The 41,444-nt window shown below is 66.6% G+C and carries 43 protein-coding genes and 2 pseudogenes; 28 read left to right on the forward strand and 17 right to left on the reverse strand.

The window, feature by feature from the left end; translation table 11 throughout:
• The 8 genes from ACREPD_RS11135 to ACREPD_RS11170 all read left to right on the forward strand — a co-directional run.
• A partial coding sequence (locus ACREPD_RS11135) for a hypothetical protein (protein WP_431599399.1) occupies positions 1-292 on the forward strand: 292 nt, incomplete at its 5' end.
• Positions 289-1,071: a phage BR0599 family protein gene (locus tag ACREPD_RS11140; protein WP_431599400.1), complete on the forward strand. Its 783-nt coding sequence runs from the start codon at positions 289-291 to the stop codon at positions 1,069-1,071. The genes ACREPD_RS11135 and ACREPD_RS11140, both read left to right, overlap by 4 nt.
• Positions 1,072-1,079: 8 nt before the next feature.
• Positions 1,080-1,310, forward strand: coding sequence for a hypothetical protein (locus ACREPD_RS11145; protein WP_431599401.1), 231 nt, complete (start codon positions 1,080-1,082; stop codon positions 1,308-1,310).
• A complete protein-coding gene (locus ACREPD_RS11150) occupies positions 1,307-1,537 on the forward strand; it encodes a hypothetical protein (protein ID WP_431599402.1) in 231 nt (76 codons plus the stop codon). The genes ACREPD_RS11145 and ACREPD_RS11150 overlap by 4 nt, the downstream gene beginning before the upstream one ends.
• Complete coding sequence (locus ACREPD_RS11155) at positions 1,530-3,794, forward strand: hypothetical protein (RefSeq protein ID WP_431599403.1); 2,265 nt, start codon at positions 1,530-1,532, stop codon at positions 3,792-3,794. The genes ACREPD_RS11150 and ACREPD_RS11155 overlap by 8 nt, the downstream gene beginning before the upstream one ends.
• Positions 3,795-3,799: 5 nt before the next feature.
• On the forward strand, positions 3,800-4,549 hold the full coding sequence (locus ACREPD_RS11160; protein ID WP_431599404.1) for a hypothetical protein: 750 nt from the start codon (positions 3,800-3,802) through the stop codon (positions 4,547-4,549).
• A gap of 2 nt (positions 4,550-4,551) precedes the next feature.
• Positions 4,552-4,890 (forward strand): tail fiber assembly protein, encoded by a 339-nt coding sequence (locus ACREPD_RS11165; protein ID WP_431599405.1) that lies wholly within the window; start codon positions 4,552-4,554, stop codon positions 4,888-4,890.
• Between the two features lie 137 nt (positions 4,891-5,027).
• A complete protein-coding gene (locus ACREPD_RS11170; protein ID WP_431599406.1) occupies positions 5,028-5,792 on the forward strand; it encodes a DNA adenine methylase in 765 nt (254 codons plus the stop codon).
• A gap of 185 nt (positions 5,793-5,977) precedes the next feature.
• Here the strand turns inward: ACREPD_RS11170 and ACREPD_RS11175 are convergent.
• From ACREPD_RS11175 to murJ, 7 genes and pseudogenes are all read right to left on the reverse strand, one after another.
• Positions 5,978-6,658: pseudogene (locus tag ACREPD_RS11175) on the reverse strand (lysoplasmalogenase).
• Positions 6,655-8,538: a M61 family metallopeptidase gene (locus tag ACREPD_RS11180; RefSeq protein ID WP_431599407.1), complete on the reverse strand. Its 1,884-nt coding sequence runs from the start codon at positions 8,536-8,538 to the stop codon at positions 6,655-6,657. The pseudogene ACREPD_RS11175 and the gene ACREPD_RS11180 overlap by 4 nt, the downstream one beginning before the upstream one ends.
• A gap of 360 nt (positions 8,539-8,898) precedes the next feature.
• Complete coding sequence (gene ispH / locus ACREPD_RS11185) at positions 8,899-9,849, reverse strand: 4-hydroxy-3-methylbut-2-enyl diphosphate reductase (protein WP_431599408.1); 951 nt, start codon at positions 9,847-9,849, stop codon at positions 8,899-8,901.
• A gap of 53 nt (positions 9,850-9,902) precedes the next feature.
• On the reverse strand, positions 9,903-10,409 hold the full coding sequence (gene lspA, locus ACREPD_RS11190; RefSeq protein ID WP_431599409.1) for a signal peptidase II: 507 nt from the start codon (positions 10,407-10,409) through the stop codon (positions 9,903-9,905).
• The gene (gene ileS / locus ACREPD_RS11195; RefSeq protein ID WP_431599410.1) at positions 10,409-13,240 is read right to left on the reverse strand and encodes an isoleucine--tRNA ligase; all 2,832 of its coding nucleotides are present in this window, start codon (positions 13,238-13,240) and stop codon (positions 10,409-10,411) included. Before ileS ends, lspA begins: the two co-directional genes overlap by 1 nt.
• A complete protein-coding gene (locus ACREPD_RS11200; RefSeq protein WP_431599411.1) occupies positions 13,237-14,184 on the reverse strand; it encodes a bifunctional riboflavin kinase/FAD synthetase in 948 nt (315 codons plus the stop codon). The genes ileS and ACREPD_RS11200 overlap by 4 nt, the downstream gene beginning before the upstream one ends.
• Before the next feature lie 133 nt (positions 14,185-14,317).
• Entirely contained in the window at positions 14,318-15,922 is a 1,605-nt protein-coding gene (murJ, locus tag ACREPD_RS11205) for a murein biosynthesis integral membrane protein MurJ (protein WP_431599435.1), read from the reverse strand.
• Positions 15,923-16,038: 116 nt separating this feature from the next.
• Here murJ and rpsT point away from each other — a divergent pair, with 116 nt between their 5' ends.
• Positions 16,039-16,308, forward strand: a complete 270-nt coding sequence (rpsT, locus tag ACREPD_RS11210) for a 30S ribosomal protein S20 (protein ID WP_017354922.1) — start codon at positions 16,039-16,041, stop codon at positions 16,306-16,308.
• 163 nt (positions 16,309-16,471) lie between these two features.
• Here rpsT and cgtA read toward each other — a convergent pair whose 3' ends face one another.
• The 3 genes from cgtA to rplU form a co-directional block, all read right to left on the reverse strand.
• The gene (gene cgtA, locus ACREPD_RS11215; RefSeq protein WP_431599412.1) at positions 16,472-17,521 is read right to left on the reverse strand and encodes an Obg family GTPase CgtA; all 1,050 of its coding nucleotides are present in this window, start codon (positions 17,519-17,521) and stop codon (positions 16,472-16,474) included.
• A 143-nt stretch (positions 17,522-17,664) separates the two neighbouring features.
• Positions 17,665-17,925: a 50S ribosomal protein L27 gene (gene rpmA / locus ACREPD_RS11220; RefSeq protein ID WP_019184517.1), complete on the reverse strand. Its 261-nt coding sequence runs from the start codon at positions 17,923-17,925 to the stop codon at positions 17,665-17,667.
• Positions 17,926-17,940: 15 nt separating this feature from the next.
• A complete protein-coding gene (rplU, locus tag ACREPD_RS11225) occupies positions 17,941-18,258 on the reverse strand; it encodes a 50S ribosomal protein L21 (RefSeq protein WP_019184518.1) in 318 nt (105 codons plus the stop codon).
• A gap of 265 nt (positions 18,259-18,523) precedes the next feature.
• On the opposite strand from rplU, the gene uvrA reads away from it, so the two are divergent.
• Together uvrA and ACREPD_RS11235 are read left to right on the forward strand one after the other, a co-directional pair.
• Positions 18,524-21,529 carry an excinuclease ABC subunit UvrA gene (gene uvrA, locus ACREPD_RS11230; RefSeq protein ID WP_431599413.1) on the forward strand — a complete coding sequence of 1,002 codons (3,006 nt, stop codon included), beginning with the start codon at positions 18,524-18,526 and terminating at the stop codon, positions 21,527-21,529.
• Positions 21,529-21,936, forward strand: coding sequence for an acyl-CoA thioesterase (locus tag ACREPD_RS11235; RefSeq protein ID WP_431599414.1), 408 nt, complete (start codon positions 21,529-21,531; stop codon positions 21,934-21,936). The genes uvrA and ACREPD_RS11235 overlap by 1 nt, the downstream gene beginning before the upstream one ends.
• 132 nt (positions 21,937-22,068) lie before the next feature.
• On the opposite strand, the gene ACREPD_RS11240 is transcribed toward ACREPD_RS11235, so the two are convergent.
• A complete protein-coding gene (locus tag ACREPD_RS11240; protein WP_431599415.1) occupies positions 22,069-22,512 on the reverse strand; it encodes a copper chaperone PCu(A)C in 444 nt (147 codons plus the stop codon).
• Positions 22,513-22,546: 34 nt separating this feature from the next.
• Between ACREPD_RS11240 and ACREPD_RS11245 the strand changes: the two genes are divergently transcribed.
• The 4 genes from ACREPD_RS11245 (at position 22,547) to ACREPD_RS11260 (ending at position 26,214) form a co-directional block, all read left to right on the forward strand.
• Positions 22,547-23,326: an enoyl-CoA hydratase/isomerase family protein gene (locus tag ACREPD_RS11245; protein WP_431599416.1), complete on the forward strand. Its 780-nt coding sequence runs from the start codon at positions 22,547-22,549 to the stop codon at positions 23,324-23,326.
• Positions 23,327-23,511: 185 nt separating this feature from the next.
• Complete coding sequence (tesB, locus tag ACREPD_RS11250; RefSeq protein WP_431599417.1) at positions 23,512-24,420, forward strand: acyl-CoA thioesterase II; 909 nt, start codon at positions 23,512-23,514, stop codon at positions 24,418-24,420.
• Positions 24,421-24,426: 6 nt separating this feature from the next.
• On the forward strand, positions 24,427-24,936 hold the full coding sequence (locus ACREPD_RS11255) for a putative signal transducing protein (RefSeq protein WP_431599418.1): 510 nt from the start codon (positions 24,427-24,429) through the stop codon (positions 24,934-24,936).
• A gap of 63 nt (positions 24,937-24,999) precedes the next feature.
• Entirely contained in the window at positions 25,000-26,214 is a 1,215-nt protein-coding gene (locus ACREPD_RS11260) for an RNA polymerase sigma factor (RefSeq protein WP_431599419.1), read from the forward strand.
• Positions 26,215-26,511: 297 nt separating this feature from the next.
• Here the strand turns inward: ACREPD_RS11260 and ACREPD_RS11265 are convergent, their stop codons facing one another.
• Positions 26,512-27,093 (reverse strand): EF-hand domain-containing protein, encoded by a 582-nt coding sequence (locus ACREPD_RS11265; protein ID WP_431599420.1) that lies wholly within the window; start codon positions 27,091-27,093, stop codon positions 26,512-26,514.
• A 156-nt stretch (positions 27,094-27,249) separates the two neighbouring features.
• Between ACREPD_RS11265 and ACREPD_RS11270 the strand changes: the two genes are divergently transcribed.
• On the forward strand, positions 27,250-28,005 hold the full coding sequence (locus tag ACREPD_RS11270) for an arginyltransferase (RefSeq protein ID WP_431599421.1): 756 nt from the start codon (positions 27,250-27,252) through the stop codon (positions 28,003-28,005).
• Complete coding sequence (locus tag ACREPD_RS11275; protein ID WP_431599422.1) at positions 27,956-29,248, forward strand: endonuclease/exonuclease/phosphatase family protein; 1,293 nt, start codon at positions 27,956-27,958, stop codon at positions 29,246-29,248. Before ACREPD_RS11270 ends, ACREPD_RS11275 begins: the two co-directional genes overlap by 50 nt.
• A 262-nt stretch (positions 29,249-29,510) precedes the next feature.
• On the opposite strand, the gene purT is transcribed toward ACREPD_RS11275, so the two are convergent.
• Positions 29,511-30,698 (reverse strand): formate-dependent phosphoribosylglycinamide formyltransferase, encoded by a 1,188-nt coding sequence (gene purT / locus ACREPD_RS11280; RefSeq protein ID WP_431599423.1) that lies wholly within the window; start codon positions 30,696-30,698, stop codon positions 29,511-29,513.
• Positions 30,699-30,942: 244 nt separating this feature from the next.
• On the opposite strand from purT, the gene ACREPD_RS11285 reads away from it, so the two are divergent.
• The 9 genes from ACREPD_RS11285 to ACREPD_RS11325 all read left to right on the forward strand — a co-directional run bounded on the left by ACREPD_RS11285 (position 30,943) and on the right by ACREPD_RS11325 (position 36,608).
• Entirely contained in the window at positions 30,943-31,722 is a 780-nt protein-coding gene (locus ACREPD_RS11285) for an SPFH domain-containing protein (RefSeq protein ID WP_431599436.1), read from the forward strand.
• 2 nt (positions 31,723-31,724) lie between these two features.
• Positions 31,725-31,904, forward strand: a complete 180-nt coding sequence (locus ACREPD_RS11290) for an Arc family DNA binding domain-containing protein (RefSeq protein WP_431599424.1) — start codon at positions 31,725-31,727, stop codon at positions 31,902-31,904.
• Entirely contained in the window at positions 31,901-32,077 is a 177-nt protein-coding gene (locus tag ACREPD_RS11295) for a DUF4177 domain-containing protein (protein WP_431599425.1), read from the forward strand. The genes ACREPD_RS11290 and ACREPD_RS11295 overlap by 4 nt, the downstream gene beginning before the upstream one ends.
• Before the next feature lies 1 nt (position 32,078).
• Entirely contained in the window at positions 32,079-33,368 is a 1,290-nt protein-coding gene (locus ACREPD_RS11300; protein ID WP_431599426.1) for an alpha/beta fold hydrolase, read from the forward strand.
• The gene (locus ACREPD_RS11305) at positions 33,365-33,916 is read left to right on the forward strand and encodes a PH domain-containing protein (protein ID WP_431599427.1); all 552 of its coding nucleotides are present in this window, start codon (positions 33,365-33,367) and stop codon (positions 33,914-33,916) included. The genes ACREPD_RS11300 and ACREPD_RS11305 overlap by 4 nt, the downstream gene beginning before the upstream one ends.
• A 9-nt stretch (positions 33,917-33,925) precedes the next feature.
• Positions 33,926-34,729 carry a M15 family metallopeptidase gene (locus ACREPD_RS11310; RefSeq protein WP_431599428.1) on the forward strand — a complete coding sequence of 268 codons (804 nt, stop codon included), beginning with the start codon at positions 33,926-33,928 and terminating at the stop codon, positions 34,727-34,729.
• Positions 34,730-34,910: 181 nt separating this feature from the next.
• Positions 34,911-35,420, forward strand: a complete 510-nt coding sequence (locus ACREPD_RS11315) for a hypothetical protein (RefSeq protein ID WP_431599429.1) — start codon at positions 34,911-34,913, stop codon at positions 35,418-35,420.
• Positions 35,421-35,529: 109 nt separating this feature from the next.
• A complete protein-coding gene (locus tag ACREPD_RS11320; RefSeq protein WP_431599430.1) occupies positions 35,530-36,006 on the forward strand; it encodes a hypothetical protein in 477 nt (158 codons plus the stop codon).
• A 92-nt stretch (positions 36,007-36,098) separates the two neighbouring features.
• Entirely contained in the window at positions 36,099-36,608 is a 510-nt protein-coding gene (locus tag ACREPD_RS11325) for a hypothetical protein (RefSeq protein ID WP_431599431.1), read from the forward strand.
• Between the two features lie 66 nt (positions 36,609-36,674).
• Here the strand turns inward: ACREPD_RS11325 and ACREPD_RS11330 are convergent, their stop codons facing one another.
• The 4 genes from ACREPD_RS11330 to ACREPD_RS11345 all read right to left on the reverse strand — a co-directional run bounded on the left by ACREPD_RS11330 (position 36,675) and on the right by ACREPD_RS11345 (position 40,359).
• Positions 36,675-37,046 carry a DUF423 domain-containing protein gene (locus ACREPD_RS11330; protein ID WP_431599432.1) on the reverse strand — a complete coding sequence of 124 codons (372 nt, stop codon included), beginning with the start codon at positions 37,044-37,046 and terminating at the stop codon, positions 36,675-36,677.
• A gap of 79 nt (positions 37,047-37,125) precedes the next feature.
• Positions 37,126-38,205, reverse strand: coding sequence for an SRPBCC family protein (locus tag ACREPD_RS11335; protein WP_431599433.1), 1,080 nt, complete (start codon positions 38,203-38,205; stop codon positions 37,126-37,128).
• Positions 38,206-38,518: 313 nt separating this feature from the next.
• Positions 38,519-39,160 carry a response regulator gene (locus tag ACREPD_RS11340; protein ID WP_019184539.1) on the reverse strand — a complete coding sequence of 214 codons (642 nt, stop codon included), beginning with the start codon at positions 39,158-39,160 and terminating at the stop codon, positions 38,519-38,521.
• Positions 39,160-40,359, reverse strand: a complete 1,200-nt coding sequence (locus ACREPD_RS11345) for a sensor histidine kinase (RefSeq protein ID WP_431599434.1) — start codon at positions 40,357-40,359, stop codon at positions 39,160-39,162. Before ACREPD_RS11345 ends, ACREPD_RS11340 begins: the two co-directional genes overlap by 1 nt.
• Positions 40,360-40,496: 137 nt before the next feature.
• On the opposite strand from ACREPD_RS11345, the gene ACREPD_RS11350 reads away from it, so the two are divergent.
• Both ACREPD_RS11350 and minC read left to right on the forward strand, forming a co-directional pair.
• The gene (locus ACREPD_RS11350) at positions 40,497-41,093 is read left to right on the forward strand and encodes a GNAT family N-acetyltransferase (protein ID WP_421568778.1); all 597 of its coding nucleotides are present in this window, start codon (positions 40,497-40,499) and stop codon (positions 41,091-41,093) included.
• 13 nt (positions 41,094-41,106) lie between these two features.
• A pseudogene (gene minC, locus ACREPD_RS11355) lies at positions 41,107-41,444 on the forward strand (septum site-determining protein MinC); the annotation flags it as partial.

The following is a 41,444-nucleotide window of genomic DNA, read 5'->3' on the forward strand; positions in this document are numbered from 1 at the left end:
CGGCCGGGCGCAGCCTGGTCGCCGGCATCTGCGAATCGAGCTGAACGATGGGCGGGTGATCTACCGCCAGCTGAGCGTGGCCACGGAACTGGACAGCATGCGGGAGCACCTGCAGCTCGACACGCCGGTAGGCATGGCGCTGGAGCCGTCGGCGGTGCGTCTGATCAGTTGGATGTTGCTGGCGCGCCTGACCTCCGACACGGTCGAGCTGTCCCACGAACACGACAGCGAGGGCGTAGCGCGATCGCGTGTCTCGTTCGCCGGCATCCCCGCAGAAGAGGAGGCCCTGTGAGCCTATTCGCCCGACATGTTGAGCTGTACGAGTTCGGCCGCGGATCCGAGCGCTGGCGCTACACCAGCGGCGATCGCACTGAGGTCTTCAACAACCAGATTTTCACGCCGGCAGCCTTGAAACGCGGACGCCTGGCGCAGTCGTCCCAGGAGTCGCGGGCCAACCTTGAGATCACGGTGCCATTGACCCTGCCGCTGCTATCGGTCCTGCGCCCATACCCACCAACCGAGCGCATCACAGTGCAGTACCGGAAGGTCCGTCGTAGCGACGGCGCGGTGCGCGGCACTTGGAACGGCATCCTGGGTGACACCACCGAGCGCCAAAACGATGCCATCCTGAGCTGCCAGACCTTCGCCTCGGCTGAGGGCATGAACGGGCTGCGCAGGTGCTGGCAGGTGTCGTGCCCATTCACGCTCTACGACAGCGACTGCGGCGTGGTGCCCTCGGCATTTCGGGTCGATACGACCCTGTTCGGCACAACCGTCACCTCGATCACCGCGACGGTCTTCGGCGACAAGCCAAACGGCTGGTTCGATGGCGGCTACATCATGTGGAAGCGCGGCACTGCCACCGAGTATCGCTTCATCACCAGCCATGTCGGCACCAAGCTGACACTGCTCACCGCGTCACCGTTGAAGGCGGGCGACCTGGTCGCGGTGTTCCCCGGCTGTGGACACTCGCTTGGGGTGTGTCACGAAAAGTTCAACAACGCACCCAATTACGGGGGGCAACACACGCTGCCCAAGAAGAACCCGTTTGGTGCTGATCCGATCTTTTAGGGGGCTGTATGTGGGTTCAACTTGTCATCATGATCGTCGCGCTGGTTGTGAGCTATGTGCTCCGGCCCAAGCCCGTGACGCCCAAGCCGGCCGCCCTGGAAGACTTCAGCGTTCCCACCGCAGAGGACGGCCGCGAGGTGACCGAGGTGTTCGGCACCGTGTGGATCGATGACCCCAACGTGCTGTGGTACGGCAACCTGCGCACCACGCCGATCAAGGCAAAGGGCGGCAAAAAGTGAGCACCAACCCGATTCTTGTCACCGTCGCCCACGCCCGCGCAGCCAAGTTGGGCGAGCAGCAGGGTGTGCTTTGCGCCGCCGGCATCCGCACCTGGATGGTCCGCCACGATCTGGATATTCGCCAGTTCCTGGACGCTGGATTGCCAGTAGAGCAGTTCGAGGCGCTCGATGATGCCTTCGCACAGCGCCTGGCAGCGCTCGCCCGGGAGGATGCTGCTCATGGGTAAAAGCAAGAAGCAGACCGTCGGCTACCGCTACTACTTGGGCGTTTACATGGGCGAGTGCGCCGGCCCGGTCGACCAGTTGCGGGAAATCCGGGTAGGTGATCGCAAGGTCTGGGACGGTGGCAGTGTTGAGGTATGGCAGAAGGTTCCGGGGCTGGGAAATATCCAGATCGGCACCATTCCCGGTACAGGCCCGATCACCAAGTCTCAAACCATTCAAATCTACGCACCGGAGGTGTTTGGCGGCGACAAAGCCGAAGGCGGGATCGTTGGAACGCTGGAAGTGCGGATGGGCGAGCCCGATCAGATGCCCAGCGCTTACCTGCAGGCCCAGGTGGCCGGGCCGTGGCCAGCGGCCCGTGGGCTTTTCACCACGCTGTTCGATGGCCAGGTGTCGGCGATGAGCCCGTATTTGAAAGCGTGGATGAAGAAGGTCTCGCGCTGGCACAAGGGTTGGAAGAACGGGGTATGGCAGCCGTCGCTGGTGCAAATCGGCGATGGCATGAACCCGGCCCACATCCTCTACAAGGTGCGAACCGAAGGCATGGGCCATCCGGTCGATGTCATCGACGAGCCCAGCTTTCGAGCAGCTGCGCAAAGGCTCTACGACGAGGGATTCAGCCTTTGCTTGAAGTGGTCGCGGTCGACCAGTGCCAGGGAGTTCATGCAGATCGTCTGCGACCACATTGGTGCTATCAGGGTTGAAAACCCCGTCACCGGGTTGACGGAGCTGAAGTTGGTTCGTGACGACTACGACCCCGCAACGCTTCTCGAGATCGGCCCTGCCCAGATCATGGAGATGGTGGAGTGGCAGCAGCCGATGCTGGACAACAGCGTTAATGAAGTGACTGTCGTTTACCGCGACGTCAACACGAACAAGGACGCCGCCGTCACCTACCAGAACCTGGCCGCCGTGCAGGCCCAGGGGCGGGTAATCAACCAGCGGATGAACTTCCCAGGTCTGTGGAAGGGCGAATTGGCGGCCCGCGTCGCGGCACGGGAAGTTGGCGCAGTCAGCAGCCTGCCCTGCAGGGTCAAGCTGCGGGTGCGCCGCGATGCCGGCGATCTTGCCCGTGGCCAGGTCATGGCCCTGACCTGGCCACGCCGGGGTGTAGTCCGCATGCCGGTGCGCATCCTGGAGATCGATGAGGGTACCCAGACCGACAGCGCCTACGTGCTGACGGTTGCCCAGGACGTGGCCGGCATGGCCGCCACCAGCTACATCGTCCCGGTGGGTAGCGACTGGGTGGAGCCGGATAATGCACCCAAGCCGGTCACCAACCAGCGCCTGGTCGAAGCCTCCTATCGTGACCTGGCCGGCACTGTGGGTGGCCCGGATCTGACCGCGCTTTCCCCGGACGTGGGCTACCTCACTTCGATGGCAGTGCGGCCGACGTCGGCCGCTTTCGGCTACACGCTATACACCCGCATCGGATCCGCCGAGTTCGCTGAGGCCGGTGCGGGAGACTTCGCCCCCAGTGGCTTGCTGGCCACCGCTATGACCGCTACCACCGCCGCCATCCAGCTGACGGCCGGCGTCGAGCTGGACGTCGTGCTTATCGGTACCGAAGGGCTCATCGACGACGAACTGGTACGCGTGGTCGCCGTTGACCCTGTCGCCGCCACCCTGACGATCGCCCGAGGCTGTGTGGACACGGTGCCTGTGCCGCACAGCGTCGGTGCGCGGGTTTGGTTCACCGACGAGTATGTCGCCTTCGATTCCCGCGAATACCTGGCAGGCGAAAGCCCCCAGGGCAAGTTGCTGACACGAAGCAATCAGGGGCAACTGAACCCTGCGCTCGCCACCGCCGTGTCGCTGACGATCCAGCGCCGGCACACCCGACCGTATCCACCGGCCCGCCTGCGCATCAACGGAGCCGCCTATCCCGTTGAGGCCTGGGGCGATGGCGGGGTCATCAAGGCCGAATGGGTCCACCGCGACCGCACGCTGCAGGCCGACCAGCTGATCGACAACGAGCAGGGCAGCATCGGGCCTGAGGCTGGCACCACCTACACCGCCCGCTGGTACCTGGCTGGGTCACTGGTACGGACCCAGGCCAACCTGACCGCACCCACCGACAGCTACCTGCCGCCTGTAGGCAGCGGCGGTAAGACCGTTCGCCTGGAGGTCGAAGCCCTGCGCGGCGGCTACGCCAGCTGGCAGCGCCTGCAGCACACCTTCCTTTACCGCGCCCAGTTGGTGACCCAAGCGGGCGACCGCATCGTCACCGAAGCCGGCGACCCCATCATCTTGGAGTAACCCCTATGCCTGACGTAAAACTCTCGGAGCTGGCTGCTGCCAGCGCTGCATCTGCCGAAGCCGGCGCCGCCTTGTGGACGATGCCTGGTCACATCCTCGGGCTGGGCATGGAGTACGTGGGGCCCAGTGCGATTCGGGTCTCCAGTGGCAGTGCCTGGATCCCATCTCTTAAGCGCGCAATCGAGGTGCCGAGCCCGATCACGCTGAACGGTCTGACGCTCGCAGCTGGCACCGGATACCACCTTTACCTCTACCGCAATGGCGTGGTCCCGGCGGTGGAAGCGGTCACCACCACACCGGCCGCTGCCTATAGCGGCACGGCTCGCGCCAAGACCGGCGATCCCTCCCGCCGGTACATCGGCAGCTTCCGCACGGATGCCGCCGGCGCTATTCGGCCTTTTGTGCACTGCGGCTCTTCCGGTGACGTCCTGTTCGGGGGTTACACCGACTTCATCGTGAGCAATGGCCTGGCGTCCGTATCGACTGCAGTGGACTGCTCAAGCCTGATCCCAGTGACCGGAGTCTTGGCCAAGTGCCTCATGGGCAACGGCAATACCGCCGTCAACGTGTTCTATGGAACCCCGATTGGCGGCGCCCTGACCAGCGCCAACTACATCGGCCCGATCCCGCCGAACAACAACCTGTCGCCCGACATCCCGCTCAGCACCAGCCAGCAGTTCCTCTACAAGTATGAGAACACGGCAACTGGCACCGGCCTGTTTGTCCGCGTCTACGGCTACAAGTACGAGAGGTGATCGTGTACGCCATTACTGAGACTAGCTATCGAGCCGTCACGCCAGAAATGCCGCTCAATGCCGGCGAGACGCGGGTCGATGAGATCCCTGCGGCCGTCCTGACTCGAATTCGGGCGGAACAGATGAAGGTTGAGCGAGAGCAGCGCCTGCGGTCCACCGACTGGACTCAGATGGACGACGCGCCGCTTCTGCCAGGGGCCAAGCAGGAGTGGGCTGGCTACCGCCAAGCCCTGCGGGAACTTCCGGCTATGAGCGGGTTTCCGGACTGCCCCTGGCCGTCGTCACCGGCCCTGCCTCAGGGCACGGCCGACGTGGGCGAGCCGAGACTGGAAGTTCTTTGAAACAGGGCGCCTGGCCATCAGCTGTAACTGATGGCCAGGCACCGCAACACACGCGATCAGCCGCGTGCAATTGGCCGAGGCCCTGCTCCCCGCGCGGGGGAGCCAAGCCTCGCCGATACCCATCGCAAAGGCTGAGAATGAAGACCAAGACGCTATTCCCCTGGCCAGGCGGTAAGACCCGCCTCCTGCAGCACCTGCTGCCGCTGATCGCCGAGAACCCCCACAAGACCTACGTCGAGGCCTTTGCTGGCGGCGCCGCACTGTTGTTCGCCAGAGAGCCGGCCAGGGCCGAGGTGCTCAACGACAACCACGGCGAGCTGGTCCGCCTTTACCGCGTGGTGGCCAACCACCTGGACGAGTTCGTCCGGCAGTTCCGCTGGGCGCTGACGAGCCGGGAAATGTTCCGCTGGTGCCAGCTGCAGCACCCGGACACCCTCACCGACATCCAACGGGCGGCCAGGTTCTTCTACCTGCAGCGCCTGGCCTGGGGCGGGAAGGCGGCTGGCCAGACGCCTGGCTTCGGCCTGGGCGGCAAGGGCATCAACCTGCTGAGGCTTGAGGAGGACCTAAGTGCGGCGCACCTGCGCCTGCATCGGGTGACGGTCGAGAACCTGACCTGGCAGAAGTGCCTGGCCAAGTACGACGCGGCCGACACCCTGTTCCTCCTGGACCCGCCGTACTGGCAGACCGAAGGGTACGGGCAAGAGTTCGAGTTTGAGCAGTATGACCAGCTGGCGGCGGCGATGGCTGGCATGAAGGGGCAGGCCATCCTGACCATCAACGACCACCCGGACATGCGTCGTGTGTTCGATCGGTTCCCCGGCCGCTCCGTGGGTATCCGGTACACGATCGGGTCAGGTGCCGGAGTCGCCCGGCGTGAGCGGATCTACTTGGCCAGGTAGCCGGCCAGGGTCACGGGGTGGGATTCCGCCCCGTGCAATTTCCTTGCAGGGGGTGCAACACTAGGCCCCCTTCATTTATCGCAGGAGCGGCGGGCGATTTATCGCGCGCCGTTACACGCATCTCCGGCCCAGGTCATGCGTTACAGCAGTGATTGGCAAAGTCGGCAGTCGTTTGGGAACCGACCCTACCGGGTCCTGTGAATGTCCGGGGATGCCGAGCGGGCGATGCAGTATTGCGCTGCGTAGTAGGTGCTCAGCACGCAGAGGGAGGCGGCCGGTAGGCCGCCGCCGAAGCGGTCCCAGGCGAGGACTGAATCGCTGATCACGAAGAAAACTGCACCGATGGCTGCCCAGCGTGCACTTGCAGGTGCCAGGGAAGACGCCGCCTTCGACGACCACGCGCGGGCCAATGCTAGCGTGGCCATCACTGCGAGCACGACGACGTAGACCACCACCGGGATGCGCAGCTCGGCAGGTAGCAGCGGCCACAGGCCGGCGAGATTGATGCCGGCGAACAGGGCCAGCAACGCAGCGGCCAACAGCAGGCCGCGCCCTGCCCCGACGCCTGCGCGGAAGGCCACGATCTAGCAGACGTGCGCGAGCAGGAAGGCGATCAGCCCGGGCACGAACGCGTCGAACGGCAGCATCAGCGCGATGTCGCCGAGGCACGAGAACGCCATGCCAAGCAGGATCGCGCGGCGGTATCCGGGCGGCGCCGAGGATGCGCGCCAGACGATGGCGGCGATCAGCAGCGTGGCCAACGGCTTGGCGATGTAGTGCAGCCAGCGGCCGTCGCCGTCCAGCGACGCGCCGACGATGGCGGCGACCGCCGCCAGCATAATCGGCACGTCGCGGCGCAGGTTCATCGCGCCTTCCACAGCTCGGCCAGACGATCAGGCTTGCCGGCGATGCGCTGCAGCGACGGGTACTGCAGGCCGCCGTGGTAGTTCAACGTGACTGTGTCGATGCGGTCGAAGTTGCGCACCAGCAGGGTGATCGGCGCCTTGTCGGTCTTCGCGGCGGCGACGGCATCCTTCAGGTCCTCACCCTTGAACACGCGGCCATTGAGCGCCAGCACGCTCATCCCCGGGGCTAGGCCGGCGTTGAACGCGGGACTGTCCCAGAGCACGTCGGTGATGGCGCCACCTTCGGTGACCGCCACGCCCAGCGAGTACAGCAGGTTGGTGTTCTTGGCGCGGGTTTCCTGCGCCTTGTAGGCGTCGTTCGGGGTGTCGGTGTAGACCAGCTTCCAGCCCGCCGCTTCCAGTCCGCCGGTGAGCGGGCCGTGGCCGTCCAGGCGCTCGCGCAGGAAGCTCGCCCAGTCGTACGGGGCGATGCCGTTCAAGGTGCTGACCACTTCATCGAACGTATAGGGGTTCACGTTCCAGTCGCCGTCGTGCATGCCGAAGAAGGCCTTGGCGAAATCATCGATGCTGCGCTTGTTGCCGGTCAAGGCGCGCAGCTTGCCCTCCACGTCCAGCCACACCATTTGCCCGCCGGAGTAGTAGTCCTCGCTCATCTGGTAGTTGCGGAATGCCAGGGCGCGGCGCTGGGCGATGGTCGGGTCGTTGGTGGTGTCCTGCAGGTTACGCCAGGCCAGGCCGGGGCGGCCGCGATCATAGGTGGCCGCGACATTCGCGAGCATGTCGCGGGTCTGGTCGTTGCTCCACAGCCCCGAGCGCGCCGCCAGCACGTGGCCCCAGAACTGGGTCTGGCCTTCATACAGCCACAGCAGGCTGTCGCCCATGGGCACGTTGAAGTTGGCGGTGGTCAGGTCGGCGCCACGGCGGTACTTGCCGTTCCAGGAGTGGTTGAATTCGTGCGGCAGCAGGTCGCGGCCGAGCCAGGTCTTGTCCCAGTCGGTGAAGTAGCCTGTGTCGCCGCTGTTTTCGCTGGAGCGCTGGTGTTCCAGGCCGATGCCGCCGAGCTTGCTGGTCAGCGCGAGCAGGAATTCGTAGCGGTCGAAGTGGCGCGCGCCGTAGAGCTTGTACATCTGCTGCACCAGCGCGCGGTGCGCCTGCAGCTGTTCGGGCTTGGCGACCAGCGATTTGGCATCGTCGGCAAACACGTTGAGGTGCACCGGCACCTTCGCGCCGGGGTCGAGGTCGAACTGCTGGTAATAGCGGCCGGCGAACAGCGGCGAATCGACCAGATGGTCGTAGCTGATCGGCTTGAACACCACGGTGTCGCCGTCGCGGCGTTCGGTGTCCAGCGCGGTGGCGTACGACCAGCCCGGCGGCAGCGTCACGCTGGCCTGCGCCTGGATGTTGCGGGTGATCACGCCGGCTGGGTACAGCGAGTTGGCGTTCCACTGCAGGTTGAGCATTTCCGGGGTCATCACCACCCGGCCCTGCCCTGCGCCCTGCGAGGAGAGGAACTTGAATTCGGCGACGACTTCAGAAGCGCCTTGCGGCACGTCCACGGTGAAGGCGTAGACGTTGTACGGGTCGCGCTTCCAGGCGAGGGGCTTACCGTTGGCGGTGACGACCAGGCCGGCGAGTTTGTCGATCGGCCCGCTGGGGGAATGCGCACCGGGCAGCCACTGCGGGTACAGCAGGGTGAGCGGACCGGGCTGGGCCGGCACGGTGGCCTTGACCTTGAAGATGCGGCGGCCGATGTCGCGTGCGTCCACATCGATGCGCAGCATGCCCGGAAAGGCGACGTCCTGCGGCGGTGGCGTCTGCGCGTGGGCACCGGTGGCGGTGGCGGCGAGAAGCACGGAGAGGACGGCGGCACGCAGATTCATCGAGGTGGGATTCCGGCATTCGAATTGATCGATGCTAGACCTGCAGGGCGTACAGCCCCATGGCCAAAGGTCATGCCTTCGGCGCGCAGGGCGTTGTTATCGGCAGTCGATCGGGATGCGACCCTACCGGCTGGGGTGGCATGGTTGATTGATCCCGATCCCAATGGGCCCGTACCAATTCGTAGCCCCGGCCGTTGGCCGGACACCGCGCGCAGCGCGGCACAAGCATCCAACCGCGCACCAATGCGGCGGCCCCAATTCGTCCGGCGTTTAGACGGTCCGAAGACGTCCGTCAGGCGTTCATGACCCCGGATCGAAAAGCAGCCGGCCAACGGCCGGCGCTACCGGTCGTTTAACCGGTCAGGAAATGAGGCGCAACCGCAATTCTTTGGGCAACGCAAACACCATCGATTCCGGCTCGCCTTCCAGCTCGCCGACGCCGGTAGCGCCCAGCTCCTTCAACCGTGCGATCACGCCATCCACCAGCACCTGCGGCGCCGAAGCACCCGCGGTGAGGCCGATATGCTTCTTGCCCACCACCCACGCCGGGTCGATCTCGTCGGCACCGTCGATCAGGTACGACTCCACGCCGTCACGGCGCGCCAGTTCGCTCAGGCGGTTGGAATTGGAGCTGTTCGGCGAACCGACCACCAGCACCAGGTCGCAGCGCTTGGCCAGGTCGCGCACGGCGTCCTGGCGGTTCTGCGTGGCGTAGCAGATGTCGTCGTTCTTCGGGCCCTGCATCGCGGGGAAGCGGGCACGCAGGGCCTCGATGATGCTGCGGGTGTCGTCCACCGAGAGCGTGGTCTGGGTGGTGTAGGCGAAGTTCTCCGGCTGGTCCAGCACCAGCGTGGCCACGTCGTCCACGTCTTCCACCAGGTAGATGCTGCCGGTGCCGCGCTCGCGACTCCACTGGCCCATGGTGCCCTCCACTTCCGGGTGCCCGGCGTGGCCGATCAACACCACGTCGCGGCCGGCGCGGCAATGTCGCGCCACTTCCAGGTGGACCTTGGTCACCAGCGGGCAGGTGGCGTCGAACACCTTCAGCCCGCGCCGCTCGGCTTCCTGGCGCACCGCCTGCGAGACACCGTGGGCGCTGAAGATCACCGTGTTGTCGTCCGGCACTTCGTCGAGCTCTTCGACGAAGATCGCACCGCGGCGCTTGAGGTCATCGACCACGAAACGGTTGTGCACGACCTCGTGGCGCACGTAGATCGGCGCGCCCAGGGTCTCGATCGCGCGCTTGACGATCTCGATCGCACGATCGACACCGGCACAGAAACCACGCGGATTGGCGAGCAACACATCCATCGGTCAGATACTCCGGCCGGCCGGGGCCGGTTGATACAGGGAACTGGAGGGAATTATCCCGCTTTTTTCTCGTTCTTGCCGTCGAACAGGCCAAACACCGCAATACCCACGGCACCGACCACGATCGCCGCATCGGCGATGTTGAACGAGGGCCAATAGTGCTCACCCACGTACCACTGGATGAAATCCACCACGTGGCCATGCACCTGGCGGTCGATGACATTGCCGATGGCCCCGCCGATCACCAGGGCGTAGGGCGCGGCACTGCGCCAGTGGGCACGCGGGGTGCGCGACAGCCAGAAGGCCATCAGGCCGCTGATGCCCACCGCCAGGGCGGTGAAGAACCACAGCTGCCAGCCGCCGGCATCGCTCAGGAAGCTGAACGCCGCACCGGTGTTGTAGGTGCGGAACCAGTTCCAGAAGCCCTCGATGACCACCACCGGCTGGTACTCGGGCAGGCTGGACAGCACCCAGGCCTTGCTCCACTGGTCCAGGCCGATGACGGCTGCCGACAGCAGCAGCCAGATCAGCGCATTGGGACGCGGACGCGCGGCGGTCATCAGAACCACTTCCGGTCTTCGCCGGCACCGTCGACGTTGCTCGCGCAACGACCGCACAGTTCCGGGTGGGCGGCCACGCTGCCGATGTCGGCACGGTAGTGCCAGCAGCGCACGCACTTCTGCTTGGTGGTCGGCTGGGCGCTGACGAACACCTCATCGATGGTCGCCGGGCGCACGCTGACATCGCCACTGATGAACAGGAAGCGCAGCTCCTCGGCCAGCGGCTGCCAGCGCGCGGCGGTCTCCTCGCTCGCGGCGACGGTGATCTCCGCTTCCAGCGCCGCACCGATCGCTCCATTGGCGCGCATCGGCTCAAGCACCTTGGCCACCTGCTCGCGCAGGGCCAGCAGCTGGTCGAAGTCGGCCGCGTTCAGCGCAGCGTCGGCCGGCAGCGGCGCCAGGCCTTCGTACCAGGTGGCGAACAGCACGTTGTCCTTGCGCTCGCCTGGCAGGTAGCCCCACAGCTCGTCGGCGGTGAAGGTCAGGATCGGCGCGATCCAGCGGGTGAACGCTTCGGCGATGTGGTACATCGCGCTCTGCGCCGAACGGCGGCCACGCGAATCGGTCGGCATGGTGTACAGCCGGTCCTTGGTCACGTCCAGGTACAGCGAGCCCAGGTCCACGCTGCAGAAGTTCAGCAGCAGCTGCACGATTTCGGCCATGTTGTAGCCGGTGTACGCCGCCTTGATCTTCTCCTGCACTTCCCAGGCGCGATGCACGATCCAGCGGTCCAGCGCGACCATGTCGGCCGGGGCCACCAGGTGCTGGGCCGGATCGAAACCGTCCAGGTTGCCGAGCAGGAAGCGCGCGGTGTTGCGCAGGCGCCGGTAGGCATCCGCGTTGCGCTTCAGGATTTCCTGCGACAGCGACATTTCGTTGCTGTAATCGGCCGAGGCGATCCACAGGCGCAGGATGTCGGCGCCCAGGGTCTTCATGATGTCCTGCGGCTCGATGCCGTTGCCCAGCGACTTGGACATCTTGCGGCCCTTCTCATCCACGGTGAAGCCGTGGGTGAGGCACTGCTTATATGGCGCATGCTTGTCGATGGCCACGCCGGTGAGCAGCGAGGACTGGAACCAGCCACGGTGCTGGTCGGAACCTTCCAGGTACAGGTCGGCCGGCTTGCCGAAGCCACGCTCCAGCAGGACGCCTTCATGGGTGACGCCCGAGTCGAACCAGACATCGAGGATGTCGGTGACCTTCTCGTAGTGCGCCGCTTCATCGCCCAGCAGTTCGGCCGCGTCCAGCGCATACCAGACGTCGATGCCGCCGGCCTGCACGCGGTCGGCCACCTGCTGCATCAACTCGACGGTACGCGGATGCGGCTCGCCGGTTTCGCGGTGGGTAAACAGCGCGATCGGCACGCCCCAGGTGCGCTGGCGGCTGATGCACCAGTCCGGACGGCCGTCGACCATGCTGCCGATGCGCGCCTTGCCCCAGCTCGGGAACCAGCCGACGTTGTCGATGGCGGCCATCGCATCGCTGCGCAGGTTGGCCTTGTCCATCGAGATGAACCACTGCGGGGTGGCGCGGAACACCACCGGCGTCTTGTGGCGCCAGCAGTGCGGGTAGCTGTGCACGATTTCGACGAAGGCCAGCAGCGCGCCGGCGTCGCGCAGCACGTCCACGATCAGCGGCTGCGCCTTCCACAGGTGCACGCCGGCCAGCACCACCTCGCCTGCCGGCGGGGTCGAGGGCAGGTACACGCCACGGCCGTCGACCGGGTTGATCTGGGCGGCGGTGTAGTTGTCCATCAGCCCGTACTGCTGGCTGACCACGAAGTCTTCCTGGCCGTGGCCCGGGGCGGTATGCACCGCACCGGTACCGTCTTCGTCGGAGACGTGGGCACCGTTGAGCAGCGGGATGTCGCGCTGCGGGTAGAACGGATGGGCCAGCAGCAGGTTTTCCAGCGCGGCACCGGCGGCGTGGCCGTGGGCGACCACGTCGTCCACGCCGTAGCGGCGCAGCGCGCGCTCGGCCAGGCTCGCGGCGATGACCAGCCAGCGGCGCTTGCCGGCGTGGGCCGGGCCTTCGACCAGCGAGTACTGGATGTCCGCGCCGAGCGATACCGCCAGCGAGGCCGGCAGCGTCCACGGGGTGGTGGTCCAGATCGGCACGGCGACTTCGACATCGGCCGGCAGGCTCACGCCGAAGCGCGCGGCCAGCTGCGCCGAATCGCGCGCCACGTAGGCCACGTCGATGGCCGGCGAGGTCTTGTCCTGGTATTCGATTTCCGCTTCGGCCAGGGCCGAGCCGCAGTCGAAGCACCAGTGCACCGGCTTGGCACCGCGCACGATGTGGCCGTTGGCGAAGATCTTGGACAGCGCGCGGATTTCATTGGCTTCGAAATCGAAGCTCAGCGTCTTGTACGGGTTGTCCCAATCGCCGGTCACGCCCAGGCGCTTGAAGTCGCGGCGCTGCAGTTCGATCTGCTCTTCGGCGTATTCGCGGCACTTCTGGCGGAACTCGACGGCATCGAGCTTGACGCCGACCTTGCCCCACTTCTTTTCAACCGCGATCTCGATCGGCAGGCCGTGGCAATCCCAGCCCGGCACGTAGGGCGCATCGAAGCCGGCCAGGTAGCGCGACTTGACGATGATGTCCTTGAGGATCTTGTTGACCGCATGGCCCAGGTGGATCTGGCCATTGGCGTAGGGCGGGCCGTCGTGCAGCACGAACAGCGGGCGACCCTGCGCGTTTTCGCGCAGGCGGGCGTACAGGCCCTCGTCTTCCCAGCGCGACAGAATGCCCGGCTCGCGCTTGGGCAGGTCGCCGCGCATCGGGAATTCGGTTGCCGGCAGATGAAGGGTGGCTTTGTAGTCCTGGCTCACGCAGTGGCTCGCAATCTGTGTTCGGAAAGGATGTGACGCGCCTGATCGGCGTCACGGTGCATCTGGTCGGTCAACGCCGCCAGATCATGGAACTTCTCTTCGTCGCGCAGCTTGGCGACGAATTCAACCTGGATATGACGACCGTACAGGTCGCCCTGGAAATCGAACAGGTGGGCTTCCAGCAGCGGCTCCACGCCCTCCACCGTCGGCCGCGTGCCGAAGCTGGAGACCGATGGCCACGGCTGGTCGAACACGCCGTGCACCCAGGTGGCATAGATACCCGACAGCGCCGGCGTCTTCGGGAAACGCAGGTTGGCGGTGGGAAAACCGAGCGTACGGCCCAGCTGGCGACCGCGCACCACCCTGCCCCCGATCGCATACGGGCGGCCGAGCAGGTCGTTGGCATGGGTGAAATCACCGGCCCGCAGCAGCTGGCGGATGCGGGTGCTGGAAATGCGCTCGCCGTGCAGGTCGACCGGCTCGATCTCGCCGGCGGTGAAGCCGCGTTCGGCACCCATCGCCTGCAGCAGGGCCAGGTCGCCCTTGCGGCGGTTGCCGAAGCAGAACTCCGGCCCGATCCACACCTCGCGCGCGCCCAGCCGGTGCACCAGCAACTGCTCCACGAAGTCTTCAGCCTGCATCGCGGCCATGCGCGCGTCGAAGCGCAGCAGGCCGACCGCGTCCACACCCAGCTCGCCGAGCATCGAAACCTTGTCGCGGGCCAGGGTCAGCCGCGGCGGCGGCTCGCCCTGGGCGAAGTACTCGCGCGGCAGCGGCTCGAAGGCGACCGCCACGGCGGGCACGCCCAGAGCGCGCGCACGCGCCACCGCATGCCGCACCAGCGCACGATGGCCCAGATGGAGGCCGTCGAATGCGCCGATGCAGACCACGCTTCCGTGCGGGAACAAGCGCCCGCCTTCGATGCTTCTGAACAACCTGGTCATCTGATCGGAATCCGGCCCACCCGGGCCCATCTGTTGCAATGCATGACCGGCAAGTATAGCCGGGTGTCCGGGGCAGCCACGCAGGGCGTGGCTCTACCGGCATGGCCAGAGATGGTGATGGTTGGCTCCTGGATCAATGCTCGCGCAGGTGACGCGGGCGGAAGCCCATCGCGACCAGCGCCAGCAGGTAGGTCAAGCCACCGCCGCCGACCAGCAGCGCGAGGTTGCCGATCCGGTGCCATTTGTCCATGCCGGTGAAGTCGTCCATGGCGTAAAGCAGGCCCAACAGCACCGCCACCATGGCCAGGCAGGCCAGCCCCAGACGGGTCACATAGCCCGCCCAGCCGGGCTTGCGCTGGTACACGTCGGTCTTGCCCAGCCAGTACCAGAGCAGCCCAAGGTTCAGGTAGCTGGACAACGCACTGGCAATGCCCAGCGCCAGGTGCAGGCCGGGCTGCTTGCCCAGCGCGGCCATCACGCCTTCGGCCTTGAGCGCCTCGGGCACCATCACGTGATACAGCACGGCCAGCAGGATGAAGTTGAACACCATGTTGGCCACCAGCGCGGCGATGCCTGCGCGGACCGGGGTGCGGGTGTCCTGGCGGGCATAGAACGCGGGCAGCACGACCTTGAGCAGCGCGAACGCCGGCAGGCCGAAGCTGAGGCCGTACACCGACAGCGCGGTCATGCGGGTGTCGAACGCGGTGAACTGGCGGTACTGGAACAACGTGGCGATCAGCGGCTCGGCGAGCAGCACCAGGCCGAGCATGGCCGGCACGGCGATCAGCAGCGTGGTGCGCAGGCCCCAGTCCAGTGCGCTGGAGAAGCCGGCCTTGTCGGTACTGACATGGTGGCGGGCCAGCGCCGGCAGGATCACCGTGCCCAGTGCCACCCCGAACACGCCCAGCGGCAGCTCCAGGAAGCGGTCGGCCAGCGACAGCCAGGACTGCGAACCGTCGGTGAGCTTGGCCGCGATCACGGTGTCCAGCAGCAGGTTGATCTGGGCCACCGAGGAGCCGAACAGGGTCGGCACCATCAGGGTCAGCACCTTGCGCACGCCGGGATGGGTCCAGCCCCAGCGCGGCAGGGTCAGCAGGTTGATGCCCTTCAGCGAGGGCAGCTGGAACAGCAGCTGCAACATGCCGGCCGCCAGCACCGCCCAGCCCAGCGCCAGGATCTGCTTCTCCGGGCTACCGCCCAGCCGAGGCGCCAGCCACAGCGCGCCGGCGATCATGCACAGATTGAGGATGACCGGGGTCAGCGCCGGCATCGCGAAGCGCTGGAAGCTGTTCAGCGCCCCACCCGCCAGGGCGGTAAGCGAGACGAACAGCAGGAACGGGAAGGTCAGCCGGAACAGGTCCACCAGCAGGCCGTGCTTGGCCGGGTCGGTGTCCACCCCGCTGGAGAACAGCGTCGCCAGCTGCGGCGCGAAGATCAGCGCCAGCGCCGTGACCAGCAGCAGCACCGCGCCCAGCGTGCCGGCCACCCGCGACATCAGCTCGCGCAGCTCTTCATGCGAGCGGGTCTCCTTCACTTCCGTGAACACCGGCACGAAGGCGGTCGCGAACGAGCCCTCGGCGAACAGGCGGCGCAGGAAGTTGGGGACCCGGAAGGCCACCCAGAAGGCGTCGGTCACCGCATTGGTGCCGAACGTGGTGGTGATGACCTGGTCGCGGACCAGCCCCAACACCCGTGAAATCATGGTCATGCTGCTGAAAGACAGCAGCCCGCGCAACATCCTTGGTGAACTCACCCGTGTTTCCTCTTGACAATTGACTTGACGTACATTTTTCGAGCCATCATACTTTCCAGCTTGCTGTTCCCATTACATCGATTTTTCAGGAAACCACCACTGTGGCCAATATCAAGTCCGCCAAGAAGCGCGCCAAGCAGACCGTCGTGCGCAACGCGCGCAATACGGCTCAGCGTTCGATGCTGCGCACCGCTGTCAAGAAGGTTATCAAGGCTCTCGACGCCAACGATGCCGCCGGCGCCGAGGCAGCCTTTGCCGTCGCCCAGCCGATCCTCGACCGTTTCAGCTCGCGTGGTCTGATCCACAAGAACAAGGCCGCTCGCCACAAGAGCCGCCTGACCGCGCGCATCAAGGCCCTCAAGGCCGCCTGATCCGTGAGGCCGCGCCCAGCGCGGCTTCGACCACGGTGAAGAAAAGAACCCGGCCCTGGCCGGGTTTTTTGCGTGCTTCAACGGCAGCCACGCATGGCGTGGCTCTACGGCAGAACGGAAAAACCCGGCCGGAGCCGGGTTCCCCTGTGAAGCTCGAACAGCCTCAGAGCGCGTTGCGCGCATCCGCTTCATCTTCTTTCTGGCGGTCGAAGAACGCCATGATGTTGGTCATGATCGGCCAGGTGCCTTCACGGCCTAGCGCCGAGACCAGGTACCACGGCTGGGCCCAGCCCAGCTCGGCGATGATCTGCTCGGCCGCGGCCTTGGCCTCGTCCTCGAACATCAGGTCGGCCTTGTTCAGCACCAGCCAGCGCGGCTTGTCCAGCAGCTCCGGGTCATGCTTGGCGAGCTCGCGCTCGATCGCACGGACCTGCTCGATCGGCGAGATTTCCACGCCGCCTTCCATGGGGGAGATGTCCACCAGGTGCAGCAGCAGGCGGGTGCGCTGCAGGTGGCGCAGGAACTGCGCGCCCAGGCCGGCGCCATCGGCCGCACCCTCGATCAGGCCGGGAATGTCGGCAATCACGAAGCTGCGGTAGTTCTCCACGCGCACCACGCCCAGGTTGGGGTAGAGGGTGGTGAACGGGTAATCGGCCACCTTGGGGGTGGCAGCGGACACGGCGCGGATCAGGGTGCTCTTGCCGGCATTGGGGAAGCCCAGCAGGCCAACGTCGGCCAGCAGCTTCAGCTCCAGCTTGAGCAGGCGCTCCTCGCCCTCCTCGCCCGGCAGCGACTGGCGCGGCGAACGGTTGGTGGAGCTCTTGAAGTGCATGTTGCCCAGGCCGCCCTTGCCGCCCTTGGCCACCAGCAGGATGTCGCCGTGCTGGGTCAGGTCGCCGATGACTTCGTCGGTGGCCACGTTCATGACCACGGTGCCGATCGGCACGGTGATGACCAGGTCTTCGCCGCCCTTGCCGTAGGCCTGGCGACCCATGCCGTTCTCGCCGCGCTGCGCCTTGAAGATGCGCTCGTGGCGGAAATCGACCAGGGTATTGAGGTTTTCGTCGGCGCGGATGTACACGCTGCCGCCATTGCCGCCGTCGCCGCCGTCCGGGCCGCCCAGCGGAATGAACTTCTCGCGACGGAAACCGACGCAGCCGTTACCGCCATTGCCAGCGGTGACCTGGATTTCTGCTTCGTCTACAAGTTTCATGATTCTGGATGCCAACTGGAGGCGGTGGGCAACGGATGCACCCGACCGCAGAGTCTAACGTGAAAAACAAAAACCCCGCCGAAGCGGGGCTTTCGTCAGCGGCCCCACGCCGAGGCGGGGGCAACGCCTGCATATCGCGAAGCTCAGGCTTCGGCGACGACGCTGACGGTACGACGCTTCTTCGGGCCCTTCACCGAGAACTCCACCTTGCCGTCGACGAGCGCGAACAGGGTGTGGTCACGGCCGAGGCCAACGCCGGTACCCGGGTGGAACTGGGTGCCGCGCTGACGCACGATGATGTTGCCGGCATCGATGGCCTGGCCACCGAAGATCTTGACGCCGAGGTACTTCGGGTTGGAGTCGCGACCGTTGCGCGATGAGCCTACGCCCTTCTTATGTGCCATGACTGCTTCTCCTTATTACTTGCTGCCACCGGCGATGCCGGTGATCTCGATTTCGGTGTAATACTGACGGTGACCCTGACGCTTCATGTGGTGCTTACGGCGACGGAACTTGATGATCCGGACCTTGTCGGCACGACCCTGGGACACGACCTTGGCAGTGACCGAAGCGCCGCTCAGCGCGTCGCCCAGCTTGATGCCATCGCTGTCACCCAGCATCAGGATGTTGTCGAACTTGATCTCGTTGCCAACTTCGACTTCGAGCTTTTCAACGCGGAGCGTTTCGCCCTGCGCCACGCGGTATTGCTTACCGCCGGTTACCAGTACTGCGTACATGACCAGACTTCCTCTGTAGTTATTGTGGTCTATGGACTGTTGCCATCGAGGGCAGACAGAAGCGGGATTTTAATGTTCCCCCCACCCCGGGTCAACCCACCCCCTGCCCTGGGACCACAGGACCTGAACCCCGTTCAGGTTCAGGCCGGCCGGGTCTCAATAGATGAGACACGGGGCTGGCAATGTCGCCGATTGCCCCCAAATCCCAAGCTCGGTAGGCTGACCGATTGCCGTCTCCGCTTGCCCCACTTTCAACGGATCCCCCATGGCGATGGATTTCATCCGCATCCGCGGCGCGCGGACGCACAACCTCAAGAACATCGATCTCGACCTGCCCCGCGACAAGCTCATTGTCATCACCGGCCTGTCCGGCTCGGGCAAGTCCTCGTTGGCCTTCGACACCATCTATGCCGAAGGCCAGCGCCGTTACGTGGAATCGCTGTCGGCCTATGCCCGCCAGTTCCTGAGCGTGATGGAGAAGCCGGACCTGGACCATATCGAGGGCCTGTCCCCGGCGATCTCGATCGAGCAGAAGTCGACCTCGCACAACCCGCGCTCGACCGTCGGCACGATCACCGAGATCTACGACTACCTGCGCCTGCTGTACGCCCGCGTCGGCAGCCCGCGCTGCCCGGACCACGGCTACCCGCTGGAAGCGCAGACCGTGAGCCAGATGGTCGACCACGTGCTCACCCTGGACCCGGAGCAGCGTTACATGCTGCTGGCGCCGGTGATCCGTGAGCGCAAGGGCGAGCATGCGCAGGTGTTCGACCAGCTGCGCGCGCAGGGCTTCGTGCGCGTGCGGGTGGACGGTGCGCTGCATGAAATCGACGCGGTGCCGCCGCTGGCGCTGCGCCAGAAGCACACCATCGAGGCGGTGATCGATCGCTTCCGCCCGCGCGAGGACATCAAGCAGCGCCTGGCCGAGAGCTTCGAAACCGCGCTGAAGCTCGGCGACGGCATGGTCTCGGTGCAGTCGCTGGATGTCGAGGACGCGCCGGCGCATCTGTTCTCGTCCAAGTACAGCTGCCCGGTCTGCGATTACTCGCTGCCGGAGCTGGAACCGCGCCTGTTCTCGTTCAACTCGCCGGTCGGCGCCTGCCCGGGCTGCGACGGCCTGGGCATGGCCGAATTCTTCGATCCCTCGCGCGTGGTGGTGCACCCGGAGCTGTCGCTGTCGGCCGGTGCCGTGCGCGGCTGGGACCGCCGCAACGCGTACTACTTCCAGCTCATCGCCTCGCTGGCCAAGCACTACAAGTTCGACGTGGACGCGCCGTGGCAGAGCCTGGCCGACGACGTGCGCCAGGCGGTGCTGTACGGCAGCGGCGATGAGACCATCACCTTCACCTACTTCACCGAAGCCGGCGGCCGCACCCAGCGCAAGCACCGCTTCGAGGGCATCATTCCCAACCTCGAGCGCCGCTACAAGGAAACCGAATCGGCGGCGGTGCGCGAAGAGCTGGCCAAGTACATCAGCGAGCGCAACTGCCCCGAGTGCCAGGGCCAGCGCCTGAACCGCGCCGCGCGCAACGTGTTCGTGGCCGACCGCGCCCTGCCGGAACTGGTGGTGCTGCCGATCGATGAAGCACTGAAGTTCTTCAGCGGCATGAGCCTGCCCGGCTGGCGCGGCGAGATCGCCGGCAAGATCGTCAAGGAGATCGGCGAGCGGCTCGGCTTCCTGGTCGACGTGGGCCTGGATTACCTCACCCTGGAGCGCAAGGCCGACACCCTGTCCGGCGGCGAAGCGCAGCGCATCCGCCTGGCCAGCCAGATCGGTGCGGGCCTGGTCGGCGTGATGTACGTGCTCGACGAGCCGTCCATCGGCCTGCACCAGCGCGACAACGAGCGCCTGCTGGGCACCCTCACCCGCCTGCGCGACCTGGGCAACACGGTGATCGTGGTCGAGCATGACGAAGACGCGATCCGTCTGGCCGACTACGTGCTGGACATCGGTCCGGGCGCGGGCGTGCATGGCGGCGAGATCGTCGGCCAGGGCACCCTGCAGGACATCCTCGACGCGCCGCGTTCGCTCACCGGCCAGTACCTGTCGGGCAAGCGCTCGATCGAGATTCCCGCGCGCCGGCACAAGGCCAACCCGAAGATGACGCTGCACCTGCGTGGTGCCAGCGGCAACAACCTCAAGGGCGTGGACCTGGACATTCCGTCGGGCCTGCTGACCTGCATCACCGGCGTGTCCGGTTCGGGCAAGTCGACCCTGATCAACGACACCCTGTTCTCGCTGGCCGCCAACGAGATCAACGGCTCCTCGCACCCGATCGCGCCGTACAAGGAGGTCGAAGGGCTGGACCTGTTCGACAAGGTGGTGGACATCGACCAGTCGCCGATCGGCCGCACGCCGCGCTCGAACCCGGCCACCTACACCGGCCTGTTCACCCCGCTGCGCGAGCTGTACGCGCAGGTTCCGGAAGCGCGCGCGCGTGGTTATTCGCCGGGCCGTTTCAGCTTCAACGTCCGTGGTGGCCGCTGCGAAGCGTGCCAGGGCGATGGCCTGATCAAGGTGGAAATGCACTTCCTGCCGGACGTGTACGTGCCCTGCGATGTGTGCCACGGCAAGCGCTACAACCGCGAAACGTTGGAGATCCTGTACAAGGGCTACAACATCAACGACGTGCTGCAGATGACCGTCGAAGATGCGCTGAAGCTGTTCGAACCGGTGCCGAGCATCGCGCGCAAGCTGGAAACGCTGGTGGACGTCGGCCTGAGCTACATCAAGCTGGGCCAGAGCGCGACCACGCTGTCCGGCGGTGAGGCACAGCGCGTGAAGCTGTCCAAGGAACTGTCGCGCCGCGATACCGGGCGCACGCTGTACATCCTGGACGAGCCGACCACCGGCCTGCACTTCCACGATATCGAGGCGCTGCTCGGCGTGCTGCACAAGCTGCGCGACGAGGGCAACACGGTGGTGGTGATCGAGCACAACCTGGACGTGATCAAGACCGCAGACTGGATCGTGGACCTGGGTCCGGAAGGCGGCCATCGCGGCGGCACCATCCTGGTCACCGGTACGCCGGAAGACGTGGCGGCCTGCCCGACCTCGTACACCGGCCAGTTCCTGGCCAAGATGCTGCCCTCGGTCAGCGCCCGCCCGGAACGCCCGGCGGCGGTGGCCAACAAGCCCGACGCCCGCCCGCCGCGCAAGGCCAAGCCGGAGAAGCCGGCCAAGGTCGCCAAGAAGGCGGTCGCCGCCAAGCGCGCCACCACCCCCAGCAAGACCAGCCCTGCCAAGACCACGAAGGCGAAGAAGAAGTAATGAGCACCGAACACAAGATCCTGGCCCGCGTACCGATCAGCGTGCGCTGGCGCGACATGGACAGCATGGGCCACGTCAACAACGCCAAGTACATTTCCTACCTGGAAGAGGCGCGCGTGCGCTGGATGCTGGGCGTGGAAGGCGTGTCGATGACCGACCGCATCGCCCCGGTGGTCGCGGCCACCAACGTCAACTACCGCCTGCCGATCGTGTGGCCCAACGACATCGTGGTGGAGCTGTTCGTCGAGCGGCTGGGCAACAGCAGCGTGACCATCGGCCACCGCATCGTGGACGAGAAGAACGACAGCACCCTGTATTCGGACGGCAACGTGGTGGTGGTCTGGATGGATACCCAGACCGGCAAGAGCGCGCCGCTGCCGGACGCGATCCGCAGCGCGTCCACCTGAAGCGCAACGACCAACGGTCGTTGCCTACCGCCGGTGGACGCAAACCGCCGATGGACGCAAACCGACGCTGGACGGAAACCGTCGGTAGGTGCCGACCGTTGGTCGGCACATGGCCTGCACCGCCTCGAGCGATCAACGCGTGGCGGTGCGCACCTCCAAGGTGCCATCCACGTGGCGGCCATCGTCCAGGCTCAACCGCAACGGCAAGGCCTTGCCCTTTTCGAGCGGCTTTTCCGGCTCCATCAGCATCAGATGCAGGCCGGCAGGCTTGAGCTCCACTGTGGCACCCGGCGCGATCGGCAACCGCTCCACCGCACGCATGCGGCTGACGCCATCCACCAGCGTGGTTTCATGCAGGGAGACATCGCCGAAGGCCGTGCTCGCAGCCGATACGACGGTGACGGCGGTCTTGCAGCCGTTATGGATCTGCCCGTACCCCGCCGCCATCGACACCCCCGGCGGCGGCAACCGCACCCAGCCTTCGCGCACCGTTACACACGCCGGTTCGGACGCTGCAGCCGATGCTGCGCCCGCACACAGGATCAACAATACGCCAACGAATGGTTTGGTTATCATCGTCTCAGTTCCCTGCCCGCAATGAGATCGCAGCATGACGACCCTTATCGAGGTGATCAACCATGGCCCCATCCGCGAGCTGCGGCTGGCCCGCCCGCCGGTCAATGCGCTGGACACCGAGCTGTGCCGTCACCTGATCCACGAGATCAACCAGGCCATGTCCGATGACGTGCACGGCCTGGTGCTGTCCGGCAGCGAGCGCATCTTCAGCGCCGGCATGGACGTGCCACACCTGCTCAGCCATGGCGAAGACCGGCACAAGCTGCTCGACAGCTGGCAGGCCTTCTTCGGTGCGGTACGCACCCTCGCCGAATGCCGCGTGCCGGTGGTGGCCGCGCTGACCGGCCACGCCCCCGCCGGCGGCTGCGTGCTGGCGCTGTGCTGCGACTACCGCATCCTGGCGCGCAGCCCGGACCAGAGCCAGCCGACCGTGATTGGCCTGAACGAAGTGCAGGTGGGGCTGGTGGCGCCGGAGGGCATCCAGCGCCTGATGCGCCGGGTGGTGGGCCACCATCGCGCCTCGCAGCTGCTGATCGGCGGCGAGATGGTGCCGGCCGAACGTGCGCTGGAGATCGGGCTGGTGGACGAGCTGGCCGCCCCGGCCGACGTTGTGCCGCGCGCGGTGGCCTGGTTGGGCCGGCTGCTGAAGCTGCCGCGCCAGCCGATGCTGCTCACCCGCGCCATTGCCCGCGAAGACCTGCATGACGCCCTGCACGCCGACCTGATCCGCCTCGACCGCTTCGTGGAGGCCTGGTATGCGCCCGATGCGCAGCAGGCACTGCATACGCTGGTGGCGCGGCTCGGCAAAGCCTGAAAGAACTACCCCGAGGGCCGGCCAACGGCCGGCGCTACCGGTGCGTGCCCCATTACCGGGCGATCGCGTGCGGTCTCGACCCGGTAGCGCCGGCCGTTGGCCGGCCGTCGCGACGCCCGATCGCGCGGGGTCGCGACCAACCGACCCCGCTATAATCGCCTTCCGCTTTCTGCCAGGCCGCCGCCTTGTCCCAGCCGCAAGAACCCGTCGTTTCCGAGCTGATCGACCTGCTCACGCTCGAGCGCCTGGAAGACAACCTGTTCCGGGGCCAGAGCCGCGACATCGGCACCAAGTACGTGTTCGGCGGCCAGGTGCTGGGCCAGGCGCTGTCCGCCGCCCAGGCCACGGTCGACAACGGCCGGCACGTGCATTCGCTGCACGCCTATTTCCTGCGCGCCGGCAACATCGACCACCCCATCGTCTACGACGTGGACCGCACCCGCGATGGCGGCAGCTTCTCCGTGCGCCGGGTCACCGCGATCCAGCACGGCAAGGTGATCTTCTTCTGCGCGGCCTCGTTCCAGCAGGCCGAGACCGGCGCCGAGCACCAGCACAAGATGCCGGAAGTGCCGCAGCCGGAAGACATCGAACCCAACCGCCCGCTGCCGCAGGAAGTGCTCGAGCGCCTGCCGATCAAGGTGCAGCGCTGGCTCTCGCGCGGCGGTCCGTTCGAGTTCCGGCACGTCTACCCGCGCGACGAACTGCACCCGCCCAAGCGCCCGCCCTACCACCAGGTGTGGATGCGGTTGAACGAGACCGTCGGCGACGCGCCCGAGCTGCACCAGGCGCTGCTGGCCTATGCCTCGGACTTCCATCTGCTGGGCACCGCGACCTTCCCGCACGGCATCAGCTACTACCAGCCGCACGTGCAGATGGCCTCGCTCGACCATGCCATCTGGTTCCACCGCCCGTTCCGCGCCGACGACTGGCTGCTGTATTCGCTGGACAGCCCCAGCGCGCAGGATTCGCGCGGGCTCGCTCGTGGCCAGTTCTTCACCCGCAACGGCATACTCGTTGCCAGCACCGCGCAGGAAGGCTTGATCCGCGTAGTGGATGACAGTGCCGCGGCCGCCGCCGTACCGGCCAAGGAATAACCAGACATGCGTCAGATCTTCAGCAGCCAGCGTGTGGAAACCGTCGAAGGCGTGGCCAAGTTGCTGCGCGACGCCGGCATCGACGTGCGCATCACCAACGGGCGTTCGTACCACAGCAAGCGCGGCAGCCAGTTCAGTTACCTGGACACCAGCAAGGCCACCACCCACCCCACGCTGTGGGTGGTGCATGCCGACGACCAGCCGCGTGCGCGCGAAATCCTGCGCGATGCGCGCCTGCTCGAAACCACCCGCCGCGACCACCCCACCGCCGAATTCGCGTTCCGCGACCAGGCCGCCGAGGTGGCCCCCCGGCGCAACTGGGCCTGGCGCATCCGCATCGGCCTGCTGCTGGTCATCGCCGCCGTCGCCATGGTGGTGGTGATGCGCCACCGCGCTGCGCCCACGGCTGCGCCGGCACCGGTGCAACAGGCACAACCGCAGGCACCGGCAAACCAACCGGCGCCGGAAGAGGAAGAGGTCCGCGTGCGGATCACTCCGGCGACCAAACAACCGTAATCCCGCCGGTCACATTCCCCGCCCCACCCCGTCATGATGTCATCACCGCCCGGGACCGACACCATGACCACGCTGCCGCTGACCGACACACTGGACCGAGAACTGCCTGCCGCCGCCGGCGGCTGCCAGCAGTCGTACGGGCGCATCGTGCTGGCGTGCCAGAACACCGTCACCGCCATCGCATTGGCCATCACCCGCGACGTGCAGGCCAGCGAGGACATCGCGCAGGAAGCCTTCATCAAGGCCTGGCAGCAGCTCAACCAGCTGCACAACCACGCCAGCTTCCTGCCCTGGCTGCGCCAGATCACCCGCAACCTGGCCCGCGACTGGCTGCGCGCCAACTGCGGCCGGCCGCTGTCCGGCGAGGCCGCCGAAATCGCCATCAACATGGCCGCCGACCCGGGCCCCAGCGCACCGGAATACCTGCAGCGCGCGGAAGAGGAACTGGCCGCCGAGGAAATCATCTCGGCCCTGCCCGAAGACAGCCGCGAGACCCTGCTGCTGTACTACCGCGAAGGCCAGAGCTCGCAGCAGGTGGCCAACCTGCTGGGACTGAGCGACGCCGCCGTGCGCAAGCGCCTGTCGCGTGCACGGGCCAGCGTGCGCGAAGAAATGCTGCGCCGCTTCGGCGAATTCGCACGTGGCACGGCGCCAAGCGCCGCGTTCGCCACCGCGGTCGTCTCGATGGTCATGGTGGCGGCACCGGGGACGGCCAGCGCCGCCATCCTGCTGGGCACCAGCGTCGGCGTGGGCAGCGGCAAGCTCGGCCTGGGCGGCGCCAGCCTGTCCGGCGGCGCGGCGATGGGTTCACTCGGCGCTGCCGCCAGCCAGAGTCATCTGATCGGCACGCAGTTCAGCTGGGGCATCGCCATCGGCGCCATGGCCGGCGGCGTCATCGGCAGCTACCTCGGCGGCCGCTACCTGCTCTGTTACACCGAAACGCCTGCCGAGCGCGCGGCGGTACACCGCTTCGTGCACTACAGCACGTTCACCGCCATGCTGGTCTGCCTGACCGTGCTCGCGCTGACGACCCTGCAGGCCCCGATTTACGGGTCGCTCACCGTGATGGTGCTCGGCACCGCCCTCGTGAACTACCAGTGCCTGGTGCCGCTGCAACGGATCATGGCGCCGATGATCGCGCGCGATGCCGCACGCAAGGGACGCACCGGCCCAAGCTGGGTTTACCAGTCGATGTATGGAAGGCCCGCACTGGTCGTGACCAACCTGGTGATCGTCGGCATTGTGCTGGCCATGGCCCGCGAACGCGGGTTGATCTGACCCGCTCTTCCCCAGGCCACCATCGCACTATCGAAGGGCCGGCGGGGGTGGGTTTGCGGGACCGTAGAGCGCCATGGATGGCGTGAACGAGCTTACATGGGTGAAGGCGCACTGCTTGCGAGGCACTGCCTCGCGTGCGACTGAACGCACAGCCGCTGGCGGCTGGGCCGGGCCGCGGAGCGGGACTTGCAGCGTGTCCCGCAAACCCGCCCCCGCCGGCCCCAACCAGGACGTGCATCAGCCAAGAGCTGTTCGCCCAAATGCAAAAAGGTGCCGGGCGAACCCGGCACCCCACAATCACTTCGCCTTCGGCGGCATCGGCGGCTTGTCGCCACCATGGCCACCACGCGGGCCACCGAACGGGCCCTTCGCCGCGTCGAACTCGGCCTTGCTGATCTGGCCGTCCTTGTTCGTATCGGCAGCGGCGAACCACGCGTCGCGGTGCTGCTTCATGCCCAGCTCGCGGTCGGCCTTGTCCAGGTAGCCGTCCTTGTTGAGGTCCAGCTGATCGAAACGGGCCGCCAGGCGCGGGTCGGCCTTGGCTTCCTCGCGGCTGATCCGGCCGTCCTTGTTCGCGTCCAGCTTTTCCATGCGCTCATGCATGCCGCCCGGACCGCGCCCGTGGCGCTTGCCGTGCCAGCGCGGCAGCTCGTCGCGCGAGAGCTTGCCATCTTTGTTCGTATCCAGGCTGTCGAACTTCTCGGCCAGGCGCGGCGCCTTGGCGGCTTCGGTGCGGTCGATGAAACCGTCGCCGTTCGTGTCCAGCTTCGCGCGGGCCGGCTTGTCGGGCGTGGCCGGGGTATCGGCAGCCACCGCCAGGCCGGCAGCGCCGGTGGTCATCAGAAGGGCCAGCAGCAGAAGGGGTTTGCGGTTGCGCATGGGTCACTCCGGTTCTTGGGGGGAATCTTCGTGCGGTGCGTTGGCACCCACGGGAGAGAAAACGCACCAGGGGCGGCCGCGTTGACCGCGCGCCCGGCCGCGTTCATCCGACAGACAGTCGCGGCGGCTGCGACGCCCCGGCGCTATGCTGTGGGCATGGCGATCCACACCGACCGTGACGACGAGCTGCGACTGTTCCAGACCGGGGACCATCCCTGCGGGTACTGGCCGGAACGCGCCGCGCGCGACCTCGTCCTGGATCCGCACGACCCGCGGCTGGGCACCCTGTACCCGATGGCGCTGAGCTGGGGCTTCCGCCGCTCCGGCGACCTGGTCTACCGCCCGCATTGCGCCAACTGCCATGCCTGCGTGTCCGTGCGGGTGCCGGTGGCGCGCTTTGCGCCCGACCGCAGCCAGCGCCGCTGCCTGGCGCACAACGCCGACCTGGAAGTGCGCATCGTCGCCGCCGAACAGACCGACGAGCAGTTCGCCCTGTACCACCGCTACCTCACCCACCGCCACGCCCAGGGCGGCATGGACGAACACGGCCCGCACGAATTCGACCAGTTCCTGATCGGCCAGTGGTCGCAGGGCCGCTTCCTGGAGGTCCGCGGGCCGTCCGAGGGCGGCCATCGCGGCCCCCTGCTCGCCGTGGCGGTCACCGACGTCACCCCGCAGGGGCTGTCGGCCGTGTACACCTTCTTCGACCCCGACCACGCGCATCGCGGGCTGGGCACCTTCGCCATCCTGCAGCAGATCGCCTGGGCCCGGCGCGAGCAGCTGCCCCACCTGTACCTGGGGTACTGGATCCGCAACCACCGCAAGATGGACTACAAGCGCCGGTTCCGCCCGCTGGAGGCCTATGACGGCCGCCGCTGGCACGACTTCGACGAGGCCCTGGACGGCATCTGACCCGCCATTGCAATGCGCGCCCGTGCAAAATAGCGGCATGAAAGCCCATCCCCTGATCCTTGCCCTGGCCCTGCTCTGCGGCGCCTGCGCCCAAACCCCGACCAAGACCGCCGCCATGCCGGATGCCACTCCCGCGCCGCTGCGGATCGCCACCTACAACACCTCGCTGTACAGCGACGAGACCGGCGGCCTGATCGCCGAGCTGGAAGGCGACAGCGCCCACGCGCGCAAGATCGCCGCCGTGCTGCAGCAGGTCCGCCCGGACCTGGTGCTGCTCAACGAATTCGACTTCGACGACGCCCACCGCGCCGCCGACCTGTTCCAGCAGCGCTACCTGGACGTCGCCCAGCCGGGCGGCGGCGAGCCGCTGCACTTCGCCTACCGCTACCTGGCCCCGGTCAACACCGGCGTGCAGAGCGGGCTGGACCTGGACAACAACGGCCAGATCGGTGGCGACGGCCGCAACCGCGGCAACGACGCGTGGGGCTACGGCCTGCACCCGGGCCAGTACGGCATGCTGGTGCTGTCGCGCTACCCGATCGACGCCGCCAAAGTGCGCAGCTTCCAGCTGCTGAAGTGGAGCAGCATGCCCGGCGCGCTGCGCCCGATCGACCCGCGCAGCGGCAAGTCCATCTACAACGACCACGTGTGGTCGCAGCTGCGCCTGTCGTCCAAATCGCATTGGGACGTGCCGGTGAACACGCCCAACGGCGTCGTGCACGCGCTGGTCTCGCACCCGACGCCGCCGGTATTCGACGGCCCGGAAAAGCGCAACGCCGCGCGCAACCACGACGAACTGCGGCTGTGGCAGGAATACCTGTCGAGTGGCGAAAAGCCGTGGCTGTGCGATGACAAGGGCACGTGCGGCGGGCTGGCACAGGACGCGCGCTTCGTGATCCTGGGCGACCTCAACAACGACCCGGTGGACGGCGACGGGCGGCACGATGCGATTGTCGAACTGATCGAGAACGCGCGCGTACTGCGCTACCCCACCCCGCGCAGCGTGGGCGCCGAGCAGACCAGCCTGGCCTATGCCGAAAAGGGCATCGTCCGTCGCGGCGCGCCGTTCCACGCCACCGGCGATTTCGGCCCGAAGTCCGGCACCATGCGGCTGGATTACGTGCTGCCTTCGGTAGGCTTCAACTACATCGGCAGCGGCGTGTTCTGGCCCGCCAACGAGAGCCCGGAAGCAAAGATTGCCGACGGCAGCGACCACCACCTGGTGTGGGTGGACGTGCGGTAAAGCGTTTCGATGATTTGAATGCGTTACCGGGTGTTGAAGCGTTCACGGCAGTTGTCTGACGACCAACCCTACCAGTGGTGGGTCCTGCCGGCATTTCCAGCCGAACGGCGCAATCCATCGGGGGCGACCGGCGGGTAGCCCCCGGAGGGACGCTCCAAAACATGGATGTTTTGGAGCAGCCTACAAGGACGTACTTGCGGCGTGTCCCGGAGCGGGGCTGCCCGACGGTCGCCCCAGCACGGAACAATCAAAACGCCGTGCTTTACGCGCGCAATTCGATCCCGATCAATTCCGCCGCCTCGCGCGCGATCTTCCGCGCCTGGTCGATGTCTTCGCCACGCGCCAGGGTCACACCTACACGGCGGTGGCCATGCACGCTCGGCTTGCCGAACAGGCGCAGCGCGGTATCCGGATTCACCAGCGCAGCCTCAACGTTGCTGAAGACCGGCACGCCTTCGCCGTGCGCCAGCATCGCGCACGACGCCGAGGGACCGCTCTGGCGGATCAGCGGGATCGGCAGGCCCAGGATGGCGCGCGCGTGCAGCGCGAACTCGCTCAGTTCCTGCGAGGCCAGCGTGACCAGGCCGGTGTCATGCGGGCGCGGCGAGACTTCGCTGAACCACACCGCATCGCCCTTCACGAACAGCTCCACCCCGAACAGACCCCAGCCACCGAGGTCGTCGGTGATCGCCTGCGAGATTTCCTCGGCACGCGCCAGCGCGGCCGGCGACATCGGCTGCGGCTGCCAGCTTTCGCGGTAGTCGCCGTCCTTCTGCCAGTGCCCGATCGGCGCGCAGAACGACGTGCCCCCGGCGTGGCGCACCGTCAGCAACGTGATCTCGTAATCGAAGTCGATGAAGCCTTCCACGATGCAGCGGCCCGCACCGGCACGGCCGCCGGTCTGCGCGTACTCCCACGCCGGCGCGATGTCGGCCTCGCTGCGCAGCGTGCTCTGGCCCTTGCCCGACGACGACATCACCGGCTTGACCACGCACGGCAGGCCGATCGCCGCCACCGCAGCCCGGTACTCGGCCTCGGTGTCCACGAAGCGGTACGGCGAGGTGGGCAGGCCCAGCGTTTCTGCCGCCAGCCGGCGGATGCCCTCGCGGTCCATGGTCAGGCGCGCGGCGCGTGCCGTCGGCACCACCCGCTGCCCGGTTTCCTGCTCCAGCTGGACCAGGGTTTCGGTGTGGATGGCTTCGATCTCGGGCACGATCAGGTGCGGTTTTTCCTCCGCGATCAGCGCGCGCAGCGCCATCGCGTCGAGCATGTCGATCACGTGCGAACGGTGCGCTACCTGCATGGCCGGCGCATTGGCATAGCGGTCGGCGGCAATCACCTCCACGCCCAGCCGCTGCAGCTCGATGGCGACCTCCTTGCCCAGTTCGCCCGAGCCCAGCAGCAGGACGCGGGTGGCGGAGGGAGACAGCGGGGTGCCGAGCGTGATCATGGCGGTATTCCGGACATCAGAGCGGGGTCGCCATTTTATGGCCTGGCGGCCGGAATCGTCGCCCACGCAGGGCGTGGTCACCACAAGACCCTTGAATAACTGATATCAATTTGATATCACTATTCGAAACCCACCCCGCAAAGGATGCCCCGCCATGAAAGAAAAGCCCGTCCGCTCGCTCTCCGGCCTGCCCTTCCTGCTGGGCGTTCTTGCCTTGCTGGCCGTGGCGCTCTGGCTGTTCATCATGGGGGTGGAGCGCGGCAACGTGAGTCCGGGGCTGCTGCTGGGCAGCGTGGCGCTGGGCATCGTCGCCCTGCTCAGCCTGACCGGCCTGTACACCGTGCAGCCCAACCAGGCTGCGGTGCTGAGCCTGTTCGGCAAGTACATCGGCACGGCCAAGGACAACGGCCTGCGCTGGAACAACCCGTTCTTCAGCAAGAAGAAGGTCAGCCAGCGCGTCCGCAACTTCGAGAGCGGCAAGCTCAAGGTCAACGAGCTGGATGGCAGCCCGATCGAGATCGCCGCCGTGATCGTCTGGCAGGTGGTCGACGCCTCCGAGGCCGTCTACAACGTGGACGACTACGAGAGCTTCGTGCACATCCAGTCCGAATCGGCGCTGCGCGCGATGGCCACCAGCTACCCCTACGACCAGCACGAAGAAGGCCAGCTGTCGCTGCGCAGCCACGCCGCCGAGATCTCCCAGCACCTCAAGGACGAACTGGCCGAGCGCCTGGCCGACGCCGGCGTACAGGTCATCGATGCGCGCATCAGCCACCTGGCCTACGCGCCCGAGATCGCCCAGGCGATGCTGCAGCGCCAGCAGGCCAACGCGGTGATCGCCGCACGCACCCGCATTGTTGCCGGTGCGGTGGGCATGGTCGAAATGGCGCTGCTCGAACTGCAGAAGAACGGCGTGGTGCAGCTCGATGAAGAGCGCAAGGCGCAGATGGTCGGCAACCTGCTCACGGTGCTGTGCTCGGACCGCGGCACCCAGCCGATCGTCAACGCCGGTTCGTTGTACTGAGCATGAGCGAAAAGAAAGCCTACCCGCTACGTATCAATGCCGAGGTGCTGGCAGCGGCGCAGCGCTGGGCCGACGATGAACTGCGCAGCCTCAATGCGCAGATCGAGTACGTGCTGCGCGACGCACTGCGCAAGGCTGGACGCCTTCCCAAACCCGCACCTGATCCGGAGAGCAAGGAATGAGCAAGCGCTGGAGCTACCTGACCATCGAGATCAAGCCGGGCTGGACCGGCCTGAAGCCTGACGAGATGCAGGCCGAGATGAACCGCCATGGCCAACTCGGCTGGGAACTGGTCAACGTGATATTGACCGTCCAGATGGGGTCGGCACTGCTGTTCTTCAAAAAGGAGATCTGACATGCAGACACTGCGCAGGTTCCTGATAGCAGTGCTGGTCTGTTCGGTCGCACTGGTGGCAAGCGCCGCCAGCCCCGAACAGACCGCCAGCCAACTGCTGGACCGGCTGGAAGCGGGCGATATGGCCGCCGCAGAGGCGATGTTCACCCCGGAGATGGCCAAGGCCGCGCCCGCCGCTTCGCTGCAGGCGTTGTGGCAGTCGCTGGGTGCCCTGCGCAGCCGTGGGCCGGCGCGGGTGGTGGAGCAGCAGGGCATGCAGGTGGTGCTGCAACCGCTGCAGTTCGCGAGCGGCACCATCAACGCCACCATCGCCGTGGATGCGCAGGGGCGCGTTGCCGGCCTGTTCCTGCAACCGGCAGCCGCGACTCCTGCACCGCCGCCGCCGGCCGCGGCCAGCTACAGCGAACGCGAGCTGCAGATCGTCGCCGGCAAGGGGCCGCTTCCGGCCACGCTGGCACTGCCCAACGGCGCAGGCCCGTTCCGCGCAGTGGTGCTGGTGCACGGCTCCGGCCCGCAGGACCGCAACGAGACCGTCGGTGCCAACCGCCCGTTCCTGGACGTCGCCCGCGGCTTGGCCGCGCAGGGCATCGCCGTGCTGCGCTATGAAAAGCGGACACGCGCGCGGCCGCAGGATTTCAGCGGCGACTACACCATGGACGATGAGACCACCGATGACGCGGTGGCCGCCGTCGCCGTGCTGGCCAACACGCCCGGCATCGATCCCCGCCACATCTACGTGATGGGCCACAGCCAGGGCGGCATGCTCGCACCGCGCATCGCCGCGCACTCGGGCAAGGTCGCCGGGCTGGTGCTGTGGTCGGCACCGGCGCGTTCGCTGCTGACGCTGTTGCCCGAACAGAACCGCTACCTGTTCAACCTCGATGGCAGCATCAGCGCCGACGAACAGGCCGCGCTCGAGCGCCTGGACACGCAGATAGCCGCCGCGCGCGGCACGGCGCCGGTGGCCGCGAAGGATCTGCCATTGGGCCAACCGGCCAGCTACTGGCGGGCGTTCGAGGCGGTGGACCCGGTCGCCGATGCAAAGGCATTCAAGTCCCCGATCCTGCTGCTGCAGGGTGGGCGCGACTTCCAGGTAGTCGAGGCGGACTGGAAACGATGGCAGCAGGGCCTTCCCGAAGGCCCGCGCAGCCAGTTTCGGCTCTATCCGGCGTTGAACCACCTCGGCATCGCCGGCGAGGGCGCCGGCTCGCTGCAGGAGTACGGCGTTGCTGGCACCGTATCGACGGCGTTGATCGGCGACGTGGCCGCGTGGATCAAGGAGCAGGCATGAGCCAGGCAACCGCATCACCGTCGGCATTCTCCGTTGCCCCCGCCCCGATCTGGCGCCTGCTGTGGCTGTGGGTGCCGATGGTGGGCGCCATGGCAGTGGTCACCGTCACCACGCTGCAGTCCAGCCAGCGCAGCCCGCTGGAGCTCGGCTACACGCTGCCGTTCGTGCTGCTGGTCACCGGCGCACTGACCTGGGCCTTCTTCCGCCGCCGCATCTCCATCGAGCAGGACGATCTGGTGGTCGTGTCCACGTTCTACCGGCGACGCGTTCCGGTTGGGTCGCTGCAACTGGACAAGGCGCGGATTGTCGACCTGGCCGAACACCATGAATTCAAACCCAGCCACAAGATCAATGGCTACGCCATGCCGGGCTTCCAGTCGGGCCATTACCGCCTGGGTGGGCGCAAGGCGTTCTGCCTGATCACCGACGCCAGCCGCGTGCTGTACCTGCCGCTGCGCGACGACAGCGTGCTGCTGCTCAGCCCGGAACACCCGCGCGCCCTGCTGGAGGCGCTGCAGGCGCTGGCCGCGCCTGCCCGCGCGCACTAAGCTGGCCGCATGCGCCGATCCCCTGCCCTGCTGATCAACACCGCCGACATCGAACTGTGGCCGGGCGGCGTGTTGCGCGCGCGCGGCAATGCCGACGCGCGCGCACTCGCCCAGGCGCGCTGGGTGCTGCGACGCAAACGCGATGGCCGCTACCTGGCGGCGGCGACCGCGCATGGGCTGCTGCCGCTGGTACCGCGACTGATGCGCGAGCCCGGCATCGAAGCCGCACTGGACGTCCTCGACCTAGCCCTGCACGGCACCCAGCGCGCGCATGCGGCCGATGCACTACTGCCGCTGAGCGGCCTTCAGCAGCGCCTGCAGCAACTGGGCATCGATGCCGACCGCTACGAGCGCGCCACGGGTCTTACGCTGGAGGCCGAACCGGCACGGCTGGCGCTGGCCGGTTTCGACCGCTACCGACGACCATTGTGGCTGCTGCGGGGCGCCGCACAGGCGTGGCAACGGATGCATGCGCACGCCGCACGCGAGGGCATCGTGCTGGAGGCCATCTCCGGCTACCGCAGCCACGATTACCAGTTGGGCATCTTCGCGCGCAAACGTGCGCGCGGACTGGCCATTACCGACATCCTGCAGGTCAATGCGGCGCCGGGCTACAGCGAACATCACAGCGGCCGCGCATTGGACATCAGCTGCCCGGGCGAACCGCCGGCCGAAGAGAGCTTCGAGAGCACCCCGGCATTTGCCTGGCTCATGCGGCATGCCGGTGCGCATGGCTTCCGGCTGAGCTACCCGCGCGACAACCCGCACGGCATCGTCTACGAGCCCTGGCACTGGTGCTGGCAGGCACGCTGACACCTCGCTGGTAGAGCCACGCCATGCGTGGCTGCGGCGCTGGCAGGCAATCCGACCGCACCGCGGTAGAGCCACGCCCTGCGTGGCTGCGCGCGGAACCAGCCACCGGCGAGGGGCCGCCCTACCCAAACCATACACCTGCGGTTAAGCTCCGCGAATCATCCAAGGAGGAGACCGCGTCATGGAAGAAAACAGCCCGTACCAGGCCAGCCGGGTGGCTCCCACCGCCGAGCGACGCGACCATCGCGATGAGCCGCCGCGCGAGATCACCGGCCCGATCAAGCACATGTGGATCCTGCTGACCGTCATGGGCGTGGTCTCGGTGATGGGTGGCGTGGCAACCTTGTTTCTTCAGGGCGCTAACACCGCAATCCTGCTGCTCCCACTGGCGTTGATCGCCGCCGTTTACCTGGTCCTGGCGTTCGGCGTATACAAGCGCAGCCGCGTGGTCGCCACGCTGGTACTCACGTTCAGCGTGCTGGGCGCTCTGGGCGGGCTGTTGAATATCGTGATGGGCAAGGGCTCGCTTCCCGGCCTCGCCTTCACCACCGTGTTCCTGTTCGTCAGCGTCTGCGGTACCCTCGCCACGTACCGCTACCACCGCCATCTGCGCGACGTGCGCAGCCGCCCGCCACGTTCGCGCCTCAGCGACGACCCCGCCTTCGCGCCGAAGCTCGACACCCCGCTGTAGAGCGACGCCATGCGTCGCTGACCCATCAGCGCCCAAGCGCACCGTAGAGCGACGCCATGCGTCGCTGAAGCAGCCCGGCACCGTCCCGTTAAAGCAAGGAATTCACTGCATGCACAAGGACAGTCCCTACCAGGCCAGCAGCGTGGCGGTTGCACCCGACCCTGACGCGTTGCACGCCAACCGGCTGCCGCACGCGATCGGCGGACCCGTCAAACACATGTGGATCCTCGCGCGGGTCCTGTGTGTGATGGCCCTGCTCGCCAGCATTGCATCGATGATCCTGCGATGGGACAGCTACCGCGACGGCAACGTCACGCTGCTTGGGCTGCTGCTATCGACCGGTGGCATCCTGTTCGATGCAGTGGTGTTTGCCGGCCTTTCGTGGGGCATACAGCGCTACAGCCGGACCGCGGCGTGCGCGCTGCTCGGCTACTACCTGCTGGGCCAACTGCTGTTCGTGCTCCAGAACCAGTTCTTGATCCTCGTCCGGCTGGCCATCGTGATCGTCGTTGCACTGATCTGCGTGCGTGGCATCCGTGCCACGTTCGCCTACCACCGTTACGCGGCTGATGAGCAGCGGCGCTGACGCTGCCAGAGGCAGCCACCCATGGGGTCGCTCTACCCAATGGGTACACCTGCCGTTAAGCTTCGCGGATCACCCAAGGGGGAGCCCGTGTCATGGAAGACAACAGCCCGTACCAGGCCAGCCGTGTGGCACCGACCGCCGAGCGACACGACCACCGTGATGACCCGCCGCGCGAGATCACCAGCCCGATCAAGCACCTGTGGCTGCTGCTCGCCGCGATGGGCAGCATCGTGGTGATCGGCGGCGCAGCGATCCTCTTCATGAGCCCCGGCGCGCGCATGTTCTTGACGGTGCCGTTCGCTGCCGTAGGCTGTTTCTACCTGCTGGCCGCGTTCGGGGTGTACAAGCGCAGCCGGTTCGCCGCATGCCTGGTCCTGGCACTTTGCGGTCTGGCGGTGTTGAGTGCTGTGCTTCAGATCGCCACAGGCCGGGGTTCACTGGTCGGCGTCGGCTTCCTCGCCATTTTCACTTTTGTCAGCGTGAGGGGCACCCTCGCCACCTTCCGCTATCACCGTCATATTCGCGACGTGCGCAGCCGCCCGCCGCGGCCACGCCTCAGCGATGACCCCGCGTTCGCGCCGAAGCTCGACACCCCGCTGTAGAGCGACGCCCTGCGTCGCTGAAGCAGCCCGGCGCCGCGTAGAGCGACGCCATGCGTCGCTGGCCGATCAACGCCTCAAGGCATTGAGCCCATACACCACCCAACCCAGCATCAGCGCCGTACCGCCCACCGGGGCCAGCCCGGTGCTGAGCTGCCACAGCGCGCCGGCGACCAGGCTGCCCGAGAACAGCAGCGTGCCCAGCAGCAGCACATACAACGCCAGCTTGCCGATGCTGTTCTGCTGGGTGGGCCCCAGCACCGCCAGCGCCACGCCATGACCGAACGCGAACAGCGCGGCCGTGTTCACATGCGACTGCGCCAACGGTTCCGCAATGCCATGCGACGCATAGGCCGACAGCCCGACCGCCGTGGCGGCCAGCAGGCCGCCCAGGCAGGCCAGCAGGGAGGGTTTACGCGCGCGTCGTTCCAGGTTGAGCATGCCGGTCTCCTTCAAAAAAAAACGCGCCGCAGGAAGCGGCGCGTTTTCAGTTCTACGTTACATCAAGGCAACCGTCGGATTACTTGACGGCCCAGTAGATGTCGTAGGTCGCTTCCGGCGTGAACGACTTCTCCACGCCTGCGTTCCAGGACTCGTACGGGCGGTCGATCACTTCGTTGCCACCGGTCACGGCCCAGGCACGCAGGGCGTTACGGGCGATGTCCAGACCCGCCATGTGGCCGGTGTACTTGGCATGCGCGGTGCGGTGCGGAGCGACGTGCACGTACTTGACCGGAGCGCCACCGTCGATCTTCACCGTCAGGGCTTCAGCCGAAGCACCTTCGGTACCCTTCTTCTTGACCGGCTGGGCCACGTCGAAGGCGTACTTCTCCTGACCGAAGTCAGTGGTGATGATGCGGAACGGACCGGCGGCTTCGAGGTCATTGGCCTCCATCACGCGCTTGATCCACTCCTGGTTGTCCTTGATCGACTTGGTGATGGTCGCTTCGCCGCGGTCGACGTTGCCGGCGGTGACGATCAGCAGGTCTTCGGCCGGGGCATCGATGATGGCCAGGTCGGTCAGCGGGGCTTCGGCGGTGCGGTAGTCGATGTTCGGCACGGTGGCCAGCATGTTGGCCATGCGCGACAGACCCAGCTTCAGGTCGTCACCCACGTGACGGCTGACATACAGACCCGCGTAACGACCGAACAGGTTCCAGCCGTACTTGATGCTGTAGTCCTGCGTGATCTTGACGTTGCGGCCACCCTTGCCGGTCGGCTCGAGGGTGAAGCTGGTCTTCTTGTCGTGGCCCTTGGTCTCGTCTTCGATGGCGATGTCGACGCGCTTGTTCGGCTCGGACGCGGTGATTTCCCAGCTGCCCTGGCCCAGCGACGGTTCCTTGGAGGAATAGTCCAGGCGGGCACCCACGCCAGCGGCGGGGCCGGAGTGCTTCAGTTCAACGGCGGGATCGCGCAGCAGGAGCGGGTTCCAGTCCTTGAAGCGGCGCAGGCTGTTGACCGTGTCGTACACGATCGTCATCTTGCGGTTGGTCTCGATGCTTTCGGTAATGTGTCGCTCGCCCGGCAGCACAACGCCAATGATGACGAACAGGCCAGCCACGATCCCCAAGGCGATCAGGAACTCGATAATACGGGTCATTCAGGAGTCTCCGGGGCCGATCCCACGGCCGGGTTGATTGAAGCGAAGCGCCAATCCTAGCAGGCTTCGCGGGTGTTGTTGATCAGGATTGGCGCACCGGTTTCCATACCAGCAGCGGTTTTGAATAGACAAGGAGCGGAAAGATAGCGCATCGCGCGGTCCAGCACGCGACACACCGCAATATTTATTTGCCGGATTCGGCAAGGAAGCTGAAAGCGACCCCCGCAGCCCTTGCGGCACAAGGGTTTCAACTTGCGTTCATATTGGCACCAATTGACGACCGGCACCTCCAGGCCGGTCGCCCCTGCCCCGATCAGACCAGCTGCAGCTCGAATGCCTTGAGCACCGCCCGGGTCCGGTCGCGCACACCCAGCTTGGACAGGATGTTGGACACGTGGTTCTTGATGGTGCCCTCGGCCACGCCCAGCGAATTGGCGATCTCCTTGTTGGAGAAGCCGCTGGCCATCAGCCGCAGGATCTCGGTCTCGCGGTCGGTCAGCGGATCCGGGCGGTCCAGGCTGACAAACTCGTTGCGCATGTGCTCCAGCCCGGACAGCAGCCGCTGGGTCACCGCCGGCTGCACCAGCGAGCCGCCGTCGGCCACGGTACGGATGGCGCCGACCAGCTGGTCCAACGTGACGTCCTTGAGCAGGTAGCCCTTGGCGCCAGCCTTCAAGCCGGCCAGCACCAACTGGTCATCGTCGAAGGTGGTCAGGATGATGGTCGGCGGCAGCTGGTTCAGCCGCGACAGCATCTGCAGCGCCTCCAGCCCGGACATCACCGGCATGCGCATGTCCATCAGGACCACGTCCGGGCGCACCTGGGGCACCACCTCGACGGCCTGGCGGCCATCGGCGGCCTCGGCCACCACTTCGATCCCGTCGTCCAGGGCGAGCAGCGAGCGGATTCCCTGCCGCACCAGGGTTTGGTCGTCGACCAGGCAGACGCGAATCATCAACGCACTCCTTCCAGGATGGCACCCAGCATCAGCACTGGCACGCCGGGGACCGAGGCGCGCAGGCGAAAGCCCTGGCCCCGGTGGGTTTCAATCTGCAGCTCACCGCCGCATTGTTGCAGGCGCTCGCGCATCCCGCGCAGCCCATTGCCGATCACGATGCCATCGGCGCCCACCCCGTCATCATGCGCCTCCACCACCACCAGCCCCGGGGGTTCCCGGCGCACCTGGATCCACAGGTTGCGGGCGCGCGCATGGCGCACCGCGTTGGTGATGATCTCCTGGGTGCAACGCAGCAGCACATGGGCCTGTTCAGGGTCCTCCACGCTGAGCGGCTCCTCGATATCGAGGTGGATATCCAGCGACGGCACCTGTTCGGTCAGCGGGCGCAGGGCGGCGGCCAGGTCGATGGCGCCACTGTCGCGCAGCTGGCTGACTGCCTCGCGCACGTCTGTAAGCAACAGTTTGGCCAGCGTATGGGCCTGGTGCACGTGTTCCTGGGCCTGGCCCTCGGTGATGTGGCCGGCCACTTCCAGGTTCAGGCTGAGCGCGGTGAGGTGGTGGCCCAGCAGGTCATGCAGTTCGCGCGAGATGCGGGTGCGCTCATTGACCCGCGCGCTCTCGGCCAGCAGCACGCGGGTGGCACGCAGCTCGGTATTGAGTCGGCGCTGCTCTTCGCGGGCGTCGGTCTGCTGCCGGGCGACCAGGCTGGTCACGAAGATGAACATGGAGAAGCCGCCGTACAGCAGCGACTGCATCACCGCCTCGAACAGCGAGAACGGCAGGAACAGGTAGTAGACGGGCGCGACGGCCAGCTGGCTGACCAGCAGCCAGATCACCCCTACCCGCGCCGGCAGCATCCAGGGAATGACCCCGGCGGCCACCATCATCAGGATGCTGCCCAGGCCCGAGCCGCTGAGGAAGCTCACCGCCAGCGCCGAGATGGTCAGCAGCACCAGGATGGCGCGGTCGTACCAGGCCGAATGGCCACCATTGCGCAGGCCGCGGGTCAGCCACAGGTAGCCGCCGCCGAAGGCCAGGTAGGCCAGGAACAGCAGCAGCGCGGGCACGTCGATGCCGCCGCCGCTGCGCTTCACCAGCGCTTCGTACTGTGAGTAGACCAAGGGCAGGCCCAGCATGACCCAGGTAAACAGGCCGGCCAGTCGCAGTACTCGGGTTTGGCTGAGGTATCCCAACATGGACGCATCTTAGGCTGAACCCGCCCCGCTGCACCCGGACATAAGTCATGGCTGGCCTGTGCCCCCGGCAGCCACCCATGCAATAATCACCTGCAGGGCCCCTCGACGGGCCAACCGCGTTACCCCACGGAGTCACAATGTCGATTGTCATCCGCGACGTGCGCGAGCACGAGCTCGATTCCGTCCTGGCCCTGAACAACAATGCCGGCCTGGCCATCCTTCCGCTGGATGCTGCCCGGCTGCGCCTGTTCTATGAAACCGCTGAGTACTTCCGCGTCGCCGAGCGCGACGGCAACCTGGCCGGCTTCCTGATCGGTTTTGGCAGCGACAGCCAGCACGACAGCAGCAACTTCGCCTGGTTCCAGCAGCACCTGGCCAGCAAATTCTTCTATATCGACCGCATCGTGGTGGCCAGTCGCCGCCGCGGCGGCGGTGTGGGCCGTGCGTTCTACGCCGACGCCCAGAGTTACGCCGAGCTGCGCTACCCGCAGCTGACCTGCGAGGTGTTCCTCGACCACGGCGCCGATGCGGCGCTGCTGTTCCACGGCAGCTTCGGCTTCCGCGAGGTCGGGCAGAACACGATGGAGCACGTGGACGTGCGTGCCAGCATGCTGCTCAAGGATCTGTGCAGTTACCAGTGGGTGCATGACACCTACGGCGACACGCTGCCCGACGTGCCCTGGGTGGGCCATCGTCGCGAGCCGCTGCGCGCGCACCGACCGACGGGGACCTGAAGTGGCGGCGAACATGGATTTTGAACAGGCCGGTGAACTGAAGATCGGCCAGGTGGGTATCGCCAACCTGCGCATCCGCACCCTGGATGTGGAACGACTGACCCGCGAGATGCACGACCGGGTGGCGCGCGCGCCGAAGCTGTTCGGTCGCGCGGCGGTGATCCTGGATTTCGGCGGCCTGACCCGGATGCCCGACGTGGCCACGGCGCAGGCGCTGCTGGACGGCCTGCGCAGCGCCGGCGTGCTGCCGGTGGCGCTGGCCTATGGCAGCACGGAGACCGACCTGCTCTCGCAGCAGCTGGGCCTGCCGCTGCTGGCCAAGTTCCGCGCGCAGTACGAGCGCGCCGAGGC

This window comes from Stenotrophomonas sp. (assembly GCF_050737075.1).
GTDB lineage: Bacteria > Pseudomonadota > Gammaproteobacteria > Xanthomonadales > Xanthomonadaceae > Stenotrophomonas.

Bases quoted from the DNA above. Each gene is read 5' to 3' on its own strand.
- ACREPD_RS11145 (WP_431599401.1), top strand. From the start codon at position 1,080: ATGTGGGTTCAACTTGTCATCATGATCGTCGCGCTGGTTGTGAGCTAT.
- ACREPD_RS11155 (WP_431599403.1), top strand. From the start codon at position 1,530: ATGGGTAAAAGCAAGAAGCAGACCGTCGGCTACCGCTACTACTTGGGC.
- ACREPD_RS11160 (WP_431599404.1), top strand. From the start codon at position 3,800: ATGCCTGACGTAAAACTCTCGGAGCTGGCTGCTGCCAGCGCTGCATCT.
- ACREPD_RS11170 (WP_431599406.1), top strand. From the start codon at position 5,028: ATGAAGACCAAGACGCTATTCCCCTGGCCAGGCGGTAAGACCCGCCTC.
- ACREPD_RS11180 (WP_431599407.1), bottom strand. From the start codon at position 8,538: ATGAATCTGCGTGCCGCCGTCCTCTCCGTGCTTCTCGCCGCCACCGCC.
- ispH (WP_431599408.1), bottom strand. From the start codon at position 9,849: ATGGATGTGTTGCTCGCCAATCCGCGTGGTTTCTGTGCCGGTGTCGAT.
- lspA (WP_431599409.1), bottom strand. From the start codon at position 10,409: ATGACCGCCGCGCGTCCGCGTCCCAATGCGCTGATCTGGCTGCTGCTG.
- ACREPD_RS11200 (WP_431599411.1), bottom strand. From the start codon at position 14,184: ATGACCAGGTTGTTCAGAAGCATCGAAGGCGGGCGCTTGTTCCCGCAC.
- murJ (WP_431599435.1), bottom strand. From the start codon at position 15,922: ATGTTGCGCGGGCTGCTGTCTTTCAGCAGCATGACCATGATTTCACGG.
- cgtA (WP_431599412.1), bottom strand. From the start codon at position 17,521: ATGAAACTTGTAGACGAAGCAGAAATCCAGGTCACCGCTGGCAATGGC.
- rpmA (WP_019184517.1), bottom strand. From the start codon at position 17,925: ATGGCACATAAGAAGGGCGTAGGCTCATCGCGCAACGGTCGCGACTCC.
- rplU (WP_019184518.1), bottom strand. From the start codon at position 18,258: ATGTACGCAGTACTGGTAACCGGCGGTAAGCAATACCGCGTGGCGCAG.
- uvrA (WP_431599413.1), top strand. From the start codon at position 18,524: ATGGCGATGGATTTCATCCGCATCCGCGGCGCGCGGACGCACAACCTC.
- ACREPD_RS11235 (WP_431599414.1), top strand. From the start codon at position 21,529: ATGAGCACCGAACACAAGATCCTGGCCCGCGTACCGATCAGCGTGCGC.
- ACREPD_RS11240 (WP_431599415.1), bottom strand. From the start codon at position 22,512: ATGATAACCAAACCATTCGTTGGCGTATTGTTGATCCTGTGTGCGGGC.
- ACREPD_RS11245 (WP_431599416.1), top strand. From the start codon at position 22,547: ATGACGACCCTTATCGAGGTGATCAACCATGGCCCCATCCGCGAGCTG.
- ACREPD_RS11255 (WP_431599418.1), top strand. From the start codon at position 24,427: ATGCGTCAGATCTTCAGCAGCCAGCGTGTGGAAACCGTCGAAGGCGTG.
- ACREPD_RS11260 (WP_431599419.1), top strand. From the start codon at position 25,000: ATGACCACGCTGCCGCTGACCGACACACTGGACCGAGAACTGCCTGCC.
- ACREPD_RS11265 (WP_431599420.1), bottom strand. From the start codon at position 27,093: ATGCGCAACCGCAAACCCCTTCTGCTGCTGGCCCTTCTGATGACCACC.
- ACREPD_RS11270 (WP_431599421.1), top strand. From the start codon at position 27,250: ATGGCGATCCACACCGACCGTGACGACGAGCTGCGACTGTTCCAGACC.
- ACREPD_RS11275 (WP_431599422.1), top strand. From the start codon at position 27,956: ATGACGGCCGCCGCTGGCACGACTTCGACGAGGCCCTGGACGGCATCT.
- purT (WP_431599423.1), bottom strand. From the start codon at position 30,698: ATGATCACGCTCGGCACCCCGCTGTCTCCCTCCGCCACCCGCGTCCTG.
- ACREPD_RS11285 (WP_431599436.1), top strand. From the start codon at position 30,943: ATGGGGGTGGAGCGCGGCAACGTGAGTCCGGGGCTGCTGCTGGGCAGC.
- ACREPD_RS11290 (WP_431599424.1), top strand. From the start codon at position 31,725: ATGAGCGAAAAGAAAGCCTACCCGCTACGTATCAATGCCGAGGTGCTG.
- ACREPD_RS11295 (WP_431599425.1), top strand. From the start codon at position 31,901: ATGAGCAAGCGCTGGAGCTACCTGACCATCGAGATCAAGCCGGGCTGG.
- ACREPD_RS11300 (WP_431599426.1), top strand. From the start codon at position 32,079: ATGCAGACACTGCGCAGGTTCCTGATAGCAGTGCTGGTCTGTTCGGTC.
- ACREPD_RS11305 (WP_431599427.1), top strand. From the start codon at position 33,365: ATGAGCCAGGCAACCGCATCACCGTCGGCATTCTCCGTTGCCCCCGCC.
- ACREPD_RS11310 (WP_431599428.1), top strand. From the start codon at position 33,926: ATGCGCCGATCCCCTGCCCTGCTGATCAACACCGCCGACATCGAACTG.
- ACREPD_RS11315 (WP_431599429.1), top strand. From the start codon at position 34,911: ATGGAAGAAAACAGCCCGTACCAGGCCAGCCGGGTGGCTCCCACCGCC.
- ACREPD_RS11320 (WP_431599430.1), top strand. From the start codon at position 35,530: ATGCACAAGGACAGTCCCTACCAGGCCAGCAGCGTGGCGGTTGCACCC.
- ACREPD_RS11325 (WP_431599431.1), top strand. From the start codon at position 36,099: ATGGAAGACAACAGCCCGTACCAGGCCAGCCGTGTGGCACCGACCGCC.
- ACREPD_RS11330 (WP_431599432.1), bottom strand. From the start codon at position 37,046: ATGCTCAACCTGGAACGACGCGCGCGTAAACCCTCCCTGCTGGCCTGC.
- ACREPD_RS11335 (WP_431599433.1), bottom strand. From the start codon at position 38,205: ATGACCCGTATTATCGAGTTCCTGATCGCCTTGGGGATCGTGGCTGGC.
- ACREPD_RS11340 (WP_019184539.1), bottom strand. From the start codon at position 39,160: ATGATTCGCGTCTGCCTGGTCGACGACCAAACCCTGGTGCGGCAGGGA.
- ACREPD_RS11345 (WP_431599434.1), bottom strand. From the start codon at position 40,359: ATGTTGGGATACCTCAGCCAAACCCGAGTACTGCGACTGGCCGGCCTG.
- ACREPD_RS11350 (WP_421568778.1), top strand. From the start codon at position 40,497: ATGTCGATTGTCATCCGCGACGTGCGCGAGCACGAGCTCGATTCCGTC.